Here is a 52618-nt window from a genome sequence, read left to right on the forward strand (position 1 = left end):
GCTCGCGAGACGATCGGCTCCGTGCTGGGTGTCACCGTCGAGAGGACGTCACACGCGGCGGCTTCGGCGATCGAGCCGGCGCGGACGTCGAACCGATCCGAGAAGGTATCGACGAACGCGTCGACCGCATCGCTATCCAGATCGGAGACGACGACTTCCTCAATCGGGCGGATCTCGGCGATCGCCTCCAGTTGCATGTACGACTGGACGCCCGCGCCGACGAGCCCCATGCTCCGCGCCTCGGGGATGGCGAGTCGATCGGTGGCGACGGCGGCCGCGGCACCGGTGCGTTTCATCGTGAGCTCGGTGCCGTCCATGATCGCGAGCGGGACGGCAGTCTCGGGGTCCGAGTAGATCATCGTCCCGATCACAGTGGGGAGATCGAACTTCTCGGGGTTGTCCGGGTGGACGTTGACCCATTTGATGCCGGCGGCGTCCCACTCGCCGGCATCCATGTAGGCCGGCATCGAGCGGAAGTCGCCGTTGTACCGATCGAGTTCGATGTAGGATTTCGCCGGCATCAGCGCGTCGCCGCGTTCGTAGGCCGCGAACGCGTCGCCAACGGCGTCGATGACCTCGTCCATCCGCGCGTTCGCGTCGACCCCCTCGCGATCCAGCAGAACTGTTTCCATGCCGGCGGTATCTGCGCCGCCGTCTTAACTCCACCACCTCCGGAAGGGGGCGTATGCCGACGACAAAGTATTTGTCACGATGGCTGTGAACGGAACCCATGCGACGAACGTCCGTGGCGGTGTTGCTGTCGGTACTGGTCGTTCTCGCCGGCTGTTCCGGCGTGTTCGGCGGGAGCGACGAGTCGGCCGAAACGGTTACGCCGGCCGCGGTGCCGACCGACGAGCCGACGCCCACGCCGATGCCGGAACTGGCCCCGGGCGTCACGAAGCGGGGAATCGAGGACCCGCGTGCGCTCATCGCCGCCCATCGCTCGTTCCTCCAGAACCGGTCGTTCACCCAGCGATCGAGTTCCACGGCGCTGGCCGCGAACGGTTCGGCGATCCTCCAAACGACCGGAACGCTGCGAGTGGGAGCGACGGGAGCGGTTCGCTACGTGTCAAATCGCAGCGGCCCGTATTTCGCCACGGAGCGTGGATCGATCCCGACGCGCATCGTGGCGTGGTCGAACGACGGCAACTATTTCGTCCAGCAGACGTTCGCGAACGGGACGACGACCTACAGCCATCCTCCGGGCAGACGGACGGGAATGCAGTTCGCGCTCGGAACGCTTCCGACGATTCTCGGGGCGCTCGACACCGGCAACACGACGATCACCGATCGCCGCAGCGAGAACGGGACGACGCTCTACCACGTCAACGGGACCATCGACACGAGACGGCAGCCCAACACGAGCGTGAGACTGCTCGTCGATTCGCGCGGCGTCGTTCGCGAATATTCGACGGTTCGGCAAGCTCCCGCCAGTTCGGCCGTCACGAAGAGCATCACGGAGAACCGACTCGTCGCCATTAACACGACCGGGACGCCCGAGCGGCCGTCGTGGGTCGCAACCGCGAAAAATCGAACCACACCGACGGCGGACGGTCAGAATCGAACGGTCGGATGAGAATCGACGGCACACCCGACTAGGATTGCCGTAGCTACTGAGATGAGATTGAAAACAGCGTTCGTGCGGTCGCGGTGCGGTTTTGCGGTTGCGGTGCGGTTTTTCCCCAAGTTTTTGCATCACTCGCGGGCCTTCGGCCCGCGAGTGATGCAAAAAGTGGGTTTACATCATGCCGCCCATGCCACCCATACCGCCCATTCCACCCATGCCGCCCATACCGCCGGGTGCGCCGCCGGGGCCGCCCTCGTCGCCGTCGCCCTCGGTCGTGAGGTCGCCGGCGGAGATGATGTCGTCGATCTTGAGCACGAGGTTCGCGGCCTCGGTGGCGCTCGAAAGCGCCTGCTCTTTGGCGTGGGCCGGTTCGACGACGCCCGCCTCGAAGGTGTTCTCGACTTCGCCGTCGAAGACGTTGAGGCCAGCCTGCTCGTCGCCGGATTCGTGGGCCGAGCGGAGATCGACGAGCGTGTCGATCGAGTCAAGGCCGGCGTTCTCGGCCAGCACTCGGGGAACGAGTTCGAGCGAGTCGGCGAACGTCTCGACGGCGAGCTGCTCGCGGCCGCTCACGGAGTCGGCGTACTCGCGCAGGCGGGCGGCGACTTCGACCTCGACCGCGCCGCCGCCGGCGAGCACGCGCCCGTCGGAGACGGTCTGGGCGACGACTTCGAGCGCGTCGGTGATGCCGCGTTCGAGCTCGTCGACGATGTGGTCGGTCGAGCCACGGAGGAGAAGCGTCACGCCGTGGGACTGGTCGCCCTCGACGTAGAACAGCTCCTCGTCCTCGTCGCGCGTCACCGAGCCGGTGCCGAGGTCGGCGCTGGTGGCGCTGTTGAGGTCGGAGACGATCGAGGCACCGAGCACTTCCTTCAGGAACTCGATGTCGGATTTCTTCGCGCGGCGGACGGCCAGGATGCCTTCCTTGGCGAGGTAGTGCTGGGCGAGGTCGTCGATGCCCTTCTGGCAGAAGACGACGTCGGCGCCGGTCTCTTTGATCTGTTCGACCTTCTGTTTGAGCTGTTCGTCCTCCTGATCGAGGAACTGCTGGAGCTGGTCGGGATCGGAGAGGCTGACCTGCGAGTCGACGTTGGCCTCCTCGACCTCGACGGCCTCGCTGAGCAGGAGCACCGAGGCGTCCTCGACGTCGGTCGGCATCGTGTCGTGGACCGGGTCCTTCGAGATGACCGCGCCGTCGAGCAGTTCCGAGTCGCTCGCGGACTCGCCGGTCTGGGTTTCGATGTTGACGAACTCGAGATCGACGATGCTCTCGCCGGCGTCGTTCTCGACGGTCACGTTCTGGACGGCGTCTACGATGAGCTGGGCGAGCTGTTCCTTGTTCAGCTCCGCGCCCTTGCCCGTCATCGAGGTCTCGGCGACCTTCTTGATCCGGTCGGTGTCGTCGGCGTCGATCTCCTCGGAAACGTTGCCGATCTCCTCTCTGGCTTTCTCGCTGGCCAGATGGAACCCGCGGATGATCGCCGTCGGGTGGATGTCCTGTTCGATGAGCTCCTCGGCGTTCTTCAGAAGTTCGCCCGCGACCGCGACGGCGGTCGTCGTCCCGTCGCCGGCCTCGTCCTCCTGTGTCTCGGCAACCTCGACGATCATCTCGGCGGTCGGGTTGTTGATGTCCATCTCCGTCAGGATGGTGACGCCGTCGTTCGTGACGGTGACGTCGCCCATCGAGGAGACGAGCATCTTGTCCATCCCTTTCGGCCCGAGCGTCGATCGGACCGAGTCCGCTACTGCCCGCGCCGCGTCGATGTTGTGCGACTGTGCGTCCTCGTCCTTGACGCGCTGGGAGTCGTCACCCATGATGATCATGGGCTGGCCCTGCATTCGCTGACTCATGATTCACCGGACGATTGAATGTGCTTCTATATAAAAGCAGCTATCCGTTCCGGGGTTCGTCACACGCTCGAACGAAGGCAGTGAGGGCGAACCGGCCGGCTCGACGCCCGTATCGCCCACTGCGTGATAGGCGTTAACACTAGTTCATCGATCGAGACGGCCGTTGCGGGACGCGTTTATATCCCGACGAATCACTCGATCGGCTCTTTCCAGTGGACGACGACGGACCCCACGACGAAATCGTCACGGGTGTCGGCATCGCGCACGAACCGGACCGTGTTCTCGCCAGCTTCGAGATCCGCACCCGTGATGGGGTCCATCCAATACTGCCAGCCCGGTGCGGGCGGGATGTCGAACCCAGTGAGCGCGTCGCCATTGACGACGATCTCGTGGCCGTAGCTTCCGACCTCGAACAGCTGGCATTCGAGATACGCCTCCGTGGCCGACTCGGCTGGCACGGTGAACTCCTCTGTGGAGGAACGATGGTTTCCGACGAACTCGGCCCAGGGTACATCGAGTCCGTCGGAACTCTCGCCGAGATGTTCCTGGAAGTCGAGCAGCGCGTAGTTCGCACGGGTCCGGGTGTCGCTCATCACTCGACACTCGTCGGTCACGGGATTAAACCTACGGTCCGGATCGACTTTCGCGCGAAAATGAACCCACCAGTCCTGCTTCGTTCCGTTTCTCATAGAAACACGGTCGCAGCGAAGCCGCTCCCTGCTCTGCTTCGCTCGTCACGTCCGTTCCTCGCAGAAGCGCCGGGACGGGGATTTGAACCCCGGATCCCAAAGGGAACACGCTTTCCAGGCGTGCGCCTTACCACTCGGCCATCCCGGCTCGTTCGTAACTACCGGAGTCGCGGGTTAAGACCTTTCGCTCCGGGCCAGCCAGCCCTCGAACAGGTAGCTCGCTCCGCTGGCGACGATCCAGACGATCGCCGCGATGGCGAGTTTGACCAGCAGGCTGATCCCGGGGGCAGCGACGAGTTCGTAGCCCTGCGCGAGCACGAGGAAGGCGAGCGCGCCGACCGCACCCCACAGCAGGCTCGCTTTCGTTCGCGGACGCATCAGTCCGCGAGCGCCGCGATATCGGCGTGAGCCACTCAGACGAGCACCTCTGGTGCGTAGCCGTTGGCTTCGAGCGCGTCGAGCAGCGTCGCGACGTGCTCTTCGCCCCGGGTTTCGAGATCGATCGCGACTTCGGTGGCGGTCATGCCGCTGTCGCGGGAGGTGCGATCGTGCTGGATGGCGTAGATGTTCGCACGCTCGTCGGCGATGATCTCGACCAGGCGTTCGAGCGACCCGGGCTGGTCGGGAAGCGTCGTCCGAAAGCGGAGATAGCGGCCCGATTCGACCAGTCCGCGCATGATCACCGTCCGGAGCATGTTGAGATCGATGTTGCCGCCACAGAGAACGGGAACGATGACCTCGTCCTGACTATAGTCGAACGCCTCGGCGAGGATGGCGGCCATCGGCACCGCACCGGCCCCCTCGATGAGCGTCTTCGAGCGTTCGAGTAGCGTCGTGATCGCGACGGCGATATCGGGATCGGAGACCGAGACGACCTCGTCGACGCGCTCCTCGATGATCGGGAACGTCCGCTCGCCGACCCGGCGCGTCGCGATGCCGTCGGCGATCGTGTCGACGCCGTCGAGCTCCTGAACTGATCCCTTTTCGAGCGACTGGGCGACGCTCGACGCGCCCTCGGCTTCGACACCCACGACCCGCGTATCGGGTGATCTTGCTTTGACTGCGGTGGCGATACCGGCGATGAGTCCGCCGCCGCCGATGGGGACGACGACGGTCTCCACGTCCGGGCAGTCCTCGACGATCTCCAGACCGATCGTCCCCTGACCGGCCATCACGGTCGGATCGTCGAACGCGTGGACGTAGGTCCGGTTCTCGTCGGCCTCGATCTCGTGGGCGCGGGCCTGGGCCGCATCGTAGTCCTCGCCGTGGAGGACGACCTCGGCCCCGTAGCTCCGCGTCGCTTTCACCTTCGCGATCGGGGCGTGTTCGGGCATCACGACCACGCTATCGACGTCGGCGCGCGTGGCCGCGAGCGCCACACCCTGAGCGTGATTGCCCGCGCTCGCGGTCACGACGCCCGCCGCCTGCTCCTCGTCGGTGAGCGTGGCGATGCGGTTCGACGCGCCGCGGATCTTGAACGAGCCGGTGCGCTGGAACACTTCGAGTTTGGGATGGACCGCCGCGCCCGAGAGATCGGAGAACGAGTAGGAGTGTTCGAGCGGCGTGTGGCGGGCCACGCCGTCGACGCGCTCGCGCGCCTCACGGATATCGTCGAGACCGAGCATACGACGATTCCGTCGCTCGGCGGTATAGTTCTTGCTGGAAGCGGCGGTGGAGGGCCGCCGAAGCGTGTGACGCACCGATGCTCCGTCGCGGGTGTTCATCAATGTCCGGAAAGCGGAGTGAAAGTGAACGTGTTGGCCGCGGTGCCGTGGCGGCCGCGGCTGCGGTCGCGGCCGTGGTGCAGTTGCGGTGGCGGCGCTGTGCGGTCCCTGGCGTCTCGGCGAGCGACGCGAGCCGAGGCTCAGGAGAGCTTGCTCTCCTGGCGGATGAAGGGCGAGGCGCGCGAGCGACCGTAGGGAAGCGAGTAGCGAACGAAGTGAGCGCGTGCCGAGGGCTTCGACGGTGTGGAGACGGGTGCTGTGCGGTGTGGTATGCGTGGCATCCGTGCGAACGAACGTGAGCGCGGTTCACCGTGAACGAGCGCGAAGCGCGAGTGAACGGGAGTTTTTTAGTCCAGGTTTTTGGAAGGGGTTTGAGCGCGAGCGAACAGAGTGAGCGAGCGCGAGGACCCCTTGTAAAAAAGTGGGTTTCTAGTCGCTCTGGATGCGCGGTGCGAGCATGTAGGTGACGCTCCCGTCGGCTTCGGCGACGTCGAAGTGGAGTTTGACGGGGAACTCTTCACCGAGGTCGATCGTGACCTCGGCGTCGCCGGGGATGGCCTTGTTCATGTCCTTCAGGTAGTCGAGGCTGAACAGCGAGTGGGCCGGACCGACGGTGAGGTCGATGAGGTCCTCGGTATCGAGTTCGAAGTGGACGTCGTCGGTGTCGCCTTCGGCGTCGACGTAGAACTGTTCGGCGTCCTCGGCGACGCCGAGGGCGATGTGATCGGAGACCATGTCGGCGGCTTTGACCGCACGATTGATGTCGCGACCTTCGAGGACGATCTTCGCCGGGAGGTCGAGGTCGGGGATGTCGGGCTCCTGACGGACCGATTCGGGATCGATGAGCGCGAGCGTGTACTCCAGCCCGTCGATCGAGATGTGGAGCTTGCGGGTTTCCTCGTCGAGTTCGAGGTGGACGAGATCGTCGCTGCCGGCCATGCCCGCGATGTCCTGGAGTCGGGAGAGGTTCACGCCGATGACGCCGCCGTCGGCCTCGTACGATTCGAAGGCGTCGGCCGAGAGAGTCAGATCGACCATTCCGACGTTCGCTGGGTCGACGGCTCGAATGGCGATCTGGTCGTCGTCGAGGTGGAGCTTGCACTCCTCGACGAGCACGCTGACGGAGTCGAGGGCCGTTCTGAGCGTCCCCGCACTCACGATGGCGTTGAACATGGCTCCGGTACGACCAGCCGGGTTATAAAAGATGTGCGTTCGACTCGTCGAACGAACCGAGCGAAGGGCGTTTACGCGCCCGTAGAGTAGTCACGCGGGATGGCGCGCCGGGACGAATACTACAACAAGGCAAAACAGCAGGGCTACCGCTCACGGTCGGCCTACAAACTCCAGCAGTTGGACGAGACGGCGGATCTCTTCGCCGACCGCAGCACCGTCATCGACCTGGGCGCGGCACCCGGCGGCTGGCTCCAGGTCGCGGCCGAGCGCGCACCCGAGGGTCGCGTCGTCGGCGTCGACCGCCAGCGCATCGAGGCGATCGACGGCGTCGAGACCCGCCGTGGCGACCTCACCGACGAAGACGTCAGAGCGGAGTTGAAGGCCGACGTCGGCGAGGCGGACGTCGTGCTCTCCGATATGGCCCCGAACATGAGCGGCGAGTACAACCTCGATCACGCGCGCTCGGTCCATCTCGCCCGTCAAGCCCTCGATGTCGCTCGCGAGGTTCTCACGCCGGGCGGCGATCTCGTCGTGAAGGTGTTCGACGGCCGCGATCTCGACGATCTGGAGGCCGACATCGAGGAGGCGTTCGAGTACGTCCGGACCGTGCGACCCGACGCCTCGCGCGACGAGTCCTCCGAACTCTACCTGGTCGGCAAGGGTCGCATGACCGCCCCGGTCGAGGTCGGCGACGAACTGACGGTCGAGATCACCGCCACCGGCGAGGAGGGCGACGGGATCGCCAAGATCGACGAGTACACCGTGTTCGTCCCCGACGCCGAGAAGGGCGACCGAGTGCAAGTACGCATCGCGGACGTGAAACCGCGCTTCGGCTTCGCCGAGCGCGTCGACTGAGGCCGCACAGCCCTCGAATCGGCGATCGTCGCGATAGTTCGATCTCCAGTCGAAACGAAGGGGTTCGTGTCGGCGGAATCGAATGCATGCGGTCGATTACTGGGTCCGGAACGCACGGTCGCCGGCGTCGCCGAGCCCCGGGACGATGAAGCCGTTCTCGTCGAGACGTTCGTCGATGCTCACGGTGAGGAGGTCGGCCTCCGGGAACCGTTCGCCGACCCGAAGCAGGCCGTCGGGCGCGCTGACCGCCGAGAGGACGAACAGATCCTCGGGCTCTGGCGCATCGGCGAGGACGTGCTCCAGTACCGTGCACATCGTCGAGCCGGTGGCGAGCATCGGATCGGCGACGATCACGGTGTCCTCGGCGGTGATTTCGGGGAGTTTGGTGTAGTCGATGGTGATGGGGAACTCGCCGTCGGTCATGCCGGCCTCCTCGTCGCGTCCCGCGGAGATGACGCCCTGTTTGGCCCGGGGGAAGGCCTTCAGCAGGCCCTCGACGAACGGCGTCGCCGCGCGGAGGACGTTGACGATGACGACGTCGTCGAGACCCTTGACGCGCTCGCCGGTGGTCTCGGCCAGCGGCGTCGTGATCGAGACGTACTCGGTCTCCATCGCGCCGTCGATGATCTCGTAGCCACAGATGCGGCCGAGTTTGACGAGTCCTTTCCGGAAGGCGACCTGTTCCATGTCGGCGCTTCGCAGTCGTGAGAGCGTGTCTCGCGCCAGTGCGTGCGTGATGAGCGACGCCGAATCGCGCTCGGAGATGGGCATGGTAGAGCGGGTTCCCCCGCGCGTATAAAATCATCTCATCAGCCACCGCCTCAACGCAGCACGGCCAGATAAGTGACGAGCGCGACCACCAGCGTCGCGAGCGCCGCCGTCCGCAGCGAGAAGGCGAGCACGCCGAGCAGCGAGAGCCCCCACACGACGACCGTGCCGAACACCGCCGAGAGCAGCAGATCGAGCACGAGCAGGACGCGGATATCACCGTCCGAAGCCATCATTTGCGATGGTAGGCGCGAGAAAATAGCCTTTTCGACAAGGCTGTGCACAAAACCCGCGTGCCACATCAGATGATTGTTAGAAATTAACCCCCATCAATTGAAGTTAGCCGGATAGTATACGTTGCATAGTGAGTCTGATGCCAAAGGATGATTTCAGGACAATATTGAATGAAATCCGTGGTAATCTTCCAATCCTGCTAGCTTATGGATTCGTCATATTATTGATTATCTGGGCAGTTTTGGAGTGGTTAGGAATAACAAATTGGATTGCATACTCACTCCCCCTATCCAGCCCAAATTTCGCTCAGATAGCAAGTGGTATTGGCTCGGTTATTCTATCATTTGGATTGCTATTGCTGTACGACAGACAGACGCAGATTCAGAGACGACAGACGAACATACAGGAAAATCAAGAATCTCTAATGGAACAGCAATTCACACCATATATTACAGGAGAAGTTGCACCCTTCAATATTGCTTCGGCTCAGTTTCAGATACGAAATACAGGGAACGGTCCAGCATATGATGTTGAAGCAAAATGGGATATTGGAAACGAGACACGGATATGGCGAATTCCAAGTTTGCCACCCGGCGAAGATTATGGATTCCCAGTAGTTGTAGATGGAGGAAATTGGCTATTAGGTATAGGAGAGATCCAGGAATATTTAGAAGAACATGACGCTTCTTCGGTAATTGACTATACAATTACTTGCGAAACACGTTTTGGTGAAAAACAGACATTCGAAAAATCAGTTGACTTTAGTTCACTCATTGCTCGCTCAGAATCTGATGAGATTTGGTCAAATAGTCCATTAGAAGAGATCAGCAATGATATGAGCAAGATTCAACGTGATGTTCGAAAAATGAGGAGGTATGAGCGAAATTCAGATCGTGCTTCCGATTGGCAGCACCGAATTCAGCAAACGGAAACGATACGGAAATTAGTATGTGAACACGAAGAATTGACGGTGAACCAACTGGCCGAATTAACCAATATTCGCGAGAGAGATATTGACAATCATCTTCAATCCCTTGATGCGTCAGGTGCGCTCTGTTATGATGGAGACAACAGTATAGCCACAATTGATAGGGGATTACAACCCGATACCACCCTAAGTGAATTCTAAGTGTCTCAGAGGTCGAGTACACAACTATTGCACGCTCGCCAGTTATGTGCGATATGTGGTAGTAGAACGACTCAATACGATGTCGTCCATCTCAGATTTGAGAAGCCAGGACGGATAAGACTGTGTGAAGGATGTTTTGAAAGCGTGACTGATGACGGGGCTACTCAGCAATGTGGAATGTGCAACCGAGGTGCCGAGTACGGAACATGGCGACTAGAACGTTACGACACTTATAGCCAAGTTGACGCACAGTCGATGAAGCGTGTTCCAGACAATTGGTTGTTTTGCGAGATTCACTTTCGGGAGCTCGTGAACAAAGTTGATTCTCGTCCTCGACAGACTCGCCTCTACGAATTTTGCTAAGCCGGATCTGCTAGAGTAGCCACAACCAATTGAAATACGAGACAGAAGATATTTTCAGTAACACAGAACAAGTTCTACTGGATACGAGGAGTCGCATGCTCACCTTGTCTTTTCTACATGTATTTCCTGATAGCGTGAAAATGACCAGCGGGTTATACAGTCTTGGTACCAATCATCAGTATGAAGCTCACGAACCGCCACGGGACGCCGGTCGATCCGGTGCCGTTTCTCGTCGTCTCGTCGCTCGCCTTCCTCGTGAGCTTCTCGTACGGGCCCATCTACCTGCTGGCGCTCGGGCTCTCGCTACCGATCTCGATCGCCGTTTCGACGATCCTCTTCGTGTGTGCCACGGGTACTGCCTACCATCAGATGGTGCTGACGACGCGCCCGGAGCTACGCGGCGAGATACCGCCCGAGCGACGCCTCCGTCGGCTGATCTACGCGGCCGCCGTCCTCCTGGCGCTGCTCGCGCTGCTATCGCTGCCGTTTTTGGTGCCCTGACTCGTGGGAACTGTATGCGCGAGGTCAGCGCGTCGCGGTTCGTCCGGGCGACGCCGGCGACCGTCGAGCGCGCGCTCACACCGCGGTCGCTCGTCGAATACGAGGGCAGCTTCACCGTCTACGAGGTCGAGGACACCGACGAGGGCTGGCTCGTCATCGCCGGTTCGCGCGGAGTCGAACTCGCACTCGCCTTCGAACTCGATGATGAGGGGCTGACCTACGAACAGCGCGGCGACGGCCCGCTGGAAACGCTCGAAACGACGATCACGTACGAGCCGAAGGACCAGGGCACCAGCGTCCGGATGCGCTCACGAGTGAGTTCGGGCCTTCCCCTTCCTATCCTCACCGACCGCGTGGCCGCCTGGAAGCGCCGCGGCGAGCTCCAGCGGGCACTCTCCCGGCTCGCCGACGACGTGGAGTGAGGGTCGAATGATATGCTGTTCGAGTGCTCGCCCTCCGCGACCGGCTGTACCTGCTGAACGGATGGATCGCCGAGTCGGCGGTCGTTTAAGTGCGTGCGAGTCGTTCTCGTGTCATGGCGCTCGCAGACCGCATCGCAACGTACCGCGAGATCGTCGAGGAGTGGCTCCACGGGCTCTATCACGGGATGATCGAGGGACCGGCGTTCGAGCTGATCGAGAAGGAGGCCGAGGACACCGACGACGTGTTCATGCTCGCCTGTTTCGCCGACGCCTTCGGGATCCCGAGCCCCGTCTCCTACTACACCGCCGAACTGCTCCCCTACCTCGCCGAGGAGTTCCAGGGCTGGGAGCGCCGGCTCTGGGATCGCGACACGCTCATCGAGCGCAAGGGCCAGCAGTACCACTTCTGATGCGGTGGCAAACGTGAGGGAGTTCGTCTTCTTCGGCGGCAAGGGCGGCGTCGGCAAGACCACCGTCTCCTGTGCGTACGCACTCAAATGCGCTCAGGCAGGCCTCGACACGCTCGTGGTCTCGACCGATCCGGCCCACAGCACCGCCGACGTGTTCGATCAGGAGTTCGGCGACGAACCCCGCTCCGTCGAGGGTCACGACGGGCTCTCGGCGATGGAGATCGATCCCGACGAGGAGGTCTCGGAACACCTGCTGGAGACCAAGCGCGCGCTCGCCGACCAGGTGAGCCCCGCGATGGTCAACGAGATCGACAGACAGATCGAACTCGCCCATCAGACGCCCGGTGCGTACGAGGCCGCGCTGTTCGACCGGTTCATCGACGTGATGCGTGACAGCGATCACGACCGCGTCGTCTTCGACACCGCGCCGACGGGCGGCGCGCTCCGTCTGCTCTCGCTGCCGGAGTTCCTCGACGACTGGATCGCCCGCCTCATCGACAAGCGCACCGAGAGCATCGATCTCTACGAGCGGGCGGCCATCGGCAATCGCGAGGCCCGCCGGCGGATCGAGGACGATCCGATCATCGAGCGCCTGCGCGAGCGAAAGGAGATGTTCGAGTTCGCCGGGCACGCGCTCCGCGAGCGGGCGACCTTCTTCCTCGTGCTGAACCCCGACGAGCTCTCGCTGCGCGAGACATCTCGCGCGCTCGACGATCTCGACGAGTACGGCCTCTCGGTTGGCGGATTGCTCATCAATCGCCTGACGCCCGAGCCCGACGGCGACGAGGACGGTCGTGGCGCGCGCTATCTCCGCGAACGCTGTGCGAACGAGCGCGAGCGCGTCGCGACCGTGCGCGAGGAGTTCGCCCCGCCGGTGCGTGGGACGATCGAGACCCGCGTCGCCGAGATCAAGGGCGATCTGCTCGCCGAGGTCGCGGCCGAACTCGACATCGAAGTCGCGACCGAACCGACCCCCTGACCGCGATTCTTCCGGGGTGTGATCGTCGATACCGAGGCCAACGTTTAAGTCGTCGTTTTCCATTGTTTATTGTGGACAACTACCATGCAGGTACTCTGGCTCGTCCTCCTGACGCTCGTCACGTTCACGATCGGCTACGTCGGCTACTCACGCTATCTCGCGCGGTTCGTCGATCTCGACGATGATCGCGAGACGCCGGCCCACAAGTATCGTGACGGCCAGGAGTACGTCCCCTCACAGCGGTCGGTACTGCTCGGGCATCACTACTCGTCGATCGCCGGCGGTGCGCCGATCGCCGGTCCGATCACTGCGGCAGCGGCCTTCGGCTGGCTGCCGGCGATCCTCTGGATCGCCGTCGGCAACCCACTCTTCGGCGCGGTCCACGACTTCATGTCGCTGTCGTCGAGCATGCGCCACGAGGGAAAGTCGATCGGCTACATCATCGGCGAATACGTCGGCGAGCGGGGCAAGGATATGCTGCTCTGGTTCGCGTTCCTGACGATCATCCTCGTCATCGCGGCCTTCGCCTTCCTCATCGGCAGCATCTTCGACGCGTTCCCGCAGGCGGCGACGGCGTCGGTGCTCTACATCGCGCTCGCGGTCGTCTTCGGGATCTATCTCTACCAGTTGAACCTCCCCTTCCTTCCGGGAGCGGTGGTGTTCGTCGCGGCGGTGTTCGCCGGCGTCTGGGTCGGGCTCGAATACCCGATCGCGCTGGCCGCCCGCGAGGGGCTGCCCGCCGGCACGATCGTCCTGTTCGGGAGCGCGCTCGACTGGCTACCACTTGCGGGAGCGATCAATCCGAACGTGGCCGCCTGGATTCTCGTGACAGTCCTCTACGCGTTCGCCGCGAGCGTGCTCCCGGTGTGGGTGTTGCTCCAGCCGCGCGATTTCCTCACGTCGAGCCTGCTCTACACCGGCGTCGGCGGCATGCTGCTCGCGGTGATCGTCGGCTCGATCATCGGCTTCACTCCCGTGGACGTCGTGGTGCCGGCGGCGGGCATCGACGTGACGGTGAGTTCGCTCGAAACCCAGATCGCAGCCTTCACCGGCTTCGTCCACCCCGCGCTCGGCCCGATCTTCCCGTTCCTGTTCGTCACGATCGCCTGCGGGACGATCAGCGGCTTCCACTCGCTGGTCTCCTCGGGGACGACGGCCAAGCAGTTGAACAGGGAGAGCGACGCCCGACCGATCGGCTACGGTGCGATGCTCGGCGAGGGACTGCTCGCGGTGACGGCGGTCATCGCGGTCTCGATCATCGCCACCTCGACTGGATCGCTCGACGCGGCGCTCGTTACCTTCCCGGCCGGCGGTGGCGCGCTGCTCACGGCGCTCGGCATCCCGATGCTCGCGGCGGCGGCGTTCATCGGGCTGGTGTTCGCGAGCTTCCTGCTGACGAGCACCGACACCGCGGCGCGATTGGGTCGCTACATGCTCGAAGAGATCGTCGGCACGCCCGAGACGAGCACCCAGGAGCTCGCGGTCAACCGCTACGTGAGCACCGGCATCCTCGCGATCGGTGGCTACGCGCTCGTCGCCAGCGGCACGTGGGAGAACATCTGGCCGCTCTTTGGCGGTGCGAACCAGACGCTCGCCGCGCTCGCACTGCTGGTCGCGACGGTCTGGCTCGCCAACTGGAGTGACAACAAGCAGCTCATCAGCACGGGCGTGCCGCTCGTGTTCATGATCGGCGTCACGATCGTCGCACTGCTGTGGATCGGCGTCGTCCGCAATCCACAGACGATCCTCGCGGGTGAGGCCGGCGGGACGGTCGCGGCCGCATCGCTCGCGCTCCAGAGTGTGGTGGCACTCGTACTCGTCGGACTCACGCTGGGACTGCTCTATCTCGGCGTCACCAACGTCAGAAACGTCCGTGGCGACGCGGGCACCGCCGTCGCCGACGGGGGTGAGAGAACCGACGGTTCTCGAACGGCGCGGGAGCTTCGCTCCCGCGAGCCGGGCGAGCGGCGAAGCCGCGAGCAGACGTCGGAAGACGAGGGAAGCGAGTCTTCCGGAAGTGAGCCGGGCGACGACTGAACCGCGTTACGCGCCGACGACCAGCGCCAGCCCGCGATACAGGCCGAATCCGACGCCGAGCGTTCCGACGAGCGTGCCGAGCCAGGCGAGCACGGTGAAGCCGATCTTGCGCGACGAGACGCCCGCCGAGCCCACGACGAGACCGCTGCCGATGACGCCGCCGATGATGACGTTGTTGAACGAGAACGGGATCCCGAGCGCGATGGCGGTCTGGGCGATGAGAAAGCCGGGGATCAGCGCCGCGATCGATCGCCGAACGCCGAGCTGTGAATACTCGCGCGAGACGGCCTGGAGCAGGCGTGGCGATCCCATCCAGGCACCGAGGAGGATGCCGAGCGCCCCGAGCCCGAGCAGGACGATCCCGGGCGTTCCGAACGAGTCGAACAGCGGCTCCAGCGGGCCGGTGGCGAGCCCGACCTGGCTGCCGCCGGAGGAGAACGCCACGATCGCACCGAGACCGATCAGGAACTTCCTGATGCCGGCGTCCACCGAGCGACGCATCTCGCGGCGTACGAAGACGAAGACTAGGACACCGACCACGAGGCTCGTACCGAACGCGAACGCGTCGTACGACCCGAACAGCGCCGGCGCGCCGCCGAGCAAGCGCGAGAGGTAGTCCGCGAGCGTCCCCGTCCCGCTCGCGGCAGGGATGAACGTAAACTCGACGTTCGCGAGAACGAAGCCGACGACGGCGCTGAGAAGCGACACGCTGAGTTCCTCGGGGACGTCTTCGCGGCGCAGTAGGGTCGCCGTTACGTAGGCGATCGTCGCTGAGACGAACGGCACCGCCACCCAGAACAGGCCGAGTCGCTGGTAGGTGTCGTAGGCGGGCGCGCCGCCGAGGGCAAGCCCTGTACCGACGACCGCACCCGTCGTGGCGAACGCCGCAGGGATGGGGTAGCCGGTGCGGACGCCGATCGCGATGAACCCTGCCGCCGTCAGGAGGGCGGCGATCGCGGCCAGCGGCGAGATCGAAACACCGTCGATGAGCCCCTTGCCGACCGTCTCGGAGATGCTGCCGCCCTGTGCGAGCGCGCCGAGCGCGGCGAACGTCCCGATGAAGAAGGCCGCACGCATCGTCGGGAGCGCGTTCGCGCCGACCGCCGGGGCGAAGGGTGGCGAGTTCGACGAGGCACCGAGCGCCCACGCCATCCCGAGGCTCGCGAGCACCGCCGCGCCGGCCACGAGCAGCGACGCCGACGCCTGGAGGACGATCGTCACCGGTGGCATCCCGAGAACCATACTGTCCGCGCGAACGCTCCGACGACCGACGAACATCGACACATGCCGACCATTATCATGATTTTCCGCGGAGGGAAAAAGCGTTGTCGCTCGGCGACACAAAAGACCTATGCGCGCGAGGCGGCCAGTCCGGGCCATGAGCCGGACGGAATCGGCCGTCGACGTCGCTTTCGGCGACGACGGGCTGGTGACGGTCGTCGCCCAGGACGCGAGCTCCGGGGCGGTGCTGATGGTCGCCCACGCCTCCCCAGAGGCCGTCGAGCGCACCCGCGAGACGGGGTTCGCCCACTACTACTCCCGCAGCCGCGACGAGCTCTGGCAGAAAGGGGAGTCGAGCGGTCACGTCCAGCACGTCGAGGAGATACGGGTCGACTGCGACGGCGACGCGCTCCTCTATCGCGTCAGCCAGGAGGGCGGGGCCTGCCACACCGGCCACGAGAGCTGTTTCTACCGCACGCTCGACGGCGATACCGTCGGCGAGCGCGTCTTCGATCCCGACGCAGTGTATGACTGAGAGTACGGCCGAACTCGCCGAGGAGCTCGCCGCGGCACACGAGTCCTGCGAGGAAATCGACGCCGAGATCGCCGAACACGGCGAGGCAGAACTCGAAACGCTCGCCGACGCCCACGACCGCGCGACGACATTGCTCGATAGCTACGAGGATCGCGCCACCGGCACGGGCGATTTCGAGGGGTTCATCGAGTTTCAGGAGTCGTTCGACGAACTCGTCGACTCGCTCGACGACGAGATACCCCTGCGGTCGGCGTTCGAGGACGCGAACGATCGTTTCGACAAGCGTCGACTCTCGGCGAGCGATTTCGCGGCCGCCCGTGAGGAACTCACGCCGGTCGCCGACCGCGTCGAACTGCTCGGCAAGCGTGCACGACGCCGCGAGCGTTATCGGGAGGCGCGCCGGCACGCGGTCGTCCGCCGCGACGAACTCGACGAGGAGATCGCCGAACTGGAGCGCCTCGCCTCGCTCTCGAACGTCGATCTCGATGCGCCGATCGCCGAGCTTCGAGAACCCGTCGAGAACTACAACGAACGGGTCAGGGCGGCGTTTCGACGGTTCAGGAACGAGGCGAGCGCGCGCGACGTCCTCCGGTTCGTCGAGCGCACCGAACAGTACCCGCTCGTGGAGTTTCGCTCGCCGCCGGACGACCTCCGCGAGTACGTCGAGACGAGCCCCGTCGGTACTGAATCGCTCACGCAGCTGCTCGACTACGCCGACTACTCGCCGTCGAAGCTCGCCCACTACGTCGACGATCCCGAACGACTCCGGAAGAACGTCGCCATCCATCGGAGCTATCTCGACGGGCTCGACGCGACGGCGCTCGAGATCGGCTGGCCACCGCCGCCCGCCCTCGACTGTCGCTTCCGCCTGAACGAACTCGTCTCGGTCGTCGGCCGGTTCGCGCCGGACGACGTGGTGAAAACCCTCCACGAGCTCCGTGCATTCACCCGCGAGGAGCGCTACGGACAGCTCCAGCGCGCCGCGACGGCTCGCGAAGAGCTCACGGAGCGCGAACGCGAGCGTCTCGCCGCCGGCACGGTCGAGGACGAACTGGCGAGTGCAAGAGCGGATCGTAAGCGGCTCGTAGAGGCGCTCTCATCCCATCCCGGCCCCTGATCAGCCGTCGAGCGCGCGATCGAGTCGGTCGCCGATGCCGTCGGCGAGTTCGTGGGCGCGCGCTTCGGTGCGCGCTTCGGTGTAGATGCGCACGAGCGGTTCGGTGCCGCTCTCGCGGACGAGCAGCCAGGCATCGCCGAAGTCGAGTCGGTAGCCATCGGTGTCGTTCAGTTCGCCCTCGCTCTCGTCGGCGTACGCTGCGGCCGCGGCGAGCAGCGTCGCACGGTCGGCGTCGCTCTCGTAGCCGACGGTCGTCCGCACGTTGTGATAGCCACCGACCGCCTCGACGACCGCGCTCGCCGAGCGATCGGCGAGCAGTTCGAGGAAGCGAGCGGCGGTGTACGCGCCGTCGCGAGCGAGGCGGTGGTCGGGAAAGAGCACGCCACCGTTGCCCTCGCCGGCGATCGGCACCGAAACGCCGTCGTCGTGGAGTTCGCGAACCCGCGAGATGATACGCGTGCTCCCGACGGGCGTGAGTTCGAGGGTCGCGCCCGCCTCGCTGGCGACGTCGACCAGTCGTTGTGAGACCGTCACCGCCGAAACGGTGCTATCGCCGTCGTCGAGCGTCGCGTCGGCCAGCACCGCGAGCGTCGCGTCGCCCTCGATGTAGTGCCCGTACTCGTCGAAGAAGATCGCCCGATCGGCGTCGCCGTCGTGGGCGATGCCGACGTCGGCGTCGGTCGCGCGCACCAGTTGACCGAGGTCCGTGAGATGTTCCGGCACCGGTTCGGGATCGCGCCCTGGGAAGCTCCCGTCGCGCTGTGCGTTGACCGTGTGGACCTCGCAGCCGAGTTTCCTGAACAGCTCCGGACTCGTGAGCGACCCCGCCCCGTGTCCGGGATCGAGCGCCACAGTGAGATCGGCCGCGGCGATGCGCTCGCGATCGACGGCCGCGACGACCTCCTCGATATACTCGCGGCGCGCGCTCGTCACCCGCCGGGTGTTCCCCGTTTCGTCCCAACGAGCGTGCTGGAACGTCCCGTCGTCGAGCAGTTCCTCGACCCGCTCTAGCCGGTCGACGCCGAACTCGACACCATCGCTGCCGACGAGTTTGATCCCGTTGTACTGTGGCGGGTTGTGCGAGGCGGTGATCATCACCGCCGGCACCCCCTCGCGCTCGGCGTACGACTGCAGAGCCGGCGTCGGCAGCGCACCCAGCCGATCGACGTCGCTGCCGGCACTCGCGAGCCCGCTCGCCGTCGCGTCGGCGAGCATCTCGCCCGTCGCGCGCGTGTCTCGCCCGACGGCCGCCTGTCCATCGACGAGCGTCCCGACAGCCAGCCCGATCCGCAGACAGAGCGTCGGCGTCACCTCCTCGTTCGCGACCCCGCGAATCCCACTCGACCCGAACAGTTGCATTCGAGTCACCTGACGGCCCGACTCACAAATCGCTTCCGACCCACCTTTTTGCTGCGGGGGATCGCGCGCTTCGCGCGCTCAACCCCTTGCAAAATCTGGACCAAAAACTGCCGCTCACTCGCGGTGTTCTCGTGAACGACCGTAGGGAGTGAACGAGAGCCAGAGAGGCGCTTTGCGTCTCTCGTGAACCGCGCTCGTTTCACTCGCGCGGACATCAACCCATCCGTCCGCACAGCACCGCCTCCGCCGAAGCCCTCGGCGCGCGCTCACTCCGTTCGCTACTCGCTCCCTGCGGTCGCTCGCGCGCCTCGCCCTTCATCCACCAGGCACCGCACCGCAGCCGCCGGCGCGGCCGCGCCGGAACGCTTTCGCCGTTCGGCGTGCGCATCCGGGCATGAGCAGCATCGACGAAAAGCGCGTCCACGGCGCGAACACCGAGTCGACAGCGCTGTTCGTCGCCAGCGACATCGGCCTCACCCGCGTCTCGGTCGCCGGTGAGCGCGTGGGCGAGATCGAACTCCGCGATCGCCGCTCCGTCCACGACCTCGCGTTCGACGAAAAGCTAGCTGTCGCCACCGACGAGGACGTACTGATCGGCAACTCGCTCGCGGAGTCGGGATTCGGCCCGGCGACGGCCGTCGGCTTCCACGATGGACTCGTCGCCGCCGCCCCAGACGGACGGGTCGCACACCGAATCGACGACGAATGGCACGACGTGGACACCGTCGAGACGGTTCACGCGATCGACGGCGACCTACTCGCCACCGATGGTGGGGTCTACCGGCTCACGGACGACGGCCTCTCCCGCGCGGGTCTCGACGCGGTCCGCGACGTCGCCGTCGGGGACGGCGTCCCACGGGCTGCGACGGCCACTGGACTCTACCGCCTCGGCAACGGCTGGATGGACGATCTCGACGGCGATTTCCGGACGGTAAGCGCCGACATCGACGGCGAGCGAGCACACGCTGCGACGACGGACGACTTCTACACCCACGATGGCGACGAGTGGCGAACCATCGATATCGGAAAACCGATCGCAGCGGTCGCGTACGCGGGACTGGTCTACGCCGTCGCGACGGACGGAACGCTGCTCGTCGGGACCGACGACGGCTGGCGCGATCACCCCCTCGGGATCGGCGAGCCACACGCGCTCGTCGCGGCGGATCGAAACCCGGTTTAACTGGCCGTCACAGGAGCACACATGATCGTCAGCGCCTCCGGCTCCCAATCGCTCGCCAGCGCGCTCGCGACGGCGCTCGACGAGCCACTCGCCGAGACGACCTACGAGCGCTTTCCCGACGGCGAGCTGCAGGTTGCGGTGCCGGGATTCGACGCCGAACGCGCGATCGTCGTCTGCTCGACCGCGACGAGCGACGCCCACATCGAAGCGCTCCAGCTCCAGGACGCCGTCCGCGAGGCGGGCACAAGCGAGATCGTCACCGTGATCCCCTACATGGGCTACGCCCGTCAGGACAGAGCCTTCGAGTCCGGCCAGCCCGTCTCGGCTCGCGCGGTCGCGCGCGCACTGAGCACCGGCACCGACCATGTCGTCACCGTGAACCCTCACGAGGAATCCGTCGGTGACTTCTTCGACGTTCCCTGTGCCACCGTCGACGCCGCCGGACAGCTCGCCAACCCCCTGCCAGATCTCGACGACCCGGTGTTCATCGCCCCCGACGCGGGTGCGATCGAGCTCGCGGAAACAGTCCGCGACGCCTACGGAACGGGCGAAACGGACCACTTCGAGAAGACCCGTCACAGCAGCACGGACGTCGAACTCGAACCGCACACGGCGGACGTCACGGGACGCGACGTCGTGCTCGTCGACGACATCGTTGCCACCGGCTCGACGATGGCTGGAGCCGTCTCACATCTCAGCGACGACGCCCGGGTGTTCGTCACCTGCGTCCATCCGGTCTTCGCCGGCATGGCCAGAACGCGCCTCGCGCGCGCCGGCGTCGCGACCGTCTACGGGACGGACACGATCGAGTGCGCCGAGAGCGCCGTCAGCGTCGCGCCGGCCGTCGCCGCCGCGCTCGATTAGTCCGCCCGCGCTTCGGCGACCGGCACGATGGCGATCTCCACAGTCGTGTCCTCGATCTCCCACTCGCGTCGGTGGCCGTCCGCGACGTCGCCGAACGCCGCAGCCCTGACCTCCTCGCCGATGAGTGCCTCGTGCTCGCGGACGAACTCCGCCACGCGATCGTCGGCGACGTCGAGTTCGACCCTGATCTCGGCCTCCAGGTCGAGGTCCAGCTCCTTTCGCATCTCCTGGATCCGCCGGACGACATCGCGCGCGTAGCCCTCGCTCTCGACGTCCTCGGTGAGCGTCGTATCGACGTAGACCGTGCCGCCACCCTCCGCACCGAACGTGTCGGCAGCAACCCCGTCGGGCGTCTCGGTGACGATCTCGACCATCTCGTTCGTGAGTTCGACAGGTGTATCGAGCACGTCCGAAACGGCCGTTTCGAGCGCGTCCAGCGTCGGTTCTTCGACTCGTGCCTCGTTGAGCGCGGTCATGACGTCGCCCGACCGATCGCCGAACGCCGGTCCGAGCACGCTCATGTCCGCGCTGGCGCTGTATCGCAGTTCGCCCCATCGTTCGTCGGGACCGATCAGATCCACAGTCCTCGCGTTGAGCCGGTCGGCGACGATCGCCGACTGGGACTCCACCGCGTCGGCGACCGCCTCGCTCTCGGCGTCGACGACGACGCGCGTGACCGGCCAGCGGAGCTTGCGCTCGGCCTGCTGGCGCGCGGCCGAGCCGGCCTCCTCGACGCCGCGGGCGACCCGGACCTCGCGTTCGAGCGGTTCGTCGCGGAGCTCTTCGTCGGGTTCGGGCCAGTCACACATGTGGACCGTGTCGAACTCGTCGTCGCCGGTGAGCGTCCCATAGATTTCCTCGGCGGCGAACGGGGCATACGGTGCGAGCAGTGCGACGACCTCCCGGAGCACGCGGTAGAAGGTCGCGTACGCGGCGCGCTTCGAGGGACTGTCGGCTTCCTCCCACATGCGCTCGCGCACGCTCTGGACGTAGAAACGCGAGACGTCCTCGACGACGAAATCGAGCAGTGCGTGCAGCGCGCGGTCCTGCCGGAAGTCTTCCCACTCGTCGGTCATCTCCCCTTCGACGGTTTGCAGCCGCGAGAGCACCCACTCGTCCTCCCGTTCGAGAGTCACGTCGTCGAGTGAGACCTCGGTGGGATCGAACCCGTCGAGGCGCATGTAGGGGAGGGGGAAGCGGAAGACGTTCCAGAGGATGTTGAGGTTGCGCTGCATCGTCTCGGTCTCGTCCCACGAGAAGCGCATGTCGTCGCCCTGTGGCGTCACCGACAGGAGGAACAGCCGCATCGGGTCCGCACCGTACTCGTCGATGACCTCCTGGGGCTCGACGGTGATGTTCTTCGATTTCGACATCCCCCGCCCGTCAGGCATGTTGGCGTAGCCGTGCATCAGCACCTCCTTGTACGGAATCTCGCCGAGCGCTGCCGTCCCCATCCCCAACTGCGACCAGAACCAGCCCCGTGTCTGGTCGTGGGCCTCCATGATGAGGTCGGCGGGCCAGAGCTCCTCGAACTCGCCCTCCTCCTGGGGATAGTCGAGCGTTCCCCACGACGCGACCGAGGAATCGAGCCAGACGTCGAAGACGTCCGGAACGCGCGTGTAGGTCGTCCCCTCTTCGGTGATCGTGAGATCGTCGACGGTCGGACGGTGGAGATCGACCTCGTCGGGGTCGACGGTTTGGTCGGCGCGTTCGGCGAGCTCCTCGCGTGTGCCGATCACGACTACGTCGTCCATCTCGCCGGACCAGTCCTCGGGCGTCCAGATGGGGACGGGGATCCCCCAGTAGCGCTGTCTGGAGACGTTCCAGTCGGGCGAGCCCTCGATGAAGTCCCGAAAGCGGTTATCGCGCGCTTCCTGGGGATGCCACTCGGAGTCCTCGATGTTGTCGAGCATCTCCTCCTTCACGTCGGTGACGGTGACGAACCACTGATCGGTGGCGAGGAAGACGATATCCGTGTCACAGCGCCAGCATTGGCCGTAATCGTGGGCATAGGTTTCCTCGGCGAGCAGCAGTCCGCGCTCGTCGAGATCGGCGATGATTCCCTCGTTTGCGTCCCGGACGAACTCGCCGGCGTACTCGCCAGCCTCGTCGAGATAGACGCCGTCGCCGCCGACGGGACAGAAGATGGGTAAATCGAGCTCCGAGCCGCGCTCGAAGTCCTCCTGACCATGGCCGGGCGCGGAGTGGACGAGACCGGTTCTATCGACCTCGACGTAATCGGCGTGGTAGACTTCGCCAACGCCCTCCCCGTCGGGCCGGTCGGGTACCTCCTCGGCCAGCGGATGCTCGTATTCCCAGCCGAGCATTTCCTCGCCATCGAGCTCGTCGAGTACCTCGTAGTCGTCGTAGCGACCTTTCTTCAGGACTTCCTCGACGACTTCGGCAGCGAGATAGAGCACCTCCTCCTGGCCGTCCCTTTCCGCACGGACCTTCCGATACTCGACGTCCTCGTCGATCGCGACGAACTCGTTGGCGGGAACGGTCCACGGCGTCGTCGTCCAGATGACGAGGTTTCCCTCGCGTTCGCGGAGCGGGAACTCGACGTAGATCGAGGGGTCCTCGACCTCGTGATACTCGACCTCGTTCTTCGCGATGGCCGTCTCACACCGGGGACACTGGGTGATCGAACGCTTGCCCTGCTCGACGAGACCACGATCGGCAGCCTGTGCGAATCCCCACCACGCCGCCTCCATGTATTCGGGGTCGACGGTTTTGTAGGGGTTCTCCCAATCCATCCAGACGCCGAAGGACTTGAAATCCGACTGGAGTCCGTCGAGCTGTTCGTCGGCGTATGTCTTGCACTCCTCGATGAACGGCTCCATGCCGAACGCCTCGATGTCCTTCTTGTTGTCGAACCCCAACTTCTCCTCGACGCGGGTCTCGATCGGCAGCCCGTGCATGTCGTAGCCCGGCCGGTCGGTCACATTGTAGCCCTGCATCCGGTGATACCGGATGTAGGCGTCCTTCAGGGTCTTGTTCCACGTCGTCCCCATGTGGGCTGCACCCGACGTGTAGGGCGGCCCGTCGACGAAGAAGAAGTCCTCGCCGTCGGCGCGGTGTTGCTTGGTCTTGCGGTAGGCGTCGGTCTCGTCCCACTGCTCGAAGACGCGGCCCTCGACCGCATCGGGGTCGTAGCGGTCCGCGACCGGCTCGAACCTGCTCATGGCTCGCCTACCCGTGCAGGGACTAAAGGAGCCTCGGTTGTGCAGACCGGCCTGTCGAACCCACGCGAAGCGGTCCGCTGACCGGAACGGACTCAAACCGGCCGGCCCCACACTCGCCATGCCCGAGTATCCCGATCCCGACTCGAAAAACGTCCTCGCGCCCGGCTGTGAGCGCTGTCCCGCGCTCGCCGAATCTCGAGAGTGCATCTCGTGGGGCAACGGCTCGCTCGACGCCGAGCTCGTCGTGGTCGGCGAGGCACCCGGTGCCGGCACGCCCGAGGCCGACCTGTGGAAGGGTGGCAACTGGACCGGCATGGCCTACACCGCACGCCACTCCGGGCGAAAGATTCGAGACCTCTTTGGCGATCTCGGTTTCGACAGTCAGGAACTCTACTACACGAACGCCGTCAAGTGCTTTCCCGAGGGCGAGGAGGGGTCGAACCGCGAACCCACGAGCGAAGAGCGGTCGAACTGCCGACCCTACCTCGAAACCGAGATCGAGGAGATCGGACCGCGCGCCGTCATCGCGACCGGCAAACACGCGACGACGAGCCTGCTCGCGACCGAAGGAGAGAGCATCGACGGTTTTCTCGACTCGATCCTCGAACCGGTCGCGCTCGGGAGTCTGGGGACGACGCTCGTGCCGGTGCTCCACCCTTCCTACCAAGCGGTCTGGCTCTCGCGGCTCGACTACACGTACGAAGGGTATCTCGACGCCATCGCCGAGACGCTCGCTGCCATCGAGTGACGCCAAACCTTCTTGCTTCCCGCACGCGAGGTGCGAGTATGTCGAACGACTGTCCGTTTTGCGGGATCGTCGCCGGCGAGATCCCCGGCCGCATCGTTTTCGAGAGCGACGACGTGACCGCCTTCCTCGACGCGAACCCGCTCGCGCCCGGTCACACGCTCGTCGTCCCGAACGACCACCACGAGCGACTCACCGATCTCTCCGAGGAACTCGCCCGCGAGGTCTTCGCCGCGCTCCACCGACTGACACCGGCCGTCGAGGCGGCTGCCGACGCCGACGGCTCGAACGTGGCGTTCAACAACGGCCCGGCCGCCGGCCAGGAGGTGCCTCACCTCCACGGCCACATCATCCCCCGGTTCGACGACGACGGCGGCGCGCCGATCCACGTCGTCGCCGGCGACCGACCCGACCTCTCCGAGGACGATCTCGACGCCATCGCCGAGGAGATCCGCGACGCCCGATAGCGACACCGTCCGCGGACCGTGATCGGTCGTCGAGTACCCTCTCCTTCCTCTGAACGAACGATGACGAGCTGCCCTTGTGTTTCTATTTCTACCACTCTAATAATTTTACCCCGTAGAAAAATTTTAAATAGAATGCATTGCATCGTCTGAGGTATGAATTCAACCACCCTATGTCCGGAATGTAATGGCCGATTGGACGACGCCGGCGAGGAGACGTACTGTCTCGACTGCGGGCTGGTCATCGGCGAGGACCGCGTCGATCGCGGCCCCGAGTGGCGCAACTTCGAGGACGGACCGGACCGGAAACGCACGGGTGCACCGCTGACGCGCTCGCGCCACGATCGCGGGCTCTCGACGGAGATCGGCCGTTCGACCCGACTCACCGGCCGAAAACGACGTCTGTTCGCACGTCTGCGCCGCCAGCACAACCGCACGCGGATCTCCTCGCGCGCCGAGCGCAACCGCGTCTACGGGTTCACCGAGGTGCGGCGCATGGTGGGCGCGCTCGGTCTTCCCGACTCGATCCGCGACCGCGCCTGCGTGCTCTTCGAGTCCGCACAGAACGAGGACCTGCTGCGCGGGCGCTCGCTCGAAGGGTTCGCCGCCGCGGCCGTCTACGCCGTCTGTCGCACCGAGGCCCTCTCGCGTACGCTCGCCGAGATCGGCACGGTCGCCAAAGCCACGCGCGACGAGCTCACCGCCGCCTACGACGCCCTGAACCGCGAACTCGGCCTGCCAACCGGCCCGATCGATCCCGAGGAGTATCTCGCACGGTTCGCGAACCAGCTCGACCTCCCGAATGAGATCGAGCGCAGGGCACGCGCGCTCGTCGAGAAGAGCCACGACCTCGGACTGACCAACGGGCGCAATCCGAGCGGCGTCGCCGCGGCCTGTCTCTACACCGCCGCGACCGAGCGCGATCACGCACTCACACAGCAGTCGGCCGCCGACGTCGCCGGCGTGACGCCGGTGACGCTCCGGACGACCTACTACGATCTGCGCGAGTAGGTTTACGTGGTCCGCAGGTGGTCGGTCTGTGGCTCGTACACCTCGCCCTGTCGTCTGAGCTTTTCGAGTTCGTGCTCGGCCTTCGAGCGCTCCATCCCGGTCTCCTCGGCGCGATCGAGCACTTCCTCGATCGGCGCAGCGGCGTCGTACTCGTCCTCGATGTCGGTGATCAGCGCCTTCATGTTCTTGATCCGGTCACGCTGGCTCTTCGAGGTGCCCGTCTCGACGATGTCGGCGTCGAACTCGCCGGTCTCGGGATCGACGCCGATGTCCTTGAGACACGACCGGACGATCTCGATGACGCGTTCGGCGTCCTCGAGTTCGACAGTATCGGCGAGCCTGACGCGCGCGGACGCCTCGGCCAGCCTGACGAGCGCCTCCAGCTTCCGTGCGGTCACCGGCACGGGCGCGTCGTCGTCGGAACCCTCCGCCCGGAGATCGACGTAGAAATCGCTGATCGCCTCCTTGGCCTCCTCGGTCATCGTCGGGTAGCAGTTGCGCTGGGCGTAGGCGATGTACTTCCGGAGGAGGTCGGGTTCGATCGCCGGGGCCACGGTGTCGGTGACGGCGTCGACCTCCGACTGGCTGACGTTCGCCGCGGTCTGTTCGGTCCGCTGGGTGTTGAGCTCGCCCGCGTAGTTCGTCCGCAGGATGTGCTCGGCGAGGTCCTTGTCGCGCTCGGGGTCCGGATCGTCGGTGACGGTGAAAATGAGATCGAACCGCGAGATGAGTGCCGGCTCCAGATCGATCTGCTCGCCGATGGACTCGTACTGGTCGAACCGTCCGTACTTGGGGTTCGCCGCGCCCAACAGCGAACATCTGGACTTGAGCGTGGCGTTGATCCCGGCCTTCGAGACCGAGATGGTCTGCTGTTCGAGCGCCTCGTGCATCGCCGACCGGTCTTCCGGGCGCATTTTATCCAGTTCGTCGACGGCCGCGATCCCCTGGTCGGCGAGCACGAGCGCACCGGCTTCGAGCGTCCACTGCTGGCCCTCCCCGAAATCGTCGCGCACCGCGGCCGCCGTCAGCCCGGCGCTCGACGATCCCTTCCCGGAGGTGTAGACCGATCGTGGGGCGATATTTCTGATATACTGCAGCATGACGGACTTGCCAGTACCAGGATCCCCGATGAGGAGCATGTGGAGGTCGCCACGGATGCGCGAGCCGTCCGGGAGATGTTTGGCCACGCCCGAGAAGAGCTGGAGGATCATCGCGAGTTTGGCCTCCTGATAGCCGTAGATCGAGGGTGCGATCGAGCCGACCATCTGCTCGTAGATGTCGTCCTCGGTCGAGAGTTCGACGATGGCGCGTTTGTCCGCTTCGGAGATGTCCATGTCCTCGAACTGTTCGTCCTCGATCTCGACGGTGACGCCGTCCATGAACAGATCGAACATCGGCGAGGCGTCGCGGCCGGACTCCTGCTGGTCGAGATGGAGCACGCCGGTGACGCGGACGTGATCGCCCGCCGTCACTTCGCCGGTGATGTCGTCCTCGATATGGATATCGATGTTCTGTGGGGTCTCGCCGCCGCGCAGCCCCTCCGGGCTCTCCTGAACCCTGAGCTTCTGCGCGTCGACGAACTCCGACTGGTCGAAGTTGATGTCGAACGGCCCCTGGCGCTCACAGCCTTGACACTCGTGGGGTTCCTGGAAGTCGCCGCCGGTCTGGGGGATACGGGTGAGCGTGCCACAGCGCTGGCACTCGAAAGCCGCCTCGGTGATCTTGGGCCGAACATCCGTGGCCTTCCTGACGATGCCCTGTACCGCGAGCAGCTGGCCACGGTGGCGCGCCCGGATCTCGCGGATCTCGGTCGGTTCGTCGAGCCCCCGGATGCGGACGTGCGCGCGCCCGAGACCCACGTCGACGGGGAGATCGTAGAGTCGCAGCGCCTCCTCGGCGTACTCCTGGAGCTGGTCGGGCTGGGAGCGGTAGTCGTCGGCGAGATCCGAATCGAACCGGTAGAGATCGCTCCAGTCGATGAACAGCGATCGGCGTTCGTTCGGATACTGCTGGGCGAGCTCCCCGATCTCGTTGCGGTAGTAGTTGCGGTAGAACTCCTCGAAATCGTCGATCAGATCGGCGTTCTCCGCACGAGCCATTGGTGGTGGGTAGTGTTCTTTCGCTCAAGAACCTTCGCAACGCGCAGTGAAAGTGGAATCAGCCGTTCCCCTGCGAACCGAAATCGTCGGGGATCGTCTTCGGTGCGCTCGGCGGCCGTTTGCGGTCGTTGCTGTTGCGGCGGTCGCGTTGGAGCGGGATCGGTGTACCACCGTTGGATTCGATCCAGTTGCGAGCAACGGCACGCGGACCGAGCTCCATTCGTGTGTTGTGACTTTCCGTGAAGATTCACCGTTCCATCCGCCATCCAGCCGGTTTTGATCTGTACCTTCAGCAAACTGCCGGCCAGTGTCTCGGCGTCGATATCGTACCACTCGTGTCCCCGAACGGAATCGAAACCGGGATCTCGCGTCTTTTCAGTTCGGCGATCACGAGCGCTTCCGTGAGATCGCCCTTTCGATGGGAGTCCATACCCCTGCTTTCGCTCGTACTATAGCAAAAACGGTAGTGGGACCGCGCGGATTTGAACCGCGGTCACGAGCACCCAAGGCTCGGAGTATACCAGGCTAACCCACGGTCCCGCACGTGAACTAATGGACGCCGGCGAATAAACCCTTGCGTTTCCCGTCGGAGAGCGGTCGAAGCCTCACATCCACAGACGGAGTACGGAAGGCCTATACCGCGCTCGTGCGAGGGTCGCGCATGGTCACGGGACTCGAACTCGCGGCTCTCGCGGTCGCGCTCGTCCTGCTGTTCGGGGCCGCGCGCATCCTGCAGGCAGTTCGGCCGCTCATCGTCAACGCGGTCGTCGGCCTGCTGGTCTTCCTCGCCGCCAGCTGGTTCGGCATCGGCGTCGAGGTCAACTGGCTCACGCTCGCGGTCGTCGCCATCGGCGGGCTGCCGGGCGCGGTGCTCGTCGTCCTGCTGTCGGTGTTCGGGCTCGCGTTCACGCCCGACCTCGTCGCCCCGCTCGTCTAGCTCTCCTCGTCGCGCAGTTCGATCTCGGCCACCGTGTCGTAGGGATCCTTTTCCTTGCGAATCCCGTCGAGCATCGTGAACGCCGCCTCGGGATCGAGGAAGTGTCGCGTCACCGCCCGACCCAGCGGCGTGGGTGAGAGCCCGTCGATGAACTCGTAGTCGAGGAGTTTGCCGACCGCGTGTTTCATCGGGACGTCGCCGACCATCCGCTCGGTGAGCGCCTTCGCACCCCCGCCCGCCACGGTGATGTTCGCCAGCACCTCCTCGACGGCACTGGTTTCGTCGTAGCGCATCGCCACGGGCTCCATCTCGCCCTTGAGCAGCCGGAAGGCCGTCTCGTCTTCCGAGCCGGGCATGCTCGAATGGTAGCTCCCGTCGGGTTCGACCAGCACGTAGACGACGCCGCGGTCGTGGTAGTCCGGCCGTCCCGCACGGCCGAGCATCTGATGGAACTCCTGGACGGTGAGCCACTCGATGCCCATCGCCAGCGAGTCGAAGATCACCTGTGAGGCCGGGAAGTCGACGCCGGCCGCGAGCGCGGCGGTCGTCACCACCGCGGCGAGATCCTGGTTCGCGAACTGGCGCTCGACGGACTTGCGTCGCGAGTAGTCCAGCCCGGCGTGGTAGGCCGCGGCGTCGTACTCCAGTTTCCGCGCGAGCTGATGACAGCGCCGCCGCGAGTTGGTGAAGATGATCGTCTGCCCACGATAGCCCTGCGAGGATTTCCGGTCGAACTCCCGCCGGACCAGCTTGTTCGCCACGCGCGCTTTCTCCTGGCCATCGGCGAACGTGACGTGGCGCTCGATCGGCACGGGCCGCTCCTCGAACTCGACGAGGTTCGCCCGGAGCTTTTGGGCTAGCCAGTCGGGATTCCCGACCGTCGCCGAGAGGTAGAGCCACTGCGTGCTCGAACTCGTCCCGTTCCCGCTCGCATTCCCGTTACGGTTCTCACAGTAGCCCTTCAGCCGGGCGATGAGGCCGTCGAGACGGTGGCCGCGGTCGTCGTCCTCCAGGGTGTGGACCTCGTCGATCACGACTGTACCGATGTCGCCGAGATCTTGGCCCACCCGGAGCGCGTGGTCGATCCCCTCGTAGGTCCCGACCACGATGTCGGCGTCGGGATCGAACCGCTCGCCGTCGTCACGGACGCGGCTCGCACCGACTCGGATCGTGACGTTCGCGAGATGGCCGTACTCGTCCCTGAAGTCCTCGTACTTCTGGTTCGCGAGCGCCACCAGCGGGACGAGGAAGAGCATCTTTCCCTCGCCGTTGAGCAGGCGATCGAGACCCGCCATCTCGCCGATCAGCGTCTTGCCGGTGGCGGTGGCGCTCACCACGAGCTGATCGTCGCCGTCGAGCGCGCCGTTTTGCACTGCGAGGCTTTGCACGGGCAGCAGAGTCTCGAAGCGGTCGTCGAGCAGGTTCTGCATGCCGGGATGGAGACCGAGCGAGTCGACCGGGACCGGGTCGACGGCCTCGGTCGTGGCGCTCATCTCGTCGAACTTCGTGAGGTCGGGATCGAGCTGGCCCGACAGCAGGTTCTTCACGCGTTCGAGGTCCTGGACGTCGAGCAGCAGTTCTTGAAGCCGGTCGGCAGCGGTGCTGGAGACGTCGTGATGGGCGAGCTCGGCGTCGAGTTCACGGCGCGCACAGTCCGGACAGATCTGCTCGCCGTCGGCTTCGATCGCCGTCTCGCTCGTGACCGGCGAGTAGCGCCCGGCGCTCGCACAGTACCGACAGGTCCGCACCGTCTTCGCGTCGAGCTGGTAGCCGTCGAGCATCCGCTCGATCCGCTCGCGCTGCGCTCGCCCCGTCTGTTGGGAGATCCGGATGCGATCGGCACGCCGTGCGAGTTCGACGAACCGATCGGGAGCCAGCGGCTCCTCACCCGACTCGTGTCGCCGGGCGAACTTCGCGGGTCGCGGTCCGGCGTCGGTCGTCCCGAGCGTGAGACGTGCCGACAGCGAGCGCTCGCCGTCGTTCGAGACGGCAACGAGATAGTCGTCGCCGACGCCGTGGACGAACAGCGTCCCGACTGCGACCTGCTGTGACACTAGCCGTGACTACGCGAGCCGGCTATTTCAGTCGCTCGCACTACTCTTCGAGTTCGATGGCGTCGTCGCCGTTGGGCACCGCACAGATGAACGCGCCCTCCTGCTCGCCCTCGTTGCGATACCAGTGGACGACGCCGGCAGGGATCAACAGCGAATCGCCGGCGCTCACCGTGTGCTCCTCGTCCCCGATGCCAACCGTGTATTCGCCCGAGAGGACGTACTGTTCGTGTTCGACCTCGTTGGTGTGCTTTGGTACTTCGCCACCGGCCGCGAGCGTGAATCGCCGGATGGCGAAGTTCGGCGCGCCACGTGCCTCGTCGATGAGGACACCCTTTTCGAGGCCGTCGGCCGCATCGACCGGCTCGTACTCGATCCCGTCGGCCCGACGCAGTAGTGCCTCCGTCTGTCGGCTCATGGCGTTCGTCTGGCCGCCATCGTGGTAAACCCGCCGGCTGGGATGGGCTTAAGGGACTACCCGTCCTAGTCGGGCCATGCCAAGCTTCCGGGTCGGTTCTATCGCGGGCATTCCAATCAAGCTCGGACTCTCCTTTCTGCTCGTGCTCCCGCTGCTCGCGTGGCTCATCGCCTCGCAGGTCGGCCAGCTCGTGATGCTGATGAACTCCACGTTCGGGACGGGGCTTCCGGGCGCGGCGCTGTCGGCGGGCACGATGCCCTACATTCTCGGCCTCGCCGCTGCTCTCGGCCTCTTTGCGGGCGTCATCCTCCACGAACTCGGCCACTCGGTCGTGGCGATGCGGTTCGGCTACGACATCGATTCGATCACGCTCTGGTTTCTCGGCGGCATCGCCCAGATGGCCGAAATGCCGGAGGACTGGCGTCAGGAGTTCGCCGTCGCCGTCGCCGGACCGGTCGTGAGCGTCGTCCTCGGGATCGTCTCCTACGCTGCCTTCCTCGTCGTCCCAGAGGGCCTGCCGGGCGTGCGCTTCGTGGTCGCCTATCTCGCGCTGTTGAACGTCGCGCTCGCGGCGTTCAACCTCCTCCCGGGCTTTCCGATGGACGGCGGGCGCGTGCTGCGCGCACTGCTCGCACGCAATCGCACGCACGCCCGCGCCACACAGATCGCCGCCGAGGTCGGCAAGGGGTTCGCCTTCCTGCTCGCGCTCGTCGGCCTGTTCGCCGGTGCCATCCTCTACGTCGCCATCGCCTTCTTCATCTACATCAGCGCCGCCGGCGAGGCCCAGCAGGCGGTGACGAAGGCCGCTCTCCAAGGTGTGGTCGTCGAACGAGTGATGACGCCCGCCGACGAGATCGACGCCGTCACACCCGAGACGAGCGTCGCCGATCTCGTCGATCGGATGCTCACCGAGCGCCACACGGGCTATCCGGTGCTCGACGGCGGCGAACTCGTCGGGATGGTCACACTCTCGGACGCCCAGACCGTCCGCGAGGTCGAACGCGACGCCTACCGCGTCGGCGAGGTGATGAGTCAGGACCTCTACACGGTTCCCGAGGACAGCGACGCGATGGACGCGCTCTCGACGATGCAGTCGAACGGTGTCGGTCGGCTCCCCGTGCTCGACCTCCGCGGCGAGTTCATCGGTCTCGTCTCTCGGACGGACCTGATGACGGCGCTGACGATCCTCCAGTCGAGCGGGATGGAGGCGACGACCGACGCCGCCACCCAGTCACCACGCTCGCCCGACGAATCGTTCTAATCGTCGGGTTCCGGTATCGTCTCGACGCGCGCACGCAACCACTCGGCCGCCACGTCGAGTTCGTCGTCGCTCTCGCCGACGAGTTTGAGCCGGTTGTGGCCCGCCGAGCGGTCGGGATAGCAGCCCACGCTGACGTCGAAGCGCTCCTCGGTGGTGGTGAGATCGGGGATCAGATCGGCCTCTGGCGTTTCGGTGTAGAACATCCGTGAGCGCACGTCGCCCCCGAACGCCTCCGCGACGCTCTCGTACATCGCCTTCATCTCCTCGGGGATGCCGGGCAGGACGTAGACGTTCTCGATCACGCAGCCCGGTGCGAGACCAGGATCGTTCAACAGCGGTTGGCTCCCCTCGGGGATCGACGCTTCGGCGTCGACGTCGATGGCGATATCCTGGAAGCTCTCGCGGAGGGCGGCGACGCGTTTCGCGACCGACTCGCGTGCACGCTCGTCGACCGCGAGCGAGCGATCGAAGGCATCCGCGACGGCGTCCATCGTCCGATCGTCGGGCGTCCCGCCCAGTCCGCCGGTGACGATGACCGCGTCGAACGCGTCGGAATACTCCGCGACCTTGCGGGCGATCAGTCCCCTATCGTCGGGGATGACGAGCACCCGTGCGACGGTCGCCCCGCGACCGGTGAGTCGATCGGCGAGCCACGTCGCGTTCGAGTTCGCGGTATCGCCGGAGAGCAGTTCGTCGCCGATGGTGAGCAATGCGACGTCCATTGGGGAAAGGAGGGCAAGCGGACTGATAGCCCTTCGCTGTTAGCTTCGGAACACAGCAAATGAGGTCAGGGCCTCGACAGACAATGAAAATCTCTGGTATAGTCCGGGTGCGAGAATCGAACCCGCGTCTCAGCCTCCACAAGGCTGAAGGATGACCATTACCCCAACCCGGACGCGCAGTCGCTTCTATTCGGGCGCGAATAAAGTACGTTACGACTCCCGCCGAGCGGTCCGCGAGGCTTTTGCCGCTCTCGCCCCAACTCCTGACAAGCGTGGCCATTACGGACAAGATCTACGTCAAGAACCACCGTCGGATCGGCTCGCAGCTCGAAACGCGCATTCCACGGAGCGCGTTCAGCGGCGCGACCCTCGATTTGCTCTACACCGGCGAGAACCTCGCGAAGCTCGACGACGCCACCCAGGAGCGCGTGCTCGACTTCGCCGAGGACTTCCTCGACTGTGACTGCGAGTCGAACCCCTACTGTGGCCACCCCGAGCGCAAGTTCATCCAGTATCTGCTCGATCTCCGTGCGGGCGGGCTCGGCGCGGAGGCGATCGTCGACATCATGAGCGACGACTATCTCGTGACCGCCTATCCGGGCGACGTGCTCTCCTTTCTCGACAACTCGGTGCGCACGCTCGACGCGATGGAGGATCTCGCGAGCGTCGAGAAAAACCGGGAGATGGAGCGCCGAGTGGGCGAGCGAAAACGTGATCTGCTCTAACCGAGTCGGTACGGCTCTTCCTCGTCCTCGCCGTCGAGCTCTTCGAGCTGGATCACGTCCTCGCCGTCGTCCTCCTCCAAGCGCTGGCTCAACTGGGTGACATACCGGCGGTGTTCGTCGAGCTGATCGCGGAGATGCTCGGCTTCGAGTTCGAGCCGCTCGTGTTCGCGAACGTAGCTCTTGGGGACCTCGACCTTCGGCGGAAAGCTCGACGTCTCCACGTCGCCGTCGTCGACTTCGTGCTCGGGGACGACCTCCACCTGTCCGTCGTGGGCAACCAGCATCTCGACGTAGTTCCGGAAGACCGCCGACAGCGAGATGTCGCGCTCCTCGGCGATCTCACGCAGCGTCTCGAAGGCGTCCTCGTTGACGCGAAAGGAGATCGTCTTGTTCTTGTTGCCCATCTCGACGCCGAGTTACGCCTCCGCGAACTTAGGTCTTCGTCAGACGATCGATCGACGAGCGCCGGCGATCAGTCGCTCTCGGCGACCTCGTCGTCCTCTTCGAGGCTCTCGAGCGCCGACACCGCCTCACGGCGGTAGTTTTCGAGGGGGAGATCGTAGCGCTCCTCGGCCATCCGAGCGTACTCGTTGGTCTCGTCCTCGAAGGCCTGGAGCCGCTCGATCGTGCGCTCGGCGGTCTCGACCACCCAGCGATCGCGCGTTTCGGCGTCCACGACCGTGATCGATTCCGGCCGGACGGCGACGTTCGTGTCGCCGTCGTCGGTCTCGTAGGTCCGTGGCTTGCCCGCCACCGCGACGTACTCCGGGGGTTCGATCTCCCGGAGCGCGCTCGCGGCCTCGGGCTGGTACTGGCCGGCGTAGACGTAGAAGGTCCCGGTCGGGTCGACCACGCGCCCCTGCCAGTACTCCGAATCCGAGCCGACGTCCTCGGTCTCGGTCAGCGTGCCGACGAAGAAGATCCGATTGGCGCGCTCGCCCGTCGGCAGGAGGAGGTAGACCGGCGCGCGCTCCTCGTCGCTCTCCTTGAACGTGTCGCTGCCGTCGCTGAACTCGCGGGCGAAGACGCGCTGGGCGACCTCGCGGGTGGGTGCACCGCTCATAGTGACCTCGCTTTGATCAACGTCTCCTCGGCATCGGTCGGCCCGCCCAACTTCTCGAACTCGTTTGCGAGCACGTACCGCCCGAGCGTCGGTCCCTCGACGCGGTAGTAGCTTCCGAGGACGTCGCCCCGGATCTCGTCGGCGACGACGGTCGTATCGAGCGCGTCCATCGCCATCTCCTTCGCCTCGTCGAGGGTGATGTCGGTGAGCTCCTCGGTCGCCTCCTGGTTGAAGATCGTCTCGTGGACCTCGTTGCCGTCGTCGATGACCGCCTTCACGCGGAGGTCGAACTCACCCTCGACCTCGCCGTGCTCCGAACAGCGCCCGTTCTGGAGCACGCGCGTGCAATCGTCCTCGGGGCAGCGCTTGATGAGCCCGCTCCCGCGCTGGATGTCGACGAGCGCGCCCTCCACGGCGATCGCGTCGTCGCCGACCTCGAGCTCCTCGTCGAGTTCCTCGATACCCGTCGTGCGATTGAGTTTGACCGAAAACCGCCCCTCGTACTCGTCGGTCACGAGGTTCGTCAGTTGGTAGACGCCCCCCTCGTCGAGTTCGGGGAGATCGGAGGTCGCCCACTTGGTGAACTTGATCGTCCCCGAGGGATCGCCAAGCAGTCCGACCTGTGCGATCGACTCGCTCCGTGGCTCCCAGAGCTGGCTCACTTTCGCCGTCAGATCGACCCACTCCTCGGGCGTGTCTATCTCGGCGATCTCGCGCTCCTCGCTCGTTCCGCCCGACTCGGGCACGTCGATCTCCTCGTCGATTTCCTCGATGCTCGTGGTTCGATTCAGTTTGACCGAAAACCGTCCCTCGTACTCGTCGGTGACGAGGTTTTCGAGCCGATAGGTGCCGCCCTCGTCGAGTTCGGGCAGATCCGACGTCGCCCACGCGGTGAACTTGATCGTGCCCGTCTCGTCGCCGAGCAGGCCGACCTGTGCGACCGACTCGCTCATCGGCTCCCAGAGCTGGAGCACCTCGACGGTGAGATCGACCCACTGCTCGGGCAGCTCGATGCTCTCGATCGTGCGCTCCTCGCTGTCGCCGCCGAGCTCCTCGCGATCCATGTCCGCCTTGTCGAGGTAGCTGCTCGTGACGCTCCGGCGAGCCTCCTCGGCGGGCACTCTGTACTCGTTGACCAGCGTTTCGAGGCGCTCTTCGACCTCCTCGACGCTGATATCTAGTGTATCGGAAAACTGGTCGTGTATCTCGGTCGCGTGCTGTTGTACGTCCGTCATTGGGTGTCCTGTCTCCGCGTTGTTTTCGGTGGGAGACAGTCGTCGGTTGGCGCGCGACGGTATAAAAAGTTGTGCGAGCGGAGTGAAAGTGATTCGGGATGGCGACGGGCCTTTGTATCGCGACACCCAACGCATCGCCATGAGCGACGACGGTCCGATCGCGCGCTTTCTCCACTCGACGGCGCGCGCCGCGGGCCGACGGTATGCCGAATCGAAACGTGCCTACAGCGACGGCCAGACCCGCGCCGACAGCGATGGGCCATACGACGAACACGCCCGCATCGTCTGCCGGCGCTACGCGCAAAAACGCACTGTCGTCCTCGACGGCTACGAACCCGACTGCTTCGAAGCGGGCCATCCCGACTGCGAAGGCTGTCTCGAAGACATCCGCGAAGGCACCGTCGAAACCTGGTAATCCACTTTTTTCTGCGTCGGGTCGGCTCACGTCGTTCGCCGACCACTCCTTGAAAAACCTGGACTAAAAACCTCCGCTCACTTGCCTGCGGCTCGTTCGCGGTGAACCGCGCTCGTTTCACTCGCGCGGATACAAACTACCCACTACCGCACCGCAACAGCCCACATACCTCCCCAGCCGATTGCGCTCCTCGCTCGCGTTGCTCGCTGTGGTGCTCATCCCTCGCACAGTGTTCGCGCCCGGTGCTCACTTCGTTCGCACACGAGCGCGAGCGCGCCAACCGCTCCGCAACCACAGAAACGACGACGGCCATCGCTCACGGTGCGGGTTCGTTCGGTGTCAGCAGCTCGCAGTAGTGAAACTCGCCGTCGCCGACCGGTCGCGTGACCGTCTCATCGGTCATCACGTCCACCGGCTCGTCGAAAATCGGCCCACCCCGGACGAACGTATGGAACTCGCCGTTCTCGCCACAGGGATCGACCTCGTCGGGGAGGTCCGCAAGGAACCCCGCATCGAACGCCCGACCGGCGAACGAGCGGTCGAACAGGTCGCCGTCGACGGAGACGACCGTCGCTTCGAATCGGTCGGCGAAATCGGCCGCGAGCGATGCCGTATCCCGCCTCCAAAGCGGCCAGTAGCCGTCGAGATCGGTGTCCGAGAGCTGCTCCTCGCGGTAAGCTCGGATATCGTCGAGCAGGAGATCGGCGAAGGCGATGCGCTCGATGCCCCGATTCGCGTAGTTCTCGATGGCCGCGGTCATCGCCCGCTCGTAGGCCTCGTTCGTCGGATCGCTCGGAAGTTCGACGAACTCGATCGGCAGCCCTACTGCCGCGGCCTGGCGCTCATAGAGCTCGCGGCGCACGCCGTGCATGCTGCTCCTCCCGGTGTCGGCCGCGATCGTCGTCAACAGTCCCTCGACGTGGACGTCCTCGTTCCGTCGCATTTCGTCGAGCGCGTACGACGCGTCCTTGCCACCGCTCCACGATAAGATCGTGCGCATCACCCGCGCAGCGTGCCGCCGTCGACCGGCAGCGCCGTTCCGGTGATGAAACTCGCCCGCGCGCTCGACAGGAACGCCACCGCGTCACCGAGTTCGCGCGGCTCACCGACCCGTTCCAATGGAATTCCATCGGACCAGTCGGCCAGCCCCTCTTCGTAACTGTCGTACTCGCCGCGCTCGACGCCGGCCTCGACGAGTTCCTCGATCCGCGGCGTCTCGTGACTGCCCGGCAACACGGCGTTTGCACGGATGTCGGGCGCGAACTCCCGCGCGACGGTATCGACCACGCCCGTGACACCGCGCCGGACCGCGTTCGACAGGACGAGCCCCTCGATCGGTTCCGCGACGCTCGTCGAGGTGATGGCGACCCAGGTGCCGGCGTCGCTGGCTGCGAGATGCGGGTGGGCCGCCGACAGCGTCCGGACGACGCTCATCACGAGCAGATCGTAGGCCGCGTACCACTCCTCCTCGGCAGTGTCCAGGAACGGACCGCTCGGCGGGCCGCCAGCCGACGTGACGAGATGGTCGAGTCCGCCGAATTCCGCGACCGTCTCGTCGACGAGTCGGGCGACGTCGTCGCCATCGGTGATATCCGCCTCGATCGCGAGCACGTCGCCTGCTCCCGCCGCCGCGACGGTTTCGCGCGCCGCGTCGAGTGTGTCGGCACTCCGCCCACAGATCACGACGTTCGCTCCCGCCGCGGCGAGCGCTTCGGCGCTCGCGAGTCCGAGACCGCTCGTACTCGCCGTGACGAGCGCCGCGTTGCCATCGAGTTCGAGATCCATAGTGGCTCGACACGCGCCCGGCCTATAGCTCCTGCTCCCGAGGCGCTCCGTCGTGGCGCACCCGTACCTCACCCTCGCGAGTGACGCTCACCAGCAACGGTTCCCGAACCTCGCGGCCGCGCACCGCCCCGCCGGCCCGCTCGCCGATGGCGTTCAGCAGCTCCGGCGCGGTGTAGTTCACCTTCACACCGGCCTCGTCGCAGGCGTCGTAGATCTGCTGAGGAACGTCGTAGAGATCAGTCTCGGCCGGCACGGGAACACGAACCGGCGCTTCGAGCGCGTCGACGAACGCCACGGTCTCGCGGGCGCGCGCGACGTTCTCCCGCGCACTCGCCTCGATACCGGCGACGTTCGCCCGCGAGGTATCGAGACGCTCAGCGATCGTCCGCTGTTTTAGCCCGCGCTCGCGCAGCGCTAACACCATCGCTTGGCGGCGCGTGAGCACGCTGGTCGCCGGATCGAACCCGATCCGTGAAAGAACGTCGTCCACCTCGTCGGCCATCGGACTGTCCAGTCCGGCCTACCCGCCCCAGAAGTTCTCGCGGCTGCCGAGCCGCTGCCGACGCTTCGGCCGCCCGTCCGTCTCGTCGTCCGCATCGCCTGCGTCCTCGGCCTCGCCGTCGTCCTCGTCTGCCCCGTCGTCCGCTTCGTCCTCCGCGTCCATCGGTAGTCGTTCGATCTCGTCCGCCCGTGCGTGATTCGAACGCACCTTCGTGATCTTCACGCGCGAGCGCGCGTCGGGGAGGACGCCGTCGACGAAGACGATGAACCCGTCCTCGGTGCGGCCGACGCCCGCCCCGCTCTCGTGCATGTCCTCGACGGTGACGACGAGCTCCTCGCCGACGGTGACGGGCTGGGATTTCAGTTCGCGGATGGGCTGGCTGTAGTGGTTACACCACTCCGCACCGCCACGGTTGCCGTAGTGTTGACATCCCATTCCCGCGACCCGCTCGGAAAAACTGGGGCATTCGTCGGCGAGTGGACAGTCCGCCATGCTGCCGGTAGCGTGCCACCGGGCTAAACATTTACGGGACCACCTTTTGCTGCGCTCGCTCACTTCGTTCGCTCGCTGGCAAAATGTGGATCAAAAGCCTCCTCCCTCCCTCGTCTCGCGGCTTCGCCGCTCGACATCGAGGCGCTTCGCGCCTCGCTTCGGTCGGTCGTCGGCCCGCTCACTCGCATAGGGCTCGTTCGCGGTCGGGCAATTGATGCGTTCCGCAACCACCCCGCAACCGCGCACAGCACCGCCTCCGCCCGCCTCAGCCGAACAGTTCGGTGTAGATGAGCCAGACGTTGAGCACGACGATCAGCGCGATGATCACGCCGAGCACCGTCGTCGTGCTCGTCCGATTTTTGAACGATCGCATCAGTCCCTCCTCGCGCGTGAACCACAGCAGTGGGATCAACACGAACGGCAGCTCGAAACTCAGCGCGACCTGTGAGGCGACGAGCACGTCCGTCGGATCGAAACCGGCGATGACGACCGTGAGACTCGGGATCAGCGTCACCGAGCGCCGGAGCCAGACATTGATCTGGAGGTCGAGAAAGCCGTCCATCACGGTCTGGCCGGCCATCGTCGCCACCAGCGACGAGGAGAGCCCGGCGGCGATGAGCGCGATGCCGAAGACCGTGCTCGAACTCGCGCCGAAGACGTTCTGCAGCGTGATGTAGGCGTCCTGGAGCGTGCTGATCCCCGTCCCCTGCAGGGCCGCGGCCGCGACGATCAACATCGCGGCGTTGACGAACATCGCCCCCGAGAGCGCGAACACCGTATCGACCGACTCGAACAGGAAGTGGCGGTGATGGACCTCCTCGGTATCGCCCTCGGTTTCCATCAGTTCCGTCCGCCGATCCTGGACGATGTAGGGATGGAGATAGACCGAGTGGGGCATCACCGTCGCGCCGAGGATGCCGATGGCGACGTAGAGTGCGTCGGGGCCGGGAATCGACGGCACCAGCCCGCGCCCGATCTCGGCGGCCGTCGGCCGGGCGAGCACCATCTCGAAGACGAAGCCGAGCGCGATGATTCCCACTAAGGCCATGATGACGAACTCGACCCAGCGATAGCCACGGTCGTGGACCGTCCGTACGCCGAGCAGCGCGAACGAGGCCGCACCCGCGAGCACCGCGCCGGCGGGTAGTGGGATCGAGAAGACGAGACTGAACCCGATCGCCGCGCCGATGATCTCGGCCATATCCGTCGCGATCATCGCCAGCTCGGCGGCGGCCCAGAGCAGCCAGACCACACGCGAGGGCAGTCGCTCGCGACAGAGCTGCGCGATGCCTTTCCCGGTCGCGATGCCGAGTTTCGCCGCGACGATCTGGATGCCCATCGCCATGAGGCTGGCGAGCACGATGACCCACAGCAGCGCCGGCCCGTACTTCGCCCCGCCGGAGATGTTCGTCGCCCAGTTGCCGGGATCCATGTACGCGACGCTGATCAGGAATCCCGGTCCGAGATAGGTGAGCAGTTCGCGAAAGGAAACGCTCCGTAGCGAGTCGACGACGCCGCTCACAGCCGACGCACCCGCTCGGAGTGAGAGGTCCGATCGTGACCGTCCCGCCCGTATCTGCCTCGATCGTGTCGACCCTGATCGTGTCCGTTTCGGCCACGCCCGTCACCGCCGATCCACCGATCACACGCTGTCGATCCGCCCGCTTCGAACCGCACCCGCTGTGGTCGTGGAGTCGTCACTGCGTTAGTCATGTCTAACTAACTGTTTAGTACGAATGAGCATATACGCTTCGCCTCGTGACACCGGAGGTATATGCGGGCCCCGGGAGTAGCGACCCACATGACACGGACCGACGTTCCCGACTGGGTGACGCTCACCGAGGGCGAGGACGTCCTCTGGCAGGGCCACCCGAGCCTCCGGCTCGTCACCCCGTCGGCTGTCGTCGCCCTCGCGCTCGCGATCGCCGGGATCGCCCTCACGAGCGTTCTCTCCGATCCGTCGATCCGCTGGTTCCCCCTGCTGGGCATCCCGCTGGGGATCGCCGTCATCGCGTGGGCGTACGTCTCGCTGGTGAGCACGCAGTACGTCCTCACGGACGAGGAGATCTATCGCAAGACCGGGATCGTCAACCAGAGCGTCGCCCAGATCCGCCTCGATCGCGTCCAGAACACGACGTTCAGCCAGTCGCTGACCGAACGGCTGTTCTCCTACGGCGATATCACGATCTACACCGCCGGCTCGGATACGATGGACATCACCCTCTCGAACGTTCCGGAGCCCGAGCGGGTGAACCAGCGCCTCACGGAAGCGCTCGACGCCGCCAGCGGAGTGACGAGAACCCGCCCCTAGTGAATGGTCGCGCCCTGACCGACCCGCGAGCGATAGACGCGTGCTTCGACGCCGGCGTCGGCGAACGCGTCGAGCATCGCGCTACCGACCGCCCGCCGATCGTTCGCCCGACAGGTCGCGAGCACTGCGGGACCGGCCCCACTCACCGTGACGCCCGTGGCACCCGCCGCGAACGCGTCCTCGCGCACCGCCGTGTAGCCGTCGATGAGTGCCGCTCGCGCGGGCGTCACGACCGAATCGTCCATCCCACGCCCGACGAGTGCGGGATCGCCGCGACACATCCCGATCGCGAGGGTCGCGGCCTTCCCGACGGTGTCGACCTGGTCGTCCATCGTCACCTCTTCGGGCACCACCCGGCGCGCATCGCGCGTCGAGACGACGGTCTCGGGCAGGCAGACAACGAGCGGGAGCGAGGTGTCGACACGCGTGACACCCTCGTCGGTGGCGACGGTGAACCCACCCAGAATGGAGGGGGCGACGTTGTCGGCGTGCGCGGTTCCCGAGACGACCGCTTCGCCCTCGGCGGCGATCGGAACGAGTTCCTCTCGCGTGTGCCCGCGATCGTACAGTTCGTCGAGCGCGACCGCGGCGGCTGCGGCGCTCGCCGCCGACGAGCCGAGTCCCGAAGCCGGCCGGATGCCCTTGTCGATCTCGATGTGAGCCGGCGCGTCGAGCGCCGCCGCGACCGCCCCGACCGTGTTCTTCTCCGGATCCTCCGGGATGTACTCGCTACCGGTACCCGTGACCTCGATCGTCGTCTCGTCGGCCTTCGCGACGCGAACGACGTCGGCCGGGCGCGAGAGCGCGACGCCGAAGACGTCGAAGCCACTCCCGAGATTGGCGCTCGTCGCCGGGGCCCGGACGGTGAGCATGGCCTCGCTTGCGAGAGTGAAGGTAAAAGGCTAGCGACGGCCGCGCCATCGATCGGTTCAGAGATAGCCGAGCCCGTCGAGCTGTTGCTGGACGTCGGCGGCCGTGCGAACACGCACCCGTTCGTCCGTTCGGTGAGTCGCTTTGAGCTCCGGCTCGGCCACGTCACCGCCGGTCGGCGTCACCCGGTCGATGGCTGCACGGACGTCGAGCACGGACGCAGTGGATTCGGGGATTTCCTCCTCTGTCGAGCCGACGAACGCGTCGGGGGTGTGGTGGCCCTCGCGGATGCCGTGATCGGAGACGCAGAGCAGTCGATCGTCCGCGCCGAGCGCCGTACGCAGTTCGCGCGTCCAGTCGGCGGCCAGCCGGTACGTACGCTCCTGCCAGCCCGGATCCACCGCACCGGCGATCGGCGCGAGATGGCCCACGGTGTCGACGAAGCCGAGCCAGACGAACAGCAGGTCGTACTCGCGCTGGAGCGCCGCCCGGACGATCCCCAGCTTGCGGGTCGCCTCGCCGGCCAGTCGCTCCTCGAGCCGCGGCACCGACGCCGCGAGCGCCGGACTTTCCGTGCCGCGCTCGCCCGCCGTGAGAAAACGCCCGAACTGCTCACCCCTGTCGAAAACGATGTCGAGCTCGTAGTCGCGCGGCACGCGGTAGTTCGGGATCGCGATCGGGCGGGCCGCACGACCGTCGAACACCGTCGGGATCCCGCGCCGTCGGTAGTGCTCGGCCGGTCGCCGACCGGTGATGATCGAGGGCCAGAGCTCGTAGGTGTGTGGCTTGCCGAGAACGGGGTTCTCGAACGTTTCGAGCGCCGAGTAGTGTGGTCCGAACGCCTCGGTGAGATCGTACTCCTCGACCAGAGTCCGGTCGAGTCCGTCCCAGCCCAGGACGACGGTCGTGCCAGTCATGCACACGGATTCGTGCATCGGAACATCACTATTGTGCCTGCAGCGGACAGTTTCCGTAACGAAGAGCGTGATCAGCGAGCGTGGCGCTCGGTGGAACGAGTTCGGAGAAATGCGCTGGCCGAGATTTGAACTCGGGTTGTGACCATGGCAAGGTCACGTGATACCACTACACTACCAGCGCCCTGCACTCCATGGTCGGAGGGTCGAGTGTAAAAACGTTCCGAAGCGTTCGCGGCCGTCGTTCCTGTGAACTGTCGACACGGATGCATGGAAACGCTATCCTTTTACCACCGAGTACGATAGGAGCGCTACAGTCTAGTGGCACGGCGCGAAAGCGTCGGCATGACACGTAGCGTGCTCGTGCCGTCATCGCTCTGCCGGGAGGCCGCCGACAAACGCGAGGCGACCCACAAGGTCGGTCTCGTCGCTCGTGCGGCCACCGTCTTCCGGGTCGATCGGGTCATCGTCTTCCCCGACCCGGACGGCGACCGGCGATGGGGTGGCGGGTTCGTTTCCACGGTACTGGCGTACGCCGCGACCGCCCCCTACCTCCGAAAGGAGGCGTGGGGCACGCGGGACGAACTGGAGTACGCGGGTGTCCTGCCGCCGCTTCGCGCGGCCGCTCGGACCGGCTCCGAATCGAACGGTTCGGGGTCGTTAAGACAGGGAATCGTGACCGAGGTCGGCCCTGATGGGCGCGTTCGGGTCAATTGCGGACTGCAACACCCGATCTCGCTCGTCGCACCGCCGGAGATGGCGGTCGACGAGGGGGAGCGCGTGACCGTCAGGATCTCTTCGCGAGAGCCGGTCCGCGCGCGCATCACGGACGAATCCCCACCGGGGTTCGCCGTCGAGCGCGCGGACCTCTCGGCAGCGCTCGGCCGTGAGGACGCCGGGTTCCGGGTCGCAACGTCACGCCACGGTGAGGTGCTGACGACGGAGCGACTCGGAACGCTGGCCGGTCGTGCCGACGACGGACTGACCGTCGCCTTCGGCGCGCCCGAGCGAGGGCTGCCGGCGATGCTCGACATCGACGCGGCGTCGGTGGCGAGCGACTCACCCCACGAGGGGTTCGACTGCTGGCTCAACACGGTTCCGAAGCAGGGCAGCGAGGTCGTCCGCACCGAAGAGGCGGTGTTCGCGACACTCGCGCCCCTGACGCTTCCACAGTGAGGTAGCACACACATGGTACAACCAACCAGACCACGCAAAGGCTCGCTCGGCTACGGGCCACGAACGCGCGCGCACAGCGAAGTGCCGCGCTTCGGCTCGTGGCCGGACGACGACGGACAGCCCGGGCTGCAGGGGTTCGCCGGCTACAAGGCCGGCATGAGCCACGTCGTGATGATCGACGACGCGGCCAACTCGCCACGTGAGGGGATGGAGCAGACCGTCCCCGTCACGGTGGTCGAGACGCCCCCGATGCGCGCGGTCGCGCTCAGAGCCTACGAACAGACACCCTACGGACTCCGCCCGCTCACCGAGACGTGGACCGACGAGTTCCACGACGATCTCGACCGGGCGCTCGACGTTCCCGACGGCCAGTCGGATCCCGGTGCCTTCGAGGAGGCCGTCGAGAACAACGAGATCGGCGAGATCCGCGCGATCACCCACACCGTCCCGGGCGAGATGGCCAACGTGCCGAAAAAGCGCCCGGACGTGATGGAGACGCGCGTCAGCGGCAGTGATCTCGACGAGCGCGTCGAGTTCGGCCTCGACCTCATCGCGGGCGGGGGTGAACACGAGCTGACCGAAGTGTTCCGGCCCGGCGAATACATGGACGCAGCGGGCGTCACGAAGGGCAAAGGGACGCAGGGCCCCGTCAAGCGCTGGGGCGTCCAGAAGCGCAAGGGCAAACACTTCCGACAGGGGTACAAGCGGCGTATCGGCAACCTCGGCCCGTGGAACCCCTCGCGCGTTCGCTCGACGGTCCCACAGCAGGGACAGACGGGCTACCACCAGCGCACGGAGCTCAACAAGCGCCTCGTGAGCGTCGGCGACGGCGACGACGCCAGCGCCGAGGGTGGCTTCGTCGGCTACGGCGAAGTCGACGGCCCCTACGCGCTCGTCAAAGGCTCGCTTCCCGGTCCGGACCAGCGGCTTCTCAGGTTCCGACCGGCGATCCGACCCGGAGACCAGCCGCGCCTCGATCCCGAGGTGCGCTACGTCTCGACGGCATCGAACCAAGGACAATGACGACAGTATACGACACGGACGGTACGGAGGCCGGCGACGTGGAGCTCCCGGACGTCTTCGAGACGCCCCATCGCCCGGAGCTCATCGGTCGGGCGGTGCGCACCGCACAGGCCAACCGGGCACAGCCCTACGGCGCGGACGACTACGCGGGCATGCGAACGCCCGCCGAGTCGTTCGGTAGCGGTCGCGGCATGGCCCACGTCCCCCGATCGAACGGCCAGGGACGGCGCGTCCCCCAGACCGTGGGCGGGCGACCGGCCCACCCACCGAAGGAGGAGAACGATCGCTCGATCAAGCTCAACGACAACGAGCGCAAGCTCGCCACTCGTAGTGCTATCGCGGCCACGGCGGACGCCGAGCGCGTGAGCGAGCGCGGCCACGAGGTCGCGGAGTTCGACGGCGAGCTCCCGATCGTCGTGGACGACGAGTTCGAGGAGCTCGTGAAGACCCAGGACGTGGTCTCGCTGCTCGAATCGCTCGGCGTCCACGGGGACATCGAGCGTGCCGAGGACAGAACCGTTCGCGCCGGGCGCGGGACGACCCGTGGCCGGAAGTACAAACGCCCGACCTCGATCCTGTTCGTCACGAGCGGCGAGCCGTCGCGGGCGGCCCGCAACCTCGCGGGTGCCGACGTGGCTACCGCGAGCGAGGTGAACACCGAGGACCTCGCGCCGGGCACGCAGTCCGGTCGGCTGACGATCTGGACCGAGAGCGCGATCGAGGAGGTGGAAGACCGATGAGCGATGTGAAATACCCCTACGTGACCGAGAAGGCGATGAACGACATGGACTACCGCAACACGCTCCAGTTCATCGTCGCGAGCGACGCGGCGAAGCCGGGCATCCGCGAGGAGGTCGAGGAGCGCTTCGACGTCGCGATCACGAACGTGCGCACGCAGGTCACGCCACAGGGCGAGAAGAAAGCCACAGTGACACTGAGCGAGGACGACGACGCACAGGACGTCGCCTCGCGGATCGGGGTGTTCTGAGATGGGACGACGAATCCAGGGCCAACGGCGCGGTCGCGGGACGCCGACGTTCCGTGCGCCCTCCCATCGGTACAAGGCGGAGCTCTCGCATCCCACCACCGAGGACGACGACGTGGTCGCGGGTACCGTGGTCGACATCGAACACGACCCGGCCCGCAGCGCCCCGGTTGCAGCGGTCGAATTCGACGATGACGATCAGCGTCTCGTGCTCGCGCCGGAGGGCATCGGCGTCGGCGAGGAGATCCAGGTCGGCGTGTCGGCCGAGATCAAGCCCGGCAACACGCTGCCGCTGGCGGAGATCCCGGAAGGTGTGCCGGTCTGTAACATCGAGAGCCAGCCCGGTGACGGCGGGAAGTTCGCCCGCTCGTCGGGCGTCAACGCCCAGCTGATCACCCACGATCGGCAGGCGGCGATCGTCGAGCTGCCGAGCGGCGAGACGAAGCGGCTCAGCCCGCAGTGTCGGGCGACCATCGGTGTGGTCGCCGGTGGCGGTCGCACCGAGAAGCCGTTCGTGAAGGCGGGCAACAAACACCACAAGATGCGCGCACGCGGCTCGAAATACCCGCGCGTGCGTGGCGTGGCGATGAACGCCGTCGACCACCCGTTCGGCGGTGGCGGTCGGCAGCATCCCGGCCAGCCAAAGAGCGTCTCGCGGGACGCTCCGCCGGGGCGGAAGGTCGGCGACATCGCCAGCAAGCGGACGGGGAGGAAATGAGATGAGTTCGGACTACAGAACCGGTCGCGAGGGCGAGTTCACCTACCGCGGCCACACGATCGAGGAGCTACAGGACATGGACCTCGACGAGGTCGCCGACCTGCTGCCGGCGCGCAAACGCCGCAGCATCGAACGCGGCCTCTCGGTCGAGAAGGAGAAACTGCTCGCCAAAGCGCGCGAGAAGGGCGACGAGGAGACGGCGAACGACCCGATTCGGACACACCTGCGCGACATGCCGGTGCTGCCGGAGTTCGTCGGGAAGACCTTCGCCGTCCACAACGGGCAGGAGTTCGAGCGCGTCAGGATCGAGCCGGAGATGCTCGGCCACTATCTGGGCGAGTTCCAGCTCACCCGGACGTCGGTCGAACACGGACAGGCGGGCATCGGCGCGACGCGCTCGTCGAAGTTCGTCCCGCTCAAATAATGGAGGCATAACGCAATGGGAATCAGTTACAGCGTGGACGCGGACCCGGAGAAGACGGCGAAAGCCATGCTCCGCGAGCGCCACATGAGCCACAAGCACAGCAAGGAAATCGCCCGAGAGATCAAGCAGATGAGCGTCGCCGACGCGCGCGACTACCTCGAAGCGGTCATCGCGGGCGACCAGTCGGTGCCCTTCCGGTCGCACAACACGGGCGTCGGCCACCGCAATGACATCGACGGCTGGGACGCCGGTCGCTACCCCGAGAAGGCCAGCGAGGCCTTTCTCGATCTGCTCGAAAACGTCGGCGCGAACGCCGAACACCAGGGGTTCGAGCCCGAATCGATGACGATCGATCACGTCGCCGCCCACAAGGTCGGCGAGGTGCAGGGTCGCAAACCCCGCGCGATGGGGCGGGCGACGTCGTGGAACACGCCCGAGGTCGACGTCGAGATGGTCGTCGCCGAACCCGAGGAGGAGAACTGATGGCGACCGAACAGGAGTTCATCGAGGACGGGATGCAGCGCACCCAGATCGACGAGTTCTTCGCCGACGAGCTGGCCCGCGCGGGCTACGGCGGGATGGATCTGGCCAAGACCCCGATGGGCACGCAGATCGTGCTCCGGGCGGAGAAACCGGGGATGGTGATCGGCAAGGGTGGGAAGAACATCCGGAAGATCACGAGCGAGCTCGAGGAGCGCTTCGATCTCGACGATCCCCAGATCGACGTCCAGGAGGTCGACGAACCCGACCTCAATGCACAGATCGTCGCCGATCGCTTGGGCAACGCCCTCGAACGCGGCTGGTACTTCCGGAAGGCCGGCCACACCACCATCGATCGCATCATGGACGCGGGCGCGCGCGGTGCCGAGATCACCCTTAACGGGAAAGTGACCGGCGCACGCTCGCGCAACGAGAAGTTCAACCGTGGCTACATCAAGCACAACGGCGAGCCCTCACAGGACATCGTCGACCGCGGCGACGGCGTCGCGGTGATGAAGCTCGGCACGATCGGCGTCACGGTGAAGATCATCCCGCCGAACGCCGACCTGCCCGACGACTTCCGCATCCACGAGGACGTCGACACCGAGTCGCTCGTCCCCGAGGATATCGAGGGCGACGAGGTCGAGGCGCTGCTCGGCGAGGCCGAGGAGCCGGCCGACGACTCCGAAGCGTCCGACGCCGACGAGGAGTTCGAGCTCGGCGAGGACGAATCGGATGTCGAGGCGGCCGAGATCGAAGAAGAGGAGATCGTCGAGGAGGGCGTCGAAAGCGAGACCGGTGCGGCCGAGACCGCACCCGACAACGAAATCGACGAAGAGCTCTCCGAGGATACCGAGGCCGACGCCGAGGCGATCCTCGACGAGATGGAGTCGAGCGAGACGTCGGAGGCCGACGTCGACGCGAGCGAACAGCCCGTCGAGAGCGCGGCCGGTGCGGGGCTGACGGCGATCGACGGCGTCGGCGACGCCAAAGCGGAGGCGCTCGTCGAGGCCGGCTTCGAGACCGTCGCCGACATCCAGGACGCGAGCGAGGACGATCTCTCCGAGGCCGAGGGCGTCGGCGATGCCTTCGCCGAGCGCATCAAGGCGGGTGCGAGCGAGGTCGATCCCGCGGACGTGGAGGGTGAGAACTGATGGCCATCCTGCACAGCGCGGAGATCCGCGACATGACGCCCGCCGAACGCGAGGTCGAACAGGAGGAGCTCGAAACCGAGCTGCTCAACTCGCGGGCCGTTCAGGCCGCCGGTGGTGCACCCGACAACCCGGGCCGGATCAAGGAGCTGCGGCGGACGATCGCCCGGCTGAAGACGATCCGGCGCGAAGAGGGCGACCTCGACGAGGACGAGGAGGCGTCGTGATGGCACCGACGGCCGAGACGGTCGCGCGACACGAGCTTCGCGGGCTGCAGACCCGGGTTGCCGCGGCGAGCAACGGCTCGCTGGTCGGCATCGAAGGGTCGGTCGTCTCCGAGAGCGAGAACACGCTCGTGGTCGAACAGGGCGAACGAACGAAACGAGTACCGAAAGCCGGGGCGACCTTCGAGTTCGCGCTCGAAGGCGAGCACGCGACGGTCGCGGGCGAGCGACTCGTCGCGCCGCCGGCCCGGCGGACGGAAACGACAGGTGATTCGAAATGGCGTTAGGACTCAACGTAACGGAACCGGAGACGACCTGCGACGACCCGAACTGTCCGTTCCACGGGACGCTGTCCGTGCGCGGCGGGACGGTCGACGGCATGGTCGCCTCCACGGAGATGGATCGATCGGTCGTCGTCGAGCGCGAGTACGACGTCGCGGTACCGAAATACGACCGACAGATGAAGCGACGGTCGCGCACGCCGGCACACGCGCCGGACTGCCTCGATCTCGAGGTCGGCGACGCGGTGCGCATCGCCGAGACGCGCCCGCTGTCGAAGACGAAAGCGCACGTCGTCGTCTCGACGCTCGACACGACGCGCGATCTGGGGGCGAGCAGTCTCTCCGGACCATCGGACCCCGAGAGCGAGGTCGACCTGAGCGAGATCGAGGCCGACGAAGGGGAGGGCGAGAGCTGATGGAAGCGCTCTCGGCCGACGTCACGCAGGGACTCGAAAAGGGCTCGCTCGTGACGTGTGCGGACAACACGGGCGCACGCGAGCTGAAGGTCGTCAGCGTCGCGGGCTACTCGGGCGTCAAGAGCCGGCATCCGAAGGCCGGCCTCGGCGACAAGGTGACGGTGTCGGTGACGAAGGGCACCCCCGAGATGCGCCGCCAGATCCTCGAAGCGGTCGTCATCCGCCAGCGCAAGCCGATTCGACGGCCCGACGGCACGCGCGTCACGTTCGAGGACAACGCCGCCGTCGTGGTCGACGACAACGAGGATCCCCGTGGCACCGAGCTGCGGGGGCCGGTCGCCCGCGAGGTCGCCGAACGGTTCGGCTCGATCGCGAGCGCGGCGACGATGATCGTCTAAGACTACCATGAGCAAACAACCACACAAACAACGGACACGTGAGGAGCGCGCGCCGCTCCACGAGAAGCACAGACAGGTCCGTGCGACGCTCGCGGGCGATCTCCGCGAGGAGTACGGCCGCCGTAGCGCGCGAGTGAACGCGGGCGACACCGTCGAGGTCATGCGCGGCGATTTCGCCGGCGAAGAGGGCGAAGTCGTCACCGTCGATCTCCAGGACGCGGTCGTCCACGTCGAGGATATCACCCTCGAAACCGCCGACGGCGAGGACGTCGCCCGGGCGCTCGACGCGAGCAACCTCCGGATCACGGAGCTCACGCTCGACGACGATCGCCGCGAGGCACGGCTGGAGGGCGACGATGAGTAAACACCAGAAACGGCTCTCGGTGCCGGATTCGTGGCCCGTCGAGCGCAAGACGGCGACGTTCACGGTGAAGGCCGCCGCCGGTCCGCACGGCGAACAGGGCGTGCCGCTGCTGATCGTGCTCCGCGACGTGCTCGGCTACGTCGACAACCGCAAGGAGGCGCGCTACGCGCTGAACCAGGGCACCATCCTGATCAACGGCGCATCCCTCGACGACGAGGAGCGCCCGATCGGCATGTTCGACATCGTCGAGTTCACCGAGCGCGACGAGCACTACCGCGTGTTCCCCGACGAGGGTGGACGGCTCGCGCTCTCGCCGATCGACGCCGCCGACGCCGACTCGAAACTCGGCAAGATCGTCGGCAAGGGGCAGGTCCCCGGCGGCAACACCCAGCTCGCGCTGCACGACGGTCACACCCTCGAAGTCGACGATGGCAGCGAGTACGCCGGCAGCGATTCGATCGTCATCGACCACGACGACGAGATCCTCGCGCATTTCCCCTACGAGGAGGGGGCGCTCGTGACGGCCGTGCGCGGCCAGCACGCCGGCGAGATCGGCGAGATCGAGGAGATCCAGGTCACGCCCGGCAGTGCGGCGAACAACGTCATCGTCAGCCAGGAGGAGGGCGACGGCTTCGAGACGATCGCCGACTACGTCGTCGTCATCGACGAGAACTTCGTCGAGGAGGACGACGAGGAGACCGTCACGACGGCCGGCGAGGACACCGCAGCGGCCGAGGACCCGACCGACGGAGGTGACGACGAATGAGCGACGCCACCAGCTTCCACGAGATGCGC

The 52618-nt window shown here is 65.8% G+C and carries 63 protein-coding genes, 4 tRNA genes and 1 pseudogene (1 of these 68 cut by a window edge); 35 read left to right on the plus strand and 33 right to left on the minus strand.

All coding sequences use genetic code 11. From position 1 onward, the window contains the following. A partial coding sequence (locus C451_RS09475; protein WP_007740061.1) for an ornithine cyclodeaminase family protein occupies window positions 1-632 on the minus strand: 632 nt, incomplete at its 3' end. 98 nt (window positions 633-730) lie between these two features. Between C451_RS09475 and C451_RS09480 the strand changes: the two genes are divergently transcribed. Next, window positions 731-1576 (plus strand): hypothetical protein, encoded by an 846-nt coding sequence (locus C451_RS09480; protein WP_007740062.1) that lies wholly within the window; start codon window positions 731-733, stop codon window positions 1574-1576. A 162-nt stretch (window positions 1577-1738) separates the two neighbouring features. On the opposite strand, the gene thsB is transcribed toward C451_RS09480, so the two are convergent. The 7 genes from thsB to C451_RS09510 all read right to left on the minus strand — a co-directional run bounded on the left by thsB (window position 1739) and on the right by C451_RS09510 (window position 7004). Then, on the minus strand, window positions 1739-3391 hold the full coding sequence (gene thsB, locus C451_RS09485; RefSeq protein WP_007740063.1) for a thermosome subunit beta: 1653 nt from the start codon (window positions 3389-3391) through the stop codon (window positions 1739-1741). 218 nt (window positions 3392-3609) lie between these two features. Then, on the minus strand, window positions 3610-4011 hold the full coding sequence (locus C451_RS09490) for a DUF7383 domain-containing protein (protein ID WP_049913070.1): 402 nt from the start codon (window positions 4009-4011) through the stop codon (window positions 3610-3612). 163 nt (window positions 4012-4174) lie between these two features. Next, window positions 4175-4255 (minus strand) — tRNA-Ser (locus C451_RS09495). Window positions 4256-4281: 26 nt separating this feature from the next. Further along, complete coding sequence (locus C451_RS09500; RefSeq protein WP_007740067.1) at window positions 4282-4485, minus strand: hypothetical protein; 204 nt, start codon at window positions 4483-4485, stop codon at window positions 4282-4284. Between the two features lie 35 nt (window positions 4486-4520). Then, a complete protein-coding gene (gene ilvA, locus C451_RS09505; RefSeq protein WP_007740068.1) occupies window positions 4521-5732 on the minus strand; it encodes a threonine ammonia-lyase in 1212 nt (403 codons plus the stop codon). 239 nt (window positions 5733-5971) lie between these two features. After that, a complete protein-coding gene (locus C451_RS22625) occupies window positions 5972-6112 on the minus strand; it encodes a hypothetical protein (RefSeq protein ID WP_161605859.1) in 141 nt (46 codons plus the stop codon). A 148-nt stretch (window positions 6113-6260) separates the two neighbouring features. After that, entirely contained in the window at window positions 6261-7004 is a 744-nt protein-coding gene (locus C451_RS09510) for a DNA polymerase sliding clamp (protein ID WP_007740069.1), read from the minus strand. A gap of 99 nt (window positions 7005-7103) precedes the next feature. Here C451_RS09510 and C451_RS09515 point away from each other — a divergent pair, with 99 nt between their 5' ends. Next, window positions 7104-7859 (plus strand): 23S rRNA (uridine(2552)-2'-O)-methyltransferase, encoded by a 756-nt coding sequence (locus tag C451_RS09515; RefSeq protein WP_007740070.1) that lies wholly within the window; start codon window positions 7104-7106, stop codon window positions 7857-7859. 96 nt (window positions 7860-7955) lie between these two features. Here the strand turns inward: C451_RS09515 and upp are convergent, their stop codons facing one another. Then, a complete protein-coding gene (gene upp / locus C451_RS09520) occupies window positions 7956-8630 on the minus strand; it encodes a uracil phosphoribosyltransferase (RefSeq protein WP_004054081.1) in 675 nt (224 codons plus the stop codon). A 50-nt stretch (window positions 8631-8680) separates the two neighbouring features. Next, window positions 8681-8860 (minus strand): hypothetical protein, encoded by a 180-nt coding sequence (locus C451_RS09525; protein ID WP_007740071.1) that lies wholly within the window; start codon window positions 8858-8860, stop codon window positions 8681-8683. A gap of 140 nt (window positions 8861-9000) precedes the next feature. On the opposite strand from C451_RS09525, the gene C451_RS22055 reads away from it, so the two are divergent. The 6 genes from C451_RS22055 to C451_RS09550 all read left to right on the plus strand — a co-directional run bounded on the left by C451_RS22055 (window position 9001) and on the right by C451_RS09550 (window position 14702). Continuing rightward, window positions 9001-9990 (plus strand): hypothetical protein, encoded by a 990-nt coding sequence (locus C451_RS22055; protein ID WP_152420456.1) that lies wholly within the window; start codon window positions 9001-9003, stop codon window positions 9988-9990. Window positions 9991-10533: 543 nt separating this feature from the next. Next, on the plus strand, window positions 10534-10854 hold the full coding sequence (locus C451_RS09530; RefSeq protein WP_007740072.1) for a hypothetical protein: 321 nt from the start codon (window positions 10534-10536) through the stop codon (window positions 10852-10854). 14 nt (window positions 10855-10868) lie between these two features. Further along, window positions 10869-11276: an SRPBCC family protein gene (locus tag C451_RS09535; protein ID WP_007740073.1), complete on the plus strand. Its 408-nt coding sequence runs from the start codon at window positions 10869-10871 to the stop codon at window positions 11274-11276. A gap of 113 nt (window positions 11277-11389) precedes the next feature. Continuing rightward, window positions 11390-11686, plus strand: a complete 297-nt coding sequence (locus C451_RS09540) for a hypothetical protein (protein WP_007740074.1) — start codon at window positions 11390-11392, stop codon at window positions 11684-11686. A gap of 13 nt (window positions 11687-11699) precedes the next feature. Next, window positions 11700-12665 (plus strand): ArsA family ATPase, encoded by a 966-nt coding sequence (locus C451_RS09545; protein ID WP_049913071.1) that lies wholly within the window; start codon window positions 11700-11702, stop codon window positions 12663-12665. Between the two features lie 84 nt (window positions 12666-12749). Further along, window positions 12750-14702, plus strand: a complete 1953-nt coding sequence (locus C451_RS09550; protein WP_007740076.1) for a carbon starvation CstA family protein — start codon at window positions 12750-12752, stop codon at window positions 14700-14702. A gap of 6 nt (window positions 14703-14708) precedes the next feature. Here the strand turns inward: C451_RS09550 and C451_RS09555 are convergent, their stop codons facing one another. Next, window positions 14709-15932 carry an inorganic phosphate transporter gene (locus C451_RS09555; RefSeq protein ID WP_049913072.1) on the minus strand — a complete coding sequence of 408 codons (1224 nt, stop codon included), beginning with the start codon at window positions 15930-15932 and terminating at the stop codon, window positions 14709-14711. A 148-nt stretch (window positions 15933-16080) separates the two neighbouring features. Between C451_RS09555 and hisI the strand changes: the two genes are divergently transcribed. Beyond that, window positions 16081-16458 (plus strand): phosphoribosyl-AMP cyclohydrolase, encoded by a 378-nt coding sequence (gene hisI, locus C451_RS09560; protein WP_007740079.1) that lies wholly within the window; start codon window positions 16081-16083, stop codon window positions 16456-16458. Next, window positions 16451-17575, plus strand: coding sequence for a DUF7118 family protein (locus tag C451_RS09565; protein WP_007740083.1), 1125 nt, complete (start codon window positions 16451-16453; stop codon window positions 17573-17575). The genes hisI and C451_RS09565 overlap by 8 nt, the downstream gene beginning before the upstream one ends. Here the strand turns inward: C451_RS09565 and glmM are convergent, their stop codons facing one another. After that, window positions 17576-18934 (minus strand): phosphoglucosamine mutase, encoded by a 1359-nt coding sequence (gene glmM / locus C451_RS09570; RefSeq protein WP_007740084.1) that lies wholly within the window; start codon window positions 18932-18934, stop codon window positions 17576-17578. Between the two features lie 394 nt (window positions 18935-19328). On the opposite strand from glmM, the gene C451_RS09575 reads away from it, so the two are divergent. Together C451_RS09575 and prs are read left to right on the plus strand one after the other, a co-directional pair. Further along, window positions 19329-20114, plus strand: a complete 786-nt coding sequence (locus tag C451_RS09575) for an HVO_0234 family beta-propeller protein (protein ID WP_007740085.1) — start codon at window positions 19329-19331, stop codon at window positions 20112-20114. 21 nt (window positions 20115-20135) lie between these two features. Continuing rightward, on the plus strand, window positions 20136-20978 hold the full coding sequence (gene prs / locus C451_RS09580) for a ribose-phosphate diphosphokinase (protein WP_007740086.1): 843 nt from the start codon (window positions 20136-20138) through the stop codon (window positions 20976-20978). Here prs and ileS read toward each other — a convergent pair. Further along, on the minus strand, window positions 20975-24163 hold the full coding sequence (gene ileS / locus C451_RS09585; protein ID WP_007740088.1) for an isoleucine--tRNA ligase: 3189 nt from the start codon (window positions 24161-24163) through the stop codon (window positions 20975-20977). The genes prs and ileS overlap by 4 nt on opposite strands. Before the next feature lie 118 nt (window positions 24164-24281). Between ileS and C451_RS09590 the strand changes: the two genes are divergently transcribed. The 3 genes from C451_RS09590 (at window position 24282) to C451_RS09600 (ending at window position 26383) form a co-directional block, all read left to right on the plus strand. Next, window positions 24282-24911, plus strand: a complete 630-nt coding sequence (locus tag C451_RS09590; RefSeq protein ID WP_007740090.1) for a uracil-DNA glycosylase — start codon at window positions 24282-24284, stop codon at window positions 24909-24911. A 38-nt stretch (window positions 24912-24949) separates the two neighbouring features. Next, complete coding sequence (locus C451_RS09595; protein ID WP_007740091.1) at window positions 24950-25375, plus strand: HIT family protein; 426 nt, start codon at window positions 24950-24952, stop codon at window positions 25373-25375. A 153-nt stretch (window positions 25376-25528) separates the two neighbouring features. Further along, window positions 25529-26383, plus strand: coding sequence for a transcription initiation factor IIB (locus C451_RS09600; RefSeq protein WP_049913066.1), 855 nt, complete (start codon window positions 25529-25531; stop codon window positions 26381-26383). A gap of 2 nt (window positions 26384-26385) precedes the next feature. On the opposite strand, the gene C451_RS09605 is transcribed toward C451_RS09600, so the two are convergent. From C451_RS09605 to C451_RS09610, 4 genes are all read right to left on the minus strand, one after another. Next, the gene (locus C451_RS09605; RefSeq protein ID WP_007740093.1) at window positions 26386-28482 is read right to left on the minus strand and encodes a minichromosome maintenance protein MCM; all 2097 of its coding nucleotides are present in this window, start codon (window positions 28480-28482) and stop codon (window positions 26386-26388) included. 58 nt (window positions 28483-28540) lie between these two features. Then, window positions 28541-28702, minus strand: coding sequence for a hypothetical protein (locus tag C451_RS22770; protein WP_162471350.1), 162 nt, complete (start codon window positions 28700-28702; stop codon window positions 28541-28543). A 69-nt stretch (window positions 28703-28771) separates the two neighbouring features. Next, the gene (locus tag C451_RS24400) at window positions 28772-28912 is read right to left on the minus strand and encodes a group I intron-associated PD-(D/E)XK endonuclease (RefSeq protein ID WP_394295066.1); all 141 of its coding nucleotides are present in this window, start codon (window positions 28910-28912) and stop codon (window positions 28772-28774) included. Between the two features lie 37 nt (window positions 28913-28949). Next, window positions 28950-29022 (minus strand) — tRNA-Pro (locus C451_RS09610). 121 nt (window positions 29023-29143) lie between these two features. On the opposite strand from C451_RS09610, the gene C451_RS09615 reads away from it, so the two are divergent. Beyond that, on the plus strand, window positions 29144-29419 hold the full coding sequence (locus tag C451_RS09615; protein WP_007740094.1) for a pro-sigmaK processing inhibitor BofA family protein: 276 nt from the start codon (window positions 29144-29146) through the stop codon (window positions 29417-29419). Here C451_RS09615 and C451_RS09620 read toward each other — a convergent pair. Both C451_RS09620 and C451_RS09625 read right to left on the minus strand, forming a co-directional pair. Further along, window positions 29416-31473: a DEAD/DEAH box helicase gene (locus C451_RS09620; RefSeq protein ID WP_007740095.1), complete on the minus strand. Its 2058-nt coding sequence runs from the start codon at window positions 31471-31473 to the stop codon at window positions 29416-29418. The two genes, C451_RS09615 and C451_RS09620, sit on opposite strands and share 4 nt — an antisense overlap. Before the next feature lie 40 nt (window positions 31474-31513). After that, window positions 31514-31888: a cupin domain-containing protein gene (locus C451_RS09625; RefSeq protein ID WP_007740102.1), complete on the minus strand. Its 375-nt coding sequence runs from the start codon at window positions 31886-31888 to the stop codon at window positions 31514-31516. A gap of 76 nt (window positions 31889-31964) precedes the next feature. Between C451_RS09625 and C451_RS09630 the strand changes: the two genes are divergently transcribed. Beyond that, window positions 31965-33149 carry a CBS domain-containing protein gene (locus tag C451_RS09630; RefSeq protein WP_007740104.1) on the plus strand — a complete coding sequence of 395 codons (1185 nt, stop codon included), beginning with the start codon at window positions 31965-31967 and terminating at the stop codon, window positions 33147-33149. Here the strand turns inward: C451_RS09630 and C451_RS09635 are convergent. Next, window positions 33146-33871 carry a competence/damage-inducible protein A gene (locus C451_RS09635; RefSeq protein ID WP_007740105.1) on the minus strand — a complete coding sequence of 242 codons (726 nt, stop codon included), beginning with the start codon at window positions 33869-33871 and terminating at the stop codon, window positions 33146-33148. The genes C451_RS09630 and C451_RS09635 overlap by 4 nt on opposite strands. A gap of 101 nt (window positions 33872-33972) precedes the next feature. Beyond that, window positions 33973-34044 (minus strand) — tRNA-His (locus C451_RS09640). Window positions 34045-34143: 99 nt separating this feature from the next. Here C451_RS09640 and C451_RS09645 point away from each other — a divergent pair. Then, entirely contained in the window at window positions 34144-34596 is a 453-nt protein-coding gene (locus C451_RS09645; protein ID WP_007740106.1) for a DUF5814 domain-containing protein, read from the plus strand. Here the strand turns inward: C451_RS09645 and C451_RS09650 are convergent. The 4 genes and pseudogenes from C451_RS09650 to C451_RS24405 form a co-directional block, all read right to left on the minus strand. Next, the gene (locus C451_RS09650; protein WP_007740107.1) at window positions 34593-35000 is read right to left on the minus strand and encodes a ribbon-helix-helix protein, CopG family; all 408 of its coding nucleotides are present in this window, start codon (window positions 34998-35000) and stop codon (window positions 34593-34595) included. The two genes, C451_RS09645 and C451_RS09650, sit on opposite strands and share 4 nt — an antisense overlap. A 68-nt stretch (window positions 35001-35068) precedes the next feature. Further along, the gene (locus C451_RS09655) at window positions 35069-35659 is read right to left on the minus strand and encodes an RPA family protein (RefSeq protein WP_007740109.1); all 591 of its coding nucleotides are present in this window, start codon (window positions 35657-35659) and stop codon (window positions 35069-35071) included. After that, window positions 35656-36561: a replication protein A gene (locus tag C451_RS09660; protein WP_449271509.1), complete on the minus strand. Its 906-nt coding sequence runs from the start codon at window positions 36559-36561 to the stop codon at window positions 35656-35658. Before C451_RS09660 ends, C451_RS09655 begins: the two co-directional genes overlap by 4 nt. Window positions 36562-36711: 150 nt before the next feature. After that, window positions 36712-36894 (minus strand): annotated as a pseudogene (locus C451_RS24405) (replication protein A); the annotation flags it as partial. A 139-nt stretch (window positions 36895-37033) separates the two neighbouring features. Here C451_RS24405 and C451_RS09665 point away from each other — a divergent pair. After that, entirely contained in the window at window positions 37034-37309 is a 276-nt protein-coding gene (locus tag C451_RS09665) for a DUF7091 family protein (RefSeq protein WP_049913067.1), read from the plus strand. 316 nt (window positions 37310-37625) lie between these two features. Here C451_RS09665 and C451_RS09670 read toward each other — a convergent pair whose 3' ends face one another. The 5 genes from C451_RS09670 to C451_RS09690 form a co-directional block, all read right to left on the minus strand. Next, window positions 37626-38309, minus strand: coding sequence for a Dph6-related ATP pyrophosphatase (locus C451_RS09670; RefSeq protein WP_007740124.1), 684 nt, complete (start codon window positions 38307-38309; stop codon window positions 37626-37628). Continuing rightward, complete coding sequence (locus C451_RS09675; protein ID WP_007740128.1) at window positions 38309-39094, minus strand: SDR family oxidoreductase; 786 nt, start codon at window positions 39092-39094, stop codon at window positions 38309-38311. The genes C451_RS09670 and C451_RS09675 overlap by 1 nt, the downstream gene beginning before the upstream one ends. A gap of 22 nt (window positions 39095-39116) precedes the next feature. Then, a complete protein-coding gene (locus tag C451_RS09680; RefSeq protein WP_007740129.1) occupies window positions 39117-39596 on the minus strand; it encodes a Tfx family DNA-binding protein in 480 nt (159 codons plus the stop codon). A gap of 18 nt (window positions 39597-39614) precedes the next feature. Continuing rightward, window positions 39615-40088, minus strand: coding sequence for a TRAM domain-containing protein (locus tag C451_RS09685; protein WP_007740130.1), 474 nt, complete (start codon window positions 40086-40088; stop codon window positions 39615-39617). A gap of 265 nt (window positions 40089-40353) precedes the next feature. Beyond that, window positions 40354-41610, minus strand: a complete 1257-nt coding sequence (locus tag C451_RS09690) for an Nramp family divalent metal transporter (RefSeq protein WP_007740131.1) — start codon at window positions 41608-41610, stop codon at window positions 40354-40356. A 279-nt stretch (window positions 41611-41889) separates the two neighbouring features. Here C451_RS09690 and C451_RS09695 point away from each other — a divergent pair, with 279 nt between their 5' ends. Further along, window positions 41890-42399: a PH domain-containing protein gene (locus C451_RS09695; protein WP_007740132.1), complete on the plus strand. Its 510-nt coding sequence runs from the start codon at window positions 41890-41892 to the stop codon at window positions 42397-42399. On the opposite strand, the gene C451_RS09700 is transcribed toward C451_RS09695, so the two are convergent. The 3 genes from C451_RS09700 to C451_RS09710 form a co-directional block, all read right to left on the minus strand. Then, on the minus strand, window positions 42396-43271 hold the full coding sequence (locus C451_RS09700) for a homoserine kinase (RefSeq protein WP_007740133.1): 876 nt from the start codon (window positions 43269-43271) through the stop codon (window positions 42396-42398). The two genes, C451_RS09695 and C451_RS09700, sit on opposite strands and share 4 nt — an antisense overlap. Window positions 43272-43328: 57 nt before the next feature. After that, window positions 43329-44186, minus strand: coding sequence for a hypothetical protein (locus tag C451_RS09705; protein WP_007740134.1), 858 nt, complete (start codon window positions 44184-44186; stop codon window positions 43329-43331). Between the two features lie 110 nt (window positions 44187-44296). Continuing rightward, window positions 44297-44367 (minus strand) — tRNA-Gly (locus C451_RS09710). A gap of 161 nt (window positions 44368-44528) precedes the next feature. Between C451_RS09710 and C451_RS09715 the strand changes: the two genes are divergently transcribed. The 15 genes in view from C451_RS09715 to C451_RS09785 are tightly spaced (at most 15 nt apart) and all read left to right on the plus strand, a layout consistent with a single transcriptional unit that may run on beyond the window. Next, entirely contained in the window at window positions 44529-45359 is an 831-nt protein-coding gene (locus C451_RS09715) for a putative RNA uridine N3 methyltransferase (protein ID WP_007740135.1), read from the plus strand. 12 nt (window positions 45360-45371) lie between these two features. After that, window positions 45372-46382: a 50S ribosomal protein L3 gene (locus C451_RS09720; RefSeq protein WP_007740136.1), complete on the plus strand. Its 1011-nt coding sequence runs from the start codon at window positions 45372-45374 to the stop codon at window positions 46380-46382. Continuing rightward, window positions 46379-47122, plus strand: coding sequence for a 50S ribosomal protein L4 (gene rpl4p, locus C451_RS09725; protein ID WP_007740137.1), 744 nt, complete (start codon window positions 46379-46381; stop codon window positions 47120-47122). The genes C451_RS09720 and rpl4p overlap by 4 nt, the downstream gene beginning before the upstream one ends. Further along, a complete protein-coding gene (locus C451_RS09730; RefSeq protein WP_004054040.1) occupies window positions 47119-47370 on the plus strand; it encodes a 50S ribosomal protein L23 in 252 nt (83 codons plus the stop codon). The genes rpl4p and C451_RS09730 overlap by 4 nt, the downstream gene beginning before the upstream one ends. 1 nt (window position 47371) lies before the next feature. Next, window positions 47372-48085, plus strand: coding sequence for a 50S ribosomal protein L2 (locus C451_RS09735; RefSeq protein WP_007740138.1), 714 nt, complete (start codon window positions 47372-47374; stop codon window positions 48083-48085). A 1-nt stretch (window position 48086) separates the two neighbouring features. Further along, window positions 48087-48509 carry a 30S ribosomal protein S19 gene (locus tag C451_RS09740; protein ID WP_007740139.1) on the plus strand — a complete coding sequence of 141 codons (423 nt, stop codon included), beginning with the start codon at window positions 48087-48089 and terminating at the stop codon, window positions 48507-48509. A gap of 15 nt (window positions 48510-48524) precedes the next feature. Further along, window positions 48525-48992 carry a 50S ribosomal protein L22 gene (locus C451_RS09745; RefSeq protein ID WP_007740140.1) on the plus strand — a complete coding sequence of 156 codons (468 nt, stop codon included), beginning with the start codon at window positions 48525-48527 and terminating at the stop codon, window positions 48990-48992. Beyond that, complete coding sequence (locus C451_RS09750) at window positions 48992-50143, plus strand: 30S ribosomal protein S3 (RefSeq protein WP_007740142.1); 1152 nt, start codon at window positions 48992-48994, stop codon at window positions 50141-50143. Before C451_RS09745 ends, C451_RS09750 begins: the two co-directional genes overlap by 1 nt. Then, entirely contained in the window at window positions 50143-50367 is a 225-nt protein-coding gene (rpmC, locus tag C451_RS09755; protein WP_007740144.1) for a 50S ribosomal protein L29, read from the plus strand. The genes C451_RS09750 and rpmC overlap by 1 nt, the downstream gene beginning before the upstream one ends. Next, window positions 50367-50651, plus strand: coding sequence for a ribonuclease P protein component 1 (locus tag C451_RS09760; RefSeq protein ID WP_007740145.1), 285 nt, complete (start codon window positions 50367-50369; stop codon window positions 50649-50651). Before rpmC ends, C451_RS09760 begins: the two co-directional genes overlap by 1 nt. After that, a complete protein-coding gene (locus C451_RS09765) occupies window positions 50642-51061 on the plus strand; it encodes a 30S ribosomal protein S17 (RefSeq protein ID WP_007740146.1) in 420 nt (139 codons plus the stop codon). The genes C451_RS09760 and C451_RS09765 overlap by 10 nt, the downstream gene beginning before the upstream one ends. Continuing rightward, window positions 51061-51459: a 50S ribosomal protein L14 gene (locus tag C451_RS09770; protein ID WP_007740147.1), complete on the plus strand. Its 399-nt coding sequence runs from the start codon at window positions 51061-51063 to the stop codon at window positions 51457-51459. The genes C451_RS09765 and C451_RS09770 overlap by 1 nt, the downstream gene beginning before the upstream one ends. A 7-nt stretch (window positions 51460-51466) precedes the next feature. After that, complete coding sequence (gene rplX, locus C451_RS09775; RefSeq protein ID WP_007740148.1) at window positions 51467-51823, plus strand: 50S ribosomal protein L24; 357 nt, start codon at window positions 51467-51469, stop codon at window positions 51821-51823. After that, entirely contained in the window at window positions 51816-52589 is a 774-nt protein-coding gene (locus tag C451_RS09780; RefSeq protein WP_007740149.1) for a 30S ribosomal protein S4e, read from the plus strand. Before rplX ends, C451_RS09780 begins: the two co-directional genes overlap by 8 nt. After that, a protein-coding gene (locus tag C451_RS09785) for a 50S ribosomal protein L5 (protein ID WP_007740150.1) crosses the window boundary here: on the plus strand, window positions 52586-52618 show its 5' portion. 486 nt of this gene lie beyond the right edge of the window; the window shows 33 of its 519 coding nt (coding positions 1-33); it begins with the start codon at window positions 52586-52588; the stop codon falls past the right edge of the window. Before C451_RS09780 ends, C451_RS09785 begins: the two co-directional genes overlap by 4 nt.

Origin of the sequence: Halococcus thailandensis JCM 13552 (genome assembly GCF_000336715.1) — an archaeon.
Classification (GTDB): Archaea; Halobacteriota; Halobacteria; order Halobacteriales; family Halococcaceae; genus Halococcus; species Halococcus thailandensis.

Excerpts from the sequence above, each read along its gene's own strand:
- C451_RS09480 (WP_007740062.1), top strand. The coding sequence starts at position 731 with ATGCGACGAACGTCCGTGGCGGTGTTGCTGTCGGTACTGGTCGTTCTC.
- thsB (WP_007740063.1), bottom strand. The coding sequence starts at position 3,391 with ATGATCATCATGGGTGACGACTCCCAGCGCGTCAAGGACGAGGACGCA.
- C451_RS09490 (WP_049913070.1), bottom strand. The coding sequence starts at position 4,011 with ATGAGCGACACCCGGACCCGTGCGAACTACGCGCTGCTCGACTTCCAG.
- C451_RS09500 (WP_007740067.1), bottom strand. The coding sequence starts at position 4,485 with ATGCGTCCGCGAACGAAAGCGAGCCTGCTGTGGGGTGCGGTCGGCGCG.
- ilvA (WP_007740068.1), bottom strand. The coding sequence starts at position 5,732 with ATGCTCGGTCTCGACGATATCCGTGAGGCGCGCGAGCGCGTCGACGGC.
- C451_RS22625 (WP_161605859.1), bottom strand. The coding sequence starts at position 6,112 with ATGCCACGCATACCACACCGCACAGCACCCGTCTCCACACCGTCGAAG.
- C451_RS09510 (WP_007740069.1), bottom strand. The coding sequence starts at position 7,004 with ATGTTCAACGCCATCGTGAGTGCGGGGACGCTCAGAACGGCCCTCGAC.
- C451_RS09515 (WP_007740070.1), top strand. The coding sequence starts at position 7,104 with ATGGCGCGCCGGGACGAATACTACAACAAGGCAAAACAGCAGGGCTAC.
- upp (WP_004054081.1), bottom strand. The coding sequence starts at position 8,630 with ATGCCCATCTCCGAGCGCGATTCGGCGTCGCTCATCACGCACGCACTG.
- C451_RS09525 (WP_007740071.1), bottom strand. The coding sequence starts at position 8,860 with ATGGCTTCGGACGGTGATATCCGCGTCCTGCTCGTGCTCGATCTGCTG.
- C451_RS22055 (WP_152420456.1), top strand. The coding sequence starts at position 9,001 with ATGCCAAAGGATGATTTCAGGACAATATTGAATGAAATCCGTGGTAAT.
- C451_RS09530 (WP_007740072.1), top strand. The coding sequence starts at position 10,534 with ATGAAGCTCACGAACCGCCACGGGACGCCGGTCGATCCGGTGCCGTTT.
- C451_RS09535 (WP_007740073.1), top strand. The coding sequence starts at position 10,869 with ATGCGCGAGGTCAGCGCGTCGCGGTTCGTCCGGGCGACGCCGGCGACC.
- C451_RS09540 (WP_007740074.1), top strand. The coding sequence starts at position 11,390 with ATGGCGCTCGCAGACCGCATCGCAACGTACCGCGAGATCGTCGAGGAG.
- C451_RS09550 (WP_007740076.1), top strand. The coding sequence starts at position 12,750 with ATGCAGGTACTCTGGCTCGTCCTCCTGACGCTCGTCACGTTCACGATC.
- C451_RS09555 (WP_049913072.1), bottom strand. The coding sequence starts at position 15,932 with ATGCCACCGGTGACGATCGTCCTCCAGGCGTCGGCGTCGCTGCTCGTG.
- hisI (WP_007740079.1), top strand. The coding sequence starts at position 16,081 with ATGAGCCGGACGGAATCGGCCGTCGACGTCGCTTTCGGCGACGACGGG.
- C451_RS09565 (WP_007740083.1), top strand. The coding sequence starts at position 16,451 with ATGACTGAGAGTACGGCCGAACTCGCCGAGGAGCTCGCCGCGGCACAC.
- glmM (WP_007740084.1), bottom strand. The coding sequence starts at position 18,934 with ATGCAACTGTTCGGGTCGAGTGGGATTCGCGGGGTCGCGAACGAGGAG.
- C451_RS09575 (WP_007740085.1), top strand. The coding sequence starts at position 19,329 with ATGAGCAGCATCGACGAAAAGCGCGTCCACGGCGCGAACACCGAGTCG.
- prs (WP_007740086.1), top strand. The coding sequence starts at position 20,136 with ATGATCGTCAGCGCCTCCGGCTCCCAATCGCTCGCCAGCGCGCTCGCG.
- ileS (WP_007740088.1), bottom strand. The coding sequence starts at position 24,163 with ATGAGCAGGTTCGAGCCGGTCGCGGACCGCTACGACCCCGATGCGGTC.
- C451_RS09590 (WP_007740090.1), top strand. The coding sequence starts at position 24,282 with ATGCCCGAGTATCCCGATCCCGACTCGAAAAACGTCCTCGCGCCCGGC.
- C451_RS09595 (WP_007740091.1), top strand. The coding sequence starts at position 24,950 with ATGTCGAACGACTGTCCGTTTTGCGGGATCGTCGCCGGCGAGATCCCC.
- C451_RS09600 (WP_049913066.1), top strand. The coding sequence starts at position 25,529 with ATGAATTCAACCACCCTATGTCCGGAATGTAATGGCCGATTGGACGAC.
- C451_RS09605 (WP_007740093.1), bottom strand. The coding sequence starts at position 28,482 with ATGGCTCGTGCGGAGAACGCCGATCTGATCGACGATTTCGAGGAGTTC.
- C451_RS22770 (WP_162471350.1), bottom strand. The coding sequence starts at position 28,702 with ATGGAGCTCGGTCCGCGTGCCGTTGCTCGCAACTGGATCGAATCCAAC.
- C451_RS24400 (WP_394295066.1), bottom strand. The coding sequence starts at position 28,912 with ATGGACTCCCATCGAAAGGGCGATCTCACGGAAGCGCTCGTGATCGCC.
- C451_RS09615 (WP_007740094.1), top strand. The coding sequence starts at position 29,144 with ATGGTCACGGGACTCGAACTCGCGGCTCTCGCGGTCGCGCTCGTCCTG.
- C451_RS09625 (WP_007740102.1), bottom strand. The coding sequence starts at position 31,888 with ATGAGCCGACAGACGGAGGCACTACTGCGTCGGGCCGACGGGATCGAG.
- C451_RS09630 (WP_007740104.1), top strand. The coding sequence starts at position 31,965 with ATGCCAAGCTTCCGGGTCGGTTCTATCGCGGGCATTCCAATCAAGCTC.
- C451_RS09635 (WP_007740105.1), bottom strand. The coding sequence starts at position 33,871 with ATGGACGTCGCATTGCTCACCATCGGCGACGAACTGCTCTCCGGCGAT.
- C451_RS09650 (WP_007740107.1), bottom strand. The coding sequence starts at position 35,000 with ATGGGCAACAAGAACAAGACGATCTCCTTTCGCGTCAACGAGGACGCC.
- C451_RS09655 (WP_007740109.1), bottom strand. The coding sequence starts at position 35,659 with ATGAGCGGTGCACCCACCCGCGAGGTCGCCCAGCGCGTCTTCGCCCGC.
- C451_RS09665 (WP_049913067.1), top strand. The coding sequence starts at position 37,034 with ATGAGCGACGACGGTCCGATCGCGCGCTTTCTCCACTCGACGGCGCGC.
- C451_RS09670 (WP_007740124.1), bottom strand. The coding sequence starts at position 38,309 with ATGCGCACGATCTTATCGTGGAGCGGTGGCAAGGACGCGTCGTACGCG.
- C451_RS09675 (WP_007740128.1), bottom strand. The coding sequence starts at position 39,094 with ATGGATCTCGAACTCGATGGCAACGCGGCGCTCGTCACGGCGAGTACG.
- C451_RS09680 (WP_007740129.1), bottom strand. The coding sequence starts at position 39,596 with ATGGCCGACGAGGTGGACGACGTTCTTTCACGGATCGGGTTCGATCCG.
- C451_RS09685 (WP_007740130.1), bottom strand. The coding sequence starts at position 40,088 with ATGGCGGACTGTCCACTCGCCGACGAATGCCCCAGTTTTTCCGAGCGG.
- C451_RS09695 (WP_007740132.1), top strand. The coding sequence starts at position 41,890 with ATGACACGGACCGACGTTCCCGACTGGGTGACGCTCACCGAGGGCGAG.
- C451_RS09700 (WP_007740133.1), bottom strand. The coding sequence starts at position 43,271 with ATGCTCACCGTCCGGGCCCCGGCGACGAGCGCCAATCTCGGGAGTGGC.
- C451_RS09705 (WP_007740134.1), bottom strand. The coding sequence starts at position 44,186 with ATGACTGGCACGACCGTCGTCCTGGGCTGGGACGGACTCGACCGGACT.
- C451_RS09715 (WP_007740135.1), top strand. The coding sequence starts at position 44,529 with ATGACACGTAGCGTGCTCGTGCCGTCATCGCTCTGCCGGGAGGCCGCC.
- C451_RS09720 (WP_007740136.1), top strand. The coding sequence starts at position 45,372 with ATGGTACAACCAACCAGACCACGCAAAGGCTCGCTCGGCTACGGGCCA.
- rpl4p (WP_007740137.1), top strand. The coding sequence starts at position 46,379 with ATGACGACAGTATACGACACGGACGGTACGGAGGCCGGCGACGTGGAG.
- C451_RS09730 (WP_004054040.1), top strand. The coding sequence starts at position 47,119 with ATGAGCGATGTGAAATACCCCTACGTGACCGAGAAGGCGATGAACGAC.
- C451_RS09735 (WP_007740138.1), top strand. The coding sequence starts at position 47,372 with ATGGGACGACGAATCCAGGGCCAACGGCGCGGTCGCGGGACGCCGACG.
- C451_RS09740 (WP_007740139.1), top strand. The coding sequence starts at position 48,087 with ATGAGTTCGGACTACAGAACCGGTCGCGAGGGCGAGTTCACCTACCGC.
- C451_RS09745 (WP_007740140.1), top strand. The coding sequence starts at position 48,525 with ATGGGAATCAGTTACAGCGTGGACGCGGACCCGGAGAAGACGGCGAAA.
- C451_RS09750 (WP_007740142.1), top strand. The coding sequence starts at position 48,992 with ATGGCGACCGAACAGGAGTTCATCGAGGACGGGATGCAGCGCACCCAG.
- rpmC (WP_007740144.1), top strand. The coding sequence starts at position 50,143 with ATGGCCATCCTGCACAGCGCGGAGATCCGCGACATGACGCCCGCCGAA.
- C451_RS09760 (WP_007740145.1), top strand. The coding sequence starts at position 50,367 with ATGGCACCGACGGCCGAGACGGTCGCGCGACACGAGCTTCGCGGGCTG.
- C451_RS09765 (WP_007740146.1), top strand. The coding sequence starts at position 50,642 with ATGGCGTTAGGACTCAACGTAACGGAACCGGAGACGACCTGCGACGAC.
- C451_RS09770 (WP_007740147.1), top strand. The coding sequence starts at position 51,061 with ATGGAAGCGCTCTCGGCCGACGTCACGCAGGGACTCGAAAAGGGCTCG.
- rplX (WP_007740148.1), top strand. The coding sequence starts at position 51,467 with ATGAGCAAACAACCACACAAACAACGGACACGTGAGGAGCGCGCGCCG.
- C451_RS09780 (WP_007740149.1), top strand. The coding sequence starts at position 51,816 with ATGAGTAAACACCAGAAACGGCTCTCGGTGCCGGATTCGTGGCCCGTC.